Here is a 57,671-nt window from a genome sequence, read left to right as displayed (position 1 = left end):
TGGACCAGCTGTCGAGCTTCGCCGACCAGGTCACGCGCATGGCCCGGGACGTGGGTACGGAGGGCCGACTGGGCGGTCAGGCCCGGGTGGACGGCGTGTCGGGTACCTGGAAGGAGCTCACCGACTCCGTCAACTCGATGGCGTCCAACCTGACCGGCCAGGTCCGCAACATCGCCCAGGTCACGACGGCGGTCGCGCGGGGCGACCTGTCGCAGAAGATCGACGTGGACGCGCGCGGGGAGATCCTCGAGCTCAAGAACACGATCAACACGATGGTCGACCAGCTGTCCTCGTTCGCCGACCAGGTCACGCGGGTGGCCCGTGAGGTGGGTACGGAGGGCCGGCTCGGTGGCCAGGCACAGGTGCCCGGGGTGGCCGGTGTGTGGCGTGACCTCACCGACTCGGTCAACGGCATGGCCGGCAATCTCACCGCGCAGGTCCGCAACATCGCCCAGGTGGCGACGGCGGTGGCCCGGGGCGACCTGTCGCAGAAGATCACCGTGGACGCGCGCGGGGAGATCCTCGAGCTCAAGAACACGCTGAACACGATGGTGGACCAGCTGTCGTCGTTCGCCGAGGAGGTCACGCGGGTGGCCCGCGAGGTGGGTACGGAGGGCATCCTCGGCGGTCAGGCCGAGGTGCAGGGTGTCTCCGGCACCTGGAAGGACCTCACCCAGTCGGTGAACGGCATGGCGAACAACCTGACCCTCCAGGTGCGCAACATCGCCGAAGTCACCACCGCGGTCGCGAAGGGCGATCTGTCGAAGAAGATCACCGTCGACGCCAAGGGCGAGATCCTCGAACTCGTCACCACCGTCAACACGATGGTGGACCAGCTGTCGTCGTTCGCCGAGCAGGTGACCCGGGTGGCCCGCGAGGTGGGTACCGAGGGCATCCTGGGCGGCCAGGCACACGTGCCCGGGGTCACGGGCATCTGGAAGGACCTGAGCGACAACGTCAACCTGATGGCCAAGAACCTGACCACGCAGGTGCGGAACATCTCCCAGGTGTCCGCCGCGGTCGCCAGCGGTGACCTCACCCGGCAGGTCACCATCGAGGCGCGCGGCGAGTTGGCGCAGCTCGCCGACACCATCAACATCATGGTGAAGACGCTGAGTTCGTTCGCCGAGCAGGTGACCAAGGTGGCCCGCGAGGTGGGTACGGACGGCATCCTCGGCGGTCAGGCGCACGTACCGGGTGTGGCCGGTACGTGGAAGGACCTCACCGAGTCCGTGAACCGGATGGCGTCCAACCTGACCGGTCAGGTGCGCAACATCGCCATGGTGACGACAGCCATCGCCAAGGGTGACCTGACGAAGAAGATCGACATCGACGCGCGCGGAGAGATCCTCGAGCTGAAGACCACCATCAACACGATGGTCGACCAGCTGTCGTCCTTCGCCGAGGAGGTCACGCGCGTGGCCCGCGAGGTGGGTACGGAGGGCCAGCTCGGCGGGCAGGCCCGCGTGCGTGACGTCGACGGCACCTGGCGGGACCTGACCGAGTCCGTGAACGAGATGGCGGGGAACCTGACCCGGCAGGTGCGTGCCATCGCGCGCGTGGCGACCGCGGTGGCACGCGGCGACCTGAACCTGAAGATCGACGTGGACGCGTCCGGAGAGATCCAGGAACTGCAGGACTACGTCAACAAGATGATCGCCAACCTGCGCGACACCACGATCGCCAACGAGGAGCAGGACTGGCTGAAGGGCAATCTGGCCCGCATCTCCGCGTTGATGCAGGGCCGTCGGGACCTGGAGGACGTGGCCTCGCTGATCATGAGCGAGCTGACGCCCGTGGTCTCCGCACAGCACGGCGCGTTCTTCCTCTCGATGCCCCTGGCCGACGGGGAGGACGTGAGCGCCGCCGCCGACGACGACCAGTACGAGCTGCGCATGCTCGGTTCGTACGGCTACTCGCTGGGCTCGATGCCGACGTCGTTCCGGCCCGGTGAGGGACTCATCGGGACGGCCGCCATGGAGAAGCGCACGATCCTGGTGGAGAACGCGCCCAGCGGCTACCTGAAGATCTCCTCGGGTCTTGGGGAGGCGCCGCCCGCCCAGGTGATCGTGCTTCCGGTGCTGTTCGAGGGGACCGTGCTGGGCGTCATCGAACTGGCCTCGTTCACTGCGTTCACACACATCCAGAAGGACTTCCTCAACCAGATCGCCGAGATGATCGCGACGAGCGTCAACACCATTTCGGTGAACACCAAGACGGAGCTGCTGCTGGCGCAGTCACAGGAACTGACCGAGCAACTCCAGGAGCGCTCGGCCGAGTTGGAGCAGCGGCAGAAGGCACTCCAGGCGTCCAACGCCGAACTGGAGGAAAAGGCCGAGCTGCTGGCCCGGCAGAACCGCGACATCGAGGTGAAGAACACCGAGATCGAGGAGGCGCGGCAGGTCCTGGAGGAGCGCGCCGAGCAACTCGCGGTCTCCATGCGCTACAAGAGCGAGTTCCTGGCCAACATGTCGCACGAGCTGCGCACCCCGCTCAACTCGCTGCTGATCCTGGCCAAGCTGCTCGCCGACAACGCCGACGGGAATCTCTCCCCGAAGCAGGTCGAGTTCGCCGAGACCATCCACGGCGCCGGCTCCGACCTGCTGCAGCTGATCAACGACATCCTCGACCTGTCGAAGGTCGAGGCGGGCAAGATGGACGTCTCCCCGACGCGCATCGCGCTCGTCCAGCTCGTGGACTACGTGGAGGCCACCTTCCGGCCGCTGACCGCGGAGAAGGGCCTGGACCTGTCGGTGCGGGTCTCCCCGGAGCTCCGGGCCACGCTGCACACCGACGAGCAGCGGCTGCTGCAGGTGCTGCGCAACCTGCTGTCCAACGCGGTGAAGTTCACCGACTCCGGGTCCGTCGAGCTGGTCATCCGGCCGGCTCGTGACGACGTCCCGCAGGCCATCAGGGAGCAGTTGCTGGAGGCCGGTTCGCTGACCGACCCGGACGCCGACCTGATCGCGTTCTCGGTGTCCGACACGGGCATCGGGATCGCCGCCAGCAAGATGCGGGTGATCTTCGAGGCGTTCAAGCAGGCGGACGGCACGACCAGCCGCAAGTACGGCGGTACGGGGCTCGGGCTGTCCATCTCCCGGGAGATCGCCCAGCTGCTCGGCGGTGAGATCCACGCGCAGAGCGAGCCGGGCCGAGGCTCGACCTTCACGCTGTATCTCCCGCTGCACCCCAGCGAGTTGCCGCCGCACGGCTACCAGCAGTCCATGCCGGCCCTGGAGAGCGGCGGCCCCGCCAGGCCGGCCGGTTCCTCCGGTGCGGGGGTGGAGACACCGGCCGAGGTGACGTCCTACCGGGAAACCCAGAACGGTCCGGCCGCGCTGTTCCGGCGGCGCCGCAGGCCCCTGCCCGAGCTGGAGCAGCGGCCCGCGCCGCAGCAGCCGGAGCAGTGGCTGGGCACGCCGGTCGCGTCGGTTACGGAGCAGGATCCGGCGCCCCGGTCGCAGCGCGGTATCCGGTTCGGCGGGCAGAAGGTGCTGATCGTCGACGACGACATCCGCAATGTGTTCGCACTGACCAGCGTCCTCGAACAGCACGGCCTCTCCGTGCTGTACGCGGAGAACGGCCGCGAGGGCATCGAGGTGCTGGAGCAGCACGACGACGTGGCGGTCGTCCTGATGGACATCATGATGCCCGAGATGGACGGATACGCGACGACGACGGCGATCCGCCGGATGCCGCAGTTCGCGGGACTTCCGATCATCGCGCTCACCGCGAAGGCGATGAAGGGCGACCGGGAGAAGGCGATCGAGTCGGGCGCCTCCGACTACGTGACGAAGCCGGTCGATCCCGATCACCTGCTGTCGGTGATGCAGCAGTGGATGCGGGGCGTGTGACCGTGGCGCCCCGCGAGAGGGGGGCGTGAGGGCGGCGGCCCGGGACGTGCGATGGTGGAGGGGAGCTTCGCCGTTCACGTGAAGTTGCCGACGCGGTGTGCGCGAAGTCGTGTAGAAGTGCGGGATTCGGGGAACCTTCTGGTCTCGCTCCGCGTTTCTGCTACGTACACAGTGACATCACGGTGACAGGGTGTGGCGACGGGCGGGGTGCGGCTACGATGACCGGCACAAGGACGGGCGGCGCAAGGGAGCCGTCCCCCGGGTCGGCACCCGCCGGTGTCCACCCGGGACCTGCGGACAGGGGAGGCCCCAAGCCGGGGCGAGGAGGGCGGGCCATGGTGCAGAAGGCCAAGATCCTCCTGGTCGATGACCGGCCGGAGAATCTGCTGGCGCTGGAGGCGATCCTCTCGGCGCTCGATCAGACGCTGGTACGGGCATCGTCCGGGGAAGAAGCACTCAAGGCACTGCTCACGGACGACTTCGCGGTCATCCTGCTGGACGTCCAGATGCCGGGGATGGACGGCTTCGAGACCGCGGCGCACATCAAGCGGCGGGAGCGGACGCGGGACATCCCGATCATCTTTCTCACCGCGATCAACCACGGCCCGCACCACACGTTCCGCGGGTACGCGGCGGGTGCGGTCGACTACATCTCCAAGCCGTTCGACCCGTGGGTGCTGCGCGCGAAGGTCTCGGTCTTCGTCGAGCTGTACATGAAGAACTGTCAGCTGAGGGAGCAGGCGGCGTTGCTGCGGCTCCAGTTGGAGGGCGACGAGAAGGACGCCGGGGAGCAGAAGGGGTCCGTCGGCCTGCTCGCCGAACTCTCCGCGCGGCTCGCGGCCGTCGAGGAACAGGCCGAGGCCCTGTCCAAGCAGCTCAACGACGAATCGACCGACGCGGCCGCGGTGGCCACGGCGGCCCATCTGGAGCGCAAGCTCACGGGGTTGCGGCGGGCGCTGGACGCGCTGGAACCGGGCACGGGCAGCGCGTCGCCGATGCCGTCGCAGAACTGACCGACGGCGCACGGGCCTCGCGGCTCGTCCTGCGCGGTTCTGGGCCGTAGGGCCTGTCCGGCGGAGGCTGCCGGAGAGGCGGGGCCGGCTGCCCTCTTTCCAGCTCTTCGAGCAGGGGGTGCCCCCAGCGGCGTTGCCGTCACTCGCCCCTCTCTCGGCCCCTTCCCGTGAGCGGGAGGGGCCCCTCGCTCCGCGTCGACTCCCTCCTCCGCCTTGCAGCCGCACACGCCGGACCCCGCTCGCCCCCACTGGACAGATACCGCCGGTCACCTCCGACTTGATCCGCTGGACAGGCCTTCCCCGCGTCAGTTCGGCGCCTCCACGGGAGCGACACGAACGGGTGAAGCGGCTGGCACGCGTGTCCCCTGGCGTCTCCACCGGTAACCTCACCCCCATGGCCTCACGTCCCTCCGCAGCCAAGAAGCCACCCATGAAGAAGGCGGCTGCTTCCGCGAAGGCTCCGGCGAAGAAGGCCGCTGCCAAGAAGCCGCCCGTCAAGAGGGCTCCGGCCAGGAAGGCCGCGGCGAAGAGGCCCGCGCCCAAACCGGCTCCCAGCCCGACCGGCGGCATCTACCGGCTCGTGCGCGCCCTGTGGCTGGGCCTGGCGCACGCCGTCGGGGCGGTTTTCCGGGGCATGGGGCAGGGTGCCAAAAACCTCGACCCCGCCCACCGCAAGGACGGCCTCGCGCTGCTCCTGCTCGGCATCGGACTCATCATCGCCGCGGGCACCTGGGCCGACCTCGAGGGGCCCGTCGGCGACCTCGTGGAGATCCTGGTCACCGGCGCGTTCGGCCGGCTCGACCTGCTGGTGCCGATCCTGGTCGCGGTCGTCGCGGTGCGCTTCATCCGGCACCCGGAGAAGCCGGAGGCCAACGGCCGCATCGTGATCGGCCTGTCGGCGCTCCTCATCGGTGTGCTCGGCCAGATCCACATCGCCTGCGGCTCGCCCGCCCGCAGCGACGGCATGCACGCCATAAGGGACGCCGGAGGACTCGTCGGCTGGAGCGCGGCCACGCCGCTGTCGTACACCATGACCGATGTGCTCGCCGTGCCCCTGCTGGTGCTGCTCACCGTCTTCGGTCTGCTGGTCGTCACGGCCACTCCGGTCAACGCCATTCCGCAGCGACTGAGGCTGCTCGGCACCAGGCTGGGGCTCGTGCACGACCATGGGCCGGAGGAGTTCGGCGAGGACGACGAGCGCTACGACGAGCAGTGGCGCGAGGCGCTGCCCGCCGACCGCCGGAGCCGCCGGCGGGAGCCCCAGGAGCACGACCCCGACCTCGCGGAGCAGGAGGCGCTGTCCCGGCGCCGCGGCCGGCCGCGCAGGTCCGCGGTGCCCCAGCCCGACATGAACCGGCCGATGGACGCCGTGGACGTGGCCGCGGCGGCCGCCGCCGCGCTCGACGGCGCCGTCCTGCACGGGATGCCGCCCTCGCCGGTCGTCGCCGACCTGACCCAGGGCGTGCGCGTGGGCGACCGCGAGCCGACCACCCCGACGCCGGTGCCGGCCGCCCGCCCCCAGCAGGACCAGCAGGACAGCTCGCGGCAGGACAGGCCGAGGCCGGGCGTCAGGCAGAACGCGCCGAAGCAGGGTGGACAGGCCGAACAGGACCGGAAGCAGACGGACTCCGGCGTCCCGGACCTCACCAAAACCCCGTCCGCCCCCCGCGAACTCCCCCCGCGCGCGGAGCAGCTCCAGCTGTCCGGCGACATCACCTACTCCCTGCCGGCCCTCGACCTGCTCACGCGCGGTGGCCCCGGCAAGGCGCGCAGCGCCGCCAACGACGCCGTCGTCGCCTCGCTCACCACCGTCTTCACCGAGTTCAAGGTCGACGCCCGCGTCACCGGCTTCACGCGCGGGCCCACCGTCACCCGCTACGAGGTGGAACTCGGCCCGGCCGTGAAGGTCGAGCGGATCACCGCGCTGACGAAGAACATCGCGTACGCCGTCGCCAGCCCCGACGTACGCATCATCAGCCCCATCCCCGGCAAGTCCGCCGTCGGCATCGAAATCCCGAACACCGACCGGGAGATGGTCAACCTCGGAGACGTGCTGCGGCTCGCGGAGTCCGCCGAGGACGACGACCCGATGCTGGTCGCCTTCGGCAAGGACGTCGAGGGCGGCTACGTCATGCACTCGCTGGCGAAGATGCCGCACATACTGGTCGCCGGCGCCACCGGCTCCGGCAAGTCCTCCTGCATCAACTGCCTGATCACGTCGGTCATGATGCGGGCGACACCGGAGGACGTCCGGATGATCCTGGTCGACCCCAAGCGTGTGGAGCTGACGGCGTACGAGGGCATCCCGCACCTGATCACGCCGATCATCACCAACCCCAAGCGGGCCGCCGAGGCCCTCCAGTGGGTCGTCCGCGAGATGGACCTCCGCTACGACGACCTGGCCGCCTACGGCTACCGGCACATCGACGACTTCAACCGCGCGGTGCGCGAGGGCAAGGCCAAGCCGCCCGAGGGCAGCGGGCGCGAACTCCAGCCGTACCCGTACCTGCTGGTCATCGTCGACGAGCTGGCCGACCTGATGATGGTCGCCCCGCGGGACGTCGAGGACGCCATCGTGCGGATCACACAGCTCGCGCGGGCGGCCGGCATCCACCTGGTGCTCGCCACGCAGCGGCCCTCGGTCGACGTCGTCACCGGTCTGATCAAGGCGAACGTGCCGTCCCGGCTCGCGTTCGCCACGTCGTCCCTCGCGGACTCGCGGGTCATCCTCGACCAGCCCGGCGCCGAGAAGCTGATCGGCAAGGGCGACGGCCTCTTCCTGCCGATGGGGGCGAACAAACCGACCCGTATGCAGGGCGCGTTCGTGACCGAGGAGGAGATCGCCGGCGTCGTCCAGCACTGCAAGGACCAGATGACGCCCGTCTTCCGGGACGACGTCGTCGTCGGGACCAAGCAGAAGAAGGAGATCGACGAGGACATCGGCGACGACCTCGACCTGCTGTGCCAGGCGGCCGAACTGGTCGTCTCCACCCAGTTCGGGTCGACGTCCATGCTCCAGCGCAAGCTGCGCGTGGGCTTCGCGAAGGCGGGCCGGCTCATGGACCTCATGGAGTCCCGGAACATCGTCGGACCGAGCGAGGGTTCGAAGGCCCGTGACGTTCTCGTGAAGGCTGACGAACTGGATGGCGTGCTCGCCGTGATCCGGGGGGAGTCCGAAGAGTAGGCAGTCGGGACACGGCCGTCGCTTCGGCGCACCCGGGTGGCCGATCGTGACCCACCCGTAAGGGATCAGTGCGCAACCGTTTCCCCCGGCCGCACGTCAAGTTGAGGGAAACGACAAAAAGCAGTGCCGCCATCGGCATGTCGGGCCATTCCGATGGCGTACAGAGTCCTGCCGCCCGGTTGCCCCACCCTTCTGTCACCCCCCTAGACTGAACCTCCAGCACAGGTGGCTACACGCTCGAAAGGCGCCCCCGTGTCCATCGGCAACTCTCCTGAAGACGAGCGTCCGTTCGACGACGCGTCCGACGTATCCGACGACGTCTCCGAGGAAGTCCGTCCCTCCGTCGGACGTGCGCTGAAGCAGGCGCGCATCGACGCCGGCCTCACCGTCGACGACGTCACCACCGCCACCCGGGTCCGTATCGCCATCGTGCACGCCATCGAGGCGGACAACTTCGAGCCGTGTGGTGGTGACGTCTACGCGCGCGGCCACATCCGAACCCTGGCCCGGGCCGTGCACCTCGACCCCGCCCCGCTGATCGCCCAGTACGACGCCGAGCACGGCGGCCGTCCGGCGCCCACCCCGGCCGCCCCCCTGTTCGAGGCGGAGCGCATCCGTCCCGAGCGGCGCGGTCCCAACTGGACCGCCGCCATGGTCGCCGCGATCGTCGTCGTCATCGGCTTCGTCGGATTCACGATGGTCAACGGCGGCGACGGCGACAAGGCGAACGTCGCCGACGGCGACGCCACTGCGAGCCCGTCCGGATCCTCCACCCCCAAGTCCGAGAAGCCCGCCGCCCCCGAGCCGGACCCCTCCGACAGCGCCATCGCGGCCGCTCCGCAGGACAAGGTGATCGTCAAGGTGAGCGCCCCCGACGGGCGCAGCTGGATCTCCGCCAAGGACCACAGCGGCCGGCTGCTCTTCGACGGACTGCTCAAGCAGGGCGACTCCAAGACCTTCGAGGACAGCACGAAGATCAACCTGGTGCTCGGTGACGCCGGTGCGATCGACCTCTTCGTCAACGGCAAGAAGATCGAGGACGACTGGCAGCCGGGCGCCGTGGAGCGGCTGACCTACACCAAGGGCGACCCGCAGGCCGGATAGCGGTACGGCATCCCCAAGGGCGCTTCGTCGACGGGGCCGGCCAGGATCGGTCAACCCCGTCGACGTGGGGCGTCAGCGGGACGAAGTAGTCTTGAGCCCATGCCTGATCGCCGCACCGTCGCACTCGTCACCCTTGGCTGCGCCCGTAACGAGGTGGACTCGGAGGAGCTCGCAGGCCGTTTGGAGGCGGACGGCTGGCAGCTCGTGGAGGATGCCGAGGACGCGGACGTCGCCGTCGTGAACACCTGCGGTTTCGTCGAAGCCGCCAAGAAGGACTCCGTCGACGCCCTCCTGGAGGCCAACGACCTCAAGGGCCACGGGAGAACGCAGGCCGTGGTGGCGGTGGGCTGCATGGCCGAGCGGTACGGCAAGGAACTCGCCGGGGCGCTTCCCGAGGCCGACGGCGTGCTCGGCTTCGACGACTACACCGACATCTCGGACCGCCTCCAGACCATTCTGAACGGCGGCATCCACGCCTCCCACACCCCGCGCGACCGGCGCAAGCTGCTGCCGATCAGCCCCGCCGAGCGGCAGGAGTCCGCCGCGTCCGTCGCGCTCCCGGGGCACGGCCCGGTGGACCTGCCCGAGGGCCTCGCCCCGGCCTCCGGTCCCCGCGCACCCCTGCGGCGCCGGCTGGAGGGCACCCCGGTCGCCTCGGTGAAGCTCGCCTCCGGCTGCGACCGGCGCTGTTCCTTCTGCGCCATCCCGTCCTTCCGCGGCTCCTTCATCTCGCGCCGCCCCAGCGACGTGCTGGGCGAGACGCGCTGGCTGGCCGAGCAGGGTGTGAAGGAGGTCATGCTGGTCTCCGAGAACAACACCTCCTACGGCAAGGACCTCGGCGACATCCGCCTCCTGGAGTCCCTGCTGCCAGAACTCGCCGCGGTCGACGGCATCGAGCGGGTCCGCGTCAGTTACCTCCAGCCCGCCGAGATGCGCCCCGGCCTGATCGACGTGCTGACCTCCACACCCGGGGTCGTCCCCTACTTCGACCTGTCCTTCCAGCACTCCGCGCCCGACGTGCTGCGCGCGATGCGCCGCTTCGGCGACACCGACCGCTTCCTGGAGCTCCTCGACACCATCCGGAGCAAGGCGCCCGAGGCCGGCGTGCGTTCCAACTTCATCGTCGGCTTCCCCGGCGAGTCCGCGTCAGACCTCGCCGAGCTCGAGCGGTTCCTGACCCACGCGCGGCTGGACGCCATCGGTGTCTTCGGCTACTCCGACGAAGAGGGCACCGAGGCGGCGACGTACGAGCACAAGCTGGACGAGGACGTCGTCGCCGAGCGGCTGGCCCGGGTCTCCCGGATGGCCGAGGAACTCGTCTCGCAGCGCGCCGAGGAGCGGGTCGGCGAGACCGTGCGTGTGCTGGTGGAGTCCGTCGACGAGGAAGAGGGTGTGTACGGCCGCGCGGCGCACCAGGCCCCCGAGACCGACGGCCAGGTGCTGCTCACGAGCGGCACGGGTCTGCTTCCGGGTCGTATGGTCGAGGCGAAGGTCGTCGGCACGGAAGGTGTCGACCTGGTGGCCGAGCCGCTGTTCCAGGGTTCGCCCGCGCTGAGCGAGGAGGCGGGCAGATGACGGGTGCCCCGGCATCGGCGGCGGGAGGCTCCTCCGGCGCGAGGAGGGCGGCGACGAGTCCGGCCGGTCGTCCGAGGCCCGGCGGGACTCCGGGCGGTGAGGCATCCCGGACCCGTACCCCGGCCTCCGGGAGTGCGACCGGCAGTACCGCGGACGGCGTTCCGGGCGGCGTCCCGGTCACGGGCAGCACGTCGAACAGTGATTTCCACGACGATTCCCACGACGATTCCCACGACGTTCCGAACGGCGAGAAGCATGACGGCGTCGGGCGTGACGGCGACGGACACCCGGCGCGGGGCGGGAAGATCGCGGCGGCGGCCGTCAACCAGGCCAGTGTCTGGAACATCGCCAACCTGCTCACCATGCTCCGGCTGGTACTCGTCCCGGGCTTCGTCGCCCTGATGCTGGCAGACGGGGGATACGACCCCGCCTGGCGCTCGTTCGCCTGGGCCGCCTTCGCCGTCGCCATGATCACCGACCTGTTCGACGGTCATCTGGCGCGCACCTACAACCTCGTCACCGACTTCGGGAAGATCGCCGACCCCATCGCCGACAAGGCGATCATGGGAGCGGCGTTGATCTGTCTCTCCGTGCTGGGTGATCTCCCCTGGTGGGTCACCGGAATCATCCTCGGCCGGGAACTCGGGATCACGCTCCTGCGTTTTCTGGTCATTCGCTACGGCGTGATCCCGGCGAGCCGCGGCGGCAAGCTGAAGACCCTCACCCAGGGCGTGGCCGTCGGCATGTACGTGCTGGCGCTGACGGGGTGGCTGGCGACTCTGCGGTTCTGGGTGATGGCCGCGGCCGTCGTACTCACGGTCGCGACCGGTCTCGACTACGTGAGACAGGCCATCGTGCTGCGCCGGCAGGGAATCGCGGAGCGGAAGGCCGCGTTGGAAGAGACACAGTCGTGAGTTCTCCGGCCACCGAAGTGGTGCGACTACTCACCGTGAAGGGCATGACGCTTGCTGTCGCGGAATCCCTGACCGGCGGACTGGTGGCGGCGGAGATCACCTCCGTCCCCGGGGCGTCCAAGGCCTTCCGGGGCTCGGTCACGGCCTACGCCACCGAACTCAAGCGGGAACTGCTCGGTGTCGACGCCACCCTGCTGGCGCGGAGCGGAGCGGTGGATCCGCAGGTGGCGGCGGAGATGGCGGCCGGTGTCCGCAAGGCGCTGGGTGCCGACTGGGGAATCGCGACCACGGGCGTCGCCGGCCCGGACCCCCAGGACGGACAGCCCGTCGGGACCGTCTACGTGGCTGTGAACGGGCCGTCGGAGACGGCTTCGGGTTCTGCCGGTGGCGGAAAAGTGGAGTGCCTGCGGTTGAACGGCGACCGGGCGGAAATTCGTATGGAGAGTGCACGGAGCGTACTCGCACTGCTTCTCGATGAGCTTGCGGGCGAACAGACCAGGAATGAGCGGACGCAGGATACGGAACGGAACGGGGGGTTTTGATGTTTACAGCCCAGAGTGAACACGACATCGCTCCCCGCACGGCCGCGGCGCAAGGCGGTACGGTGGGGCGAGAAGGATCCCGATACACGGCCCGAGGAGGGAGCCACCGATGATTCTGCTCCGTCGCCTGCTGGGTGACGTGCTGCGTCGGCAGCGCCAGCGCCAGGGCCGTACTCTGCGCGAAGTCTCCTCGTCCGCCCGAGTCTCACTCGGCTATCTTTCCGAGGTGGAGCGGGGGCAGAAGGAGGCTTCCTCCGAGCTGCTCTCCGCGATCTGCGACGCGCTGGACGTACGGATGTCCGAGCTCATGCGGGAAGTGAGCGACGAGCTCGCCCTCGCCGAGCTGGCCCGGTCGGCGGCAGCGACCCCCAGCGAACCCGTACCCGCGCCGGTTCGCCCGATGCTGGGGTCCGTCTCGGTGGCCGGTGTGCCACCGGAACGGGTGACCATCAAGGCGCCCGCCGAAGCGGTGGACGTCGTCGCCGCCTAACGCGGTGTGACACGGTGACAGGCCCCGGTCGGGGCTCTTCCGGGAGATCCGGAAGGGCGTCGCCGGGGTTTCGCGTACCCGCGTCCCGGGGCCTCGCCTCCTCCGGACCCCGCGCTGTGTGCGTTTGCCGGTCCGAGGCGTGACCGCCATGGTTGAGGGAACGAGGAACCATGCGGGGGACCAGCCACGGAGGTGCGGATGTACGTCGTGAAGAGCCCATTGTCCGACGAGAACCTGAAGACCGTGTCCGAGGCGCTCCAGGGAGCCCTTGTCGACCTGGTGGACCTCAGCCTGGTGTCGAAGCAGATCCACTGGAACGTGGTCGGACAGCGCTTCCGTTCCGTGCACCTGCAGCTCGACGAAGTGGTGACCCTCGCGCGGACACACGCCGACACCGTGGCGGAGCGCGCCGCGGCACTGGGCGTCTCACCCGACGGGCGCGCCGCCACGGTGGCCGTCGGCAGCGGCATCGGGGTGACCCCCGAGGGCTGGGTCGACGACACGGTCGCGGTGGGTGCCCTGGTGGACGCGTTGGGCGCGGTGATCGGGCGGATGCGCGAGCGGGTCGGCGCGACCGGCGAGGCGGACCCGGTGAGCCAGGACATCCTCATCGCGGTGACGGCGGATCTCGAGAAGCAGCACTGGATGTTCCAGGCCGAGAACGGGTGACGTGGCCCCGGGCGCTGCCCTGAGCGGCGGCGAGCCGGGCCGGGCGGACGCGCAGCACGCGAGGCATGCGGAACACGCGGGGCCCGAGGGACGCGTGGGAGCACCGGTGCGGCGTCCGGCGAGGGGCGTGGTGCGTCCGTGTGCCGTCGGTGCGCCCTGGTCGCCCGGATGAGCCGCCTCATGGCGTCCGGCTGGAGGTGGAGGCCGTGAGGGCGCGGGCGGTTCACTGGGGTGCTCGGGGAGCTGTGCTGGGGCTGGGGGCCTTGTGGTGGTGGGCCGTGACGAGGCTGCTGCTCGTGCCCGGCGCCGGAGTGCTGGAGGCGGCGGTCGCGGCCGGTGGCTGGGGACTGAGTCTGCTTCCGGTGCACTGCATGCCGAACGGCCGGGCAAGAGGCGCCCTTGCGGACGGGCGGTGGCGGCGGGCCCGGGCACGGAGAGCGGGGGGCGACACCCCGGCTGCGGGCGTCACGGCCGGAGGTGGCTCGCCGCCCGTCCCCTCCTCGGGGGCCACTTCGCCCGAGGGCGTCACCGAGGCATCGCCACGCCCTCGTTCGGGCGGAGAGTCCGACCCGTGGTGAAGGCCGCTGTGTCGCGGCCGATGCCGCCGGTGGTACCGGTGCCGAAGGGGGTGCGGACGGTGAGGTGGTACGGCGCGGGGGCCATGCGGGGAACGCGCGAGGGGACCTGACGGGATGCCGATGGGTGGGTCGGGCTGCCGGTTCAGGAGCCGGGGGCCGGGCCCTGCTGGCAGGTCGGGCACCAGTAGGTGGGGCGGTCGCGGGAGCCGTCGCCCTGGTCGGCCCGGCGGACCGGGGTGCGACAGCGCAGGCAGGGGCGGGCCTCGCGGCCGTAGACGAACAGGCTCTGGTCGCGGCGGCCCGTGGTGCTGCGGACAGGGCGGTCGCGGTTGTGCTCCAGCAGCTTCCTGGCGAGTCCGGGCAGTTGTGCGGTGCGTTCGGCGGGCAGGTCGCCGACGGGGAGCCAGGGTGTGACGCCGAGCAGGAAGCAGAGCTCGCTCTTGTACACGTTGCCGATGCCGGCGAGATTGCGCTGGTCGAGGAGGGCCTCGCCGAGCGGGCGGGCCGGGTCGCGGAGCAGGTTGGCCAGTGCCAGGGCAGAGTCCCAGTCCGGGCCGAGGAGGTCGGGGCCGAGGTGGCCGACCGCGCGGTCCTCGTCGGTGGTGCGCAGGAGTTCGAGGACGGGCAGACGGTAGCCGACGGCGGTGCGGTCGGCGTTGCCCAGGATCGCGCGGATCTGGTGGGCGGGGCCGCCGCTCCAGCGCTGCCCGTTCGCGTAAACCCGCCAGGAGCCGTCCATCCGCAGGTGCGAGTGCAGGGTCAGACCGCCCTCGACGCGGGTGAGGAGGTGCTTGCCGCGCGGGGTGACGTCCAGGACGGTGCGGCCGGTGAGGTCGGCCGTGGCGAACCGGGGCACTCGGAGGTCGCTGCGGGTCAGCACGGTGCCCGCGAGGGCGCTGTGCAGCCGCTTCGCGGCCTGCAGGACCGTATCTCCTTCGGGCATGGGTCAAGGGTGGCATGGCGTCGTGCGGTGGCCGGGGGAGTGCGTGCCAGCCCGTTCTCCCGGAATGATCCGCCGGACGGACCCGGGTGGGGCCGTGGGTGGCCGGCAGGACCGGGTCAGGCGCGGAGACGCAGACCTCTGGGGGTGGCGACGAAGCCCGCGGCCTCCAGGAGCGCCCCGAGCCGGGAGGTCAGGGCCGGGTCACCGTTGACCCGCTCCACGGTGACCGTGCCGAGGGAGCCTGCGCGGGCGGCCCCGGCGAGGGCCTGTGCCGCGGCGGGGAGACGGGAGTCGTCGGCGGGTTCGACGTCCGGGTCCGCGGGCCAGGCCAGCACCGTCTTGCCGCCGCGCTCCACGTAGAGCGTCAGCTCACCGTCGACGAGGACCACCAGCGAGCCCGCCTTGCGCCCCGGCTTGTGCCCGGCGCCCGTCGGGGGCTCGGGCCAGCCCAGGGCGGCACCGTACGCGTTCGCGGGGTCGGCGGCGGCCAGGACCACGGTCCGCAGGGCGCGGTCAGGGCCGGTGCGCCGGCCCGCGAACGGGTCGTACGACGGGCGCGCCCCCTGCTGCCGGGGCCCGGGGGCCTGCGCGGCGAGGTCGCGCGGGGAGACGTGGTCGCCCGGCGACGGCCGTGGGTACGGTGCCCGGTCGCCGCCGTCCGGAAGGTGCGGGAAGCCGTCGTGGCCGGGGGCGGGCTCGGGAGAGCCGTCGGCGGAATCGACGGGCGGAGCGAAGCCGTGCAGAGCGGGGGGACCGGTGCCGCCGCCGAAGGGACCGCCCTCGAACGGGTCGTCCGGGCCGGGCCCGGTGAGGGCGTCGCCCCGCTCGCGGGCGTTGGCCGCCGCGCGGAGGCGGTCCACGGCACCGTCCATGGCGAACTGAGCGGCCCCCAGCCCCTCCACCACATATCCGCGGCGGGCCTGCCCGGTCTCCTCGAAGGCCGACAGCACGCGGTAGACCGCGGAGAAACCGCCCTCGACACCCTCCGCGGCGACCGCGCCCCGGGTGACCACGCCGTGCCGGTCGAGCAGGATGTGGGCCAGCGCGTGGGCACGGACCGTGGGATCGGTCTCCCGGTCCGGCAGCAGCGACCAGCGACCGGCCACCGTCGGAGGACCGGTACGGGAGGTGCCGCGGGCGGCTGCCGTGAGCGAGCCGTACCGCCCGCGCGGGGCCGGACGCTTCGCACGGTGGGCGGTGGAGCCCGCGGTGCGGCCCGAGCCCAGCAGCGAGCGCAGGGGGGCGAGCGTGTCGTTGGTCAGCCGGCCGGACCAGGCCAGCTCCCAGACGGCGTCGGCCAGCTGGGGATCGGTGGCCTCCGGATGGGTGGTGGCGCGGACCTGGTCGGCGATCTGGCGGAAGAACAGCCCGTAGCCACCGGAAAGGGCGTCGAGGACCGACTGGTGCAGGGCGGTCGTCTCCAGGGGGTGCGGTGGCGGCAGCAGCCGGGCGGCCGCGTCCGCGAGGTGGAGGGAGACCCAGCCGTCCTTGCCCGGGAGGGAACCGGCGCCCGCCCACACCACCTCACCGGTGGCCGTGAGCTCGTCCAGCATCGCCGGGGAGTAGTGCGCCACCCGGGAGGGCAGGACCAGCTTCTCCAGGGCGGACGCGGGCACGGACGCGCCCTGCAACTGCTCGATCGCCCGCACCAGACCGTCGACGCCGCGCAGCGTGTGTCCCTTGCCGATGTGCTGCCACTGGGGAAGGAACTGGGCGAGCGCGGCCGGCGGCACCGGTTCCAGCTCGTGCCGCAGAGCCGCCAGGGAACGCCGGCGCAGCCGGCGCAACACGGCCGCGTCGCACCACTCCTGGCCGATCCCGGCCGGGTGGAACTCGCCCTGGACGACCCGGCCCGCCGCCGAGAGCCGCTGCAGGGCGCCCTCGGTGACCGCAACGCCCAGCCCGAAGCGGGCCGCGGCCGTGGCCGACGTGAACGGGCCGTGCGTGCGCGCATACCGCGCGAGCAGGTCGCCGAGCGGGTCCTTGACCGGTTCCGTGAACGCTTCCGGCACACCGACCGGCAGCGCCGTGCCCAGCGCGTCGCGCAGCCGCCCGGCGTCCTCGATCGCCGCCCAGTGCTCGGTGCCGGCGACGCGGACCCGGATCGCGCGGCGTGCCGACGCCAGATCCTCCGCCCACCGCGGCTCGGCGCCCCGCTCCGCCAGCTCGGCCCCGGTGAGCGGGCCGAGCACGCGCAGCAGGTCGGCCACCCCCTCCGCGTCCCTGACCCGCCGGTCCTCGGTGAGCCACCGCAGCTCACGCTCCAGCTCGGTCAGCACCTCGGCGTCGAGCAGCTCACGCAGCTCCGCCTGGCCGAGCAGTTCGGCCAGCAGCCGCGAGTCCAGCGACAGGGCCGCCGCACGGCGCTCGGCGAGCGGGGAGTCGCCCTCGTACAGGAACTGGGCGACGTACCCGAACAGCAGCGAACGGGCGAAGGGGGACGGCTCGGGGGTGGTGACCTCGACGAGCCGCACCGTGCGGGCCTCCAGGTCGCCCATCAGCTCGACGAGCCCGGGGACGTCGAAGACGTCCTGGAGACATTCGCGGACCGCCTCCAGAACGATCGGGAACGAGCCGAACTCGCCCGCCACCTGGAGCAGCTGGGACGCACGCTGACGCTGCTGCCACAACGGGGTGCGCTTGCCGGGACTGCGCCGCGGCAGCAGCAGAGCGCGGGCGGCGCACTCGCGGAAGCGGGACGCGAACAGTGCCGAGCCGCCCACCTGGTCGGTGACGACCTGGCCGACCTCCCCCTTGTCGAAGAGGACGTCCGCAGCTCCCAGGGGCGCCCGGTCCGCGTCGTACTCGGTGCCCGCGCGCACCGGCTCCTGGTCGAGCAGGTCCAGGCCCATCAGATCGGCGTCCGGCAGGCGCAGCACGATGCCGTCGTCGGCGTGCATCACCTGGGCGTCCATGCCGTACCGCTCGGAGAGACGCGCACCGAGCGCGAGCGCCCACGGGGCGTGCACCTGGGCGCCGAACGGGGAGTGCACGACGACCCGCCAGTCGCCGAGCTCGTCACGGAAGCGCTCCACGACGATCGTGCGGTCGTCCGGGACGTGACCGCAGGCCCGGCGCTGTTCGTCGAGGTAGGACAGCACATTGTCCGCGGCCCAGGCGTCGAGCCCGGCGGCGAGGAGCCGAGGACGCGCCTCCTTCGGGGACAGCGAGCCGACCTCGCGCAGGAAGGCGCCCACCGCGCGGCCCAGCTCCAGCGGGCGGCCCAGCTGGTCCCCCTTCCAGAACGGGAGCCGGCCCGCCGCGCCCGGGGCCGGGGAGACCAGCACCCGGTCGCGCGTGATGTCCTCGATGCGCCAGGAACTGGTGCCGAGGGTGAACACATCGCCGACGCGGGACTCGTAGACCATCTCCTCGTCGAGCTCGCCGACCCGCCCGCCGCCCTTCCTGGGGTCGGAGCCCGCGAGGAACACCCCGAACAGGCCCCGGTCGGGGATGGTGCCCCCGGAGGTGACGGCGAGCCGCTGTGCCCCCGGACGGCCGGTGATCCCGCCCGTCACCCGGTCCCACACCACGCGCGGGCGCAGCTCCGCGAACGCGTCGGAGGGATAGCGTCCGGCGAGCATGTCCAGTACGGCCGTGAAGGCCGACTCGGGCAGTGAGGCGAAGGACGCGGCCCGGCGGACCATCGCCAGGAGGTCGTCGAACTGCCAGGTGTCCATGGCCGTCATGGCGACGATCTGCTGGGCCAGGACGTCCAGCGGGTTCGCGGGGACGCGCAGCGACTCGATGGAGCCCGTCCGCATCCGCTCGGTGACCACGGCGGCCTGGACGAGGTCGCCCCGGTACTTCGGGAACACCACACCCCTGGAGACCGCTCCCACCTGATGCCCCGCGCGGCCGACCCGCTGGAGCCCCGAGGCCACGGAGGGCGGCGACTCCACCTGGACCACCAGGTCGACCGCGCCCATGTCGATGCCCAGCTCCAGGCTGGAGGTGGCCACCACCGCGGGCAGCCGGCCCGCCTTGAGGTCCTCCTCGACCTGGGCGCGCTGCTCCTTGGACACCGAGCCGTGGTGCGCGCGGGCGATGACGGCGGGTGCGCCCCGGGCGGCTCCGGAGCCGCCCATCAGCTCGGCGGGGGAGTGGCGCTCGTCCAGGGGCTCGCCGGTGGCCCGCTCGTAGGCGATCTCGTTGAGCCGGTTGCACAGGCGTTCCGCGAGGCGGCGTGAGTTCGCGAACACGATCGTCGAACGGTGGGACTGGACCAGGTCGGCGATCCGTTCCTCGACGTGCGGCCAGATCGATGGGCGCTCCGCACCCCCGGCCCCCTCCGAGCCGTCCGCCACCGGAGAGCCGCCCAGCTCGCCCAGGTCCTCGACCGGGACCACGACGGACAGGTCGAACTCCTTGCCCGACTCCGGCTGGACGATCTCCACCTTGCCGCGCGGGGACAGGAAACGGGCGATCTCGTCGACCGGACGGACCGTCGCCGACAGGCCGATACGGCGGGCCGGCCGGGGCAGCAGCTCGTCCAGCCGCTCCAGGGACAGCCCCAGATGCGCCCCGCGCTTGGTACCGGCGACCGCGTGCACCTCGTCCAGGATCACCGTCTCGATGCCCGTCAGCGCGTCGCGCGCGGCTGACGTCAGCATCAGGAACAGGGACTCCGGGGTGGTGATCAGGATGTCCGGCGGGCGGATGGACAGGGCCCGGCGCTCGGCGGGCGGGGTGTCGCCGGAGCGGATCCCGACCTTCACCTCGGGCTCGGGCAGCCCCAGGCGCACGGACTCCTGGCGGATGCCGGTCAGCGGGCTGCGCAGATTGCGCTCGACATCGACGGCCAGGGCCTTGAGCGGGGAGACGTACAGGACGCGGCAGCGCTTGCGGTGATCCGCGGGCGGAGGCGTGGCGGCCAGCTGGTCCAGGGCCGCGAGGAAGGCGGCCAGCGTCTTGCCGGAGCCGGTGGGGGCGACCACCAGCGCGTCCGAACCCTCCCGGAGGGCACGCCACGCGCCCGCCTGGGCCGCGGTGGGCGCGGAGAACGCCCCCGTGAACCAGCCGCGGGTCGCGGCGGAGAAGCCTTCCAGGGCCGGGTGCGGAGTGCTGACCATGCGTCCATCCTGCACCCGGGCACCGACAAGGGGGCTGAGCCGGGCGGACGCCCGGTCCCCGGTGCCGGGGTCCCGGGGCCGGGCAGGGAGCGCTGTCCGGAGCGCGTGACAATGGACCGCATGGCGGAGACGGGGACGGAGCGCGCGCGGCACTGGCAGTACGCCGAGCTGCCCGGCGTCGACCTGCTCCGGGCCCGCTACGTCCGCAAGACGTTCGTGCGGCACACCCACGAGAACTTCGTCATCGCCGCCATCGCCGACGGGGTGGAGGTCTTCCACCACGGCGGGGCCGACCAGTACGCGGGCGCCGGAACACTCGCGCTGGTGAACCCGGACACCCCGCACACCGGACGGGCAGGGGTGCCCGAGGGATGGCGGTACGGCGCGCTCTACCCGCCGCCCGAGGCGGTCGCGGCCATCGCCGCCGAGACCACCACCCTGCGCGGCACCCCGGGGTTCATGACACCGGTTCTCGACGACCCGTACACCGTCCGCCTGGTGCACCAGGTGCTGCGGGCCACCGACGAGGGCAACGCGCTCGCCGCCGACACCCTGCTGAGGGTGGCCGTGACCCGGCTGCTCCGGCTGAACGGCGGCTCGCTGCCCCGGCGCCGGGTGCGCACGGCCGGGGCCCGGACCGCCGCACGCGCGCGTGGGCTGCTCGAGGAACGGATGGCCGCGCCGCCGACGCTGGAGCAACTCGCCGACGAGCTCGGCACCAGCCCGTTCGCACTGCTGCGGGCCTTCCGCGACACCTATGGGATGCCGCCGCACGCCTGGCTCACCGACGCGCGGGTACGGCGGGCGCGCCGGCTCCTCGACGCGGGCACGCTGCCGTCGCAGGCCGCAGTCGCCGTCGGGTTCACCGACCAGCCGCACCTGAACCGGCACTTCGGCCGGATCGTCGGAGTGCCGCCGGGCGCCTACCAGCGCGAGCGCAAGAACGTACAAGACGCGGGGAGCACGCTCCACGTACCGTCCGGAGCGTGGCAGCAGAACAACGGACAGCACTCGCAGCGGCACGTGACGGGGACGCCCCGGGAGGGAAACCGGACGGCGCCGTCGTCCGGGACGCCCTGGGGGTCGGGATCGCCGTCGGACTCTCCGGATTCGCCTTCGGGGTGACCTCGGCCGGCAGCGGACTCACGCTGCTGCAGACCTGTGCGCTCAGCCTGCTGGTGTTCACCGGCGCGTCCCAGTTCGCCCTGGTGGGGGCGCTGGCGGCCGGGGGAAGCCCGTTCACGGCCGCCGCCGGAGCGTTCTTCCTGGGCGTGCGCAACGCCTTCTACGGGCTGCGCCTGTCCCAGCTGCTGGCCCTCCCGCGCGCGGTGCGGCCGCTCGCGGCCCAGTGGGTCATCGACGAGACGGCCGCGGTCTCCCTCGCCCAGCCCACCCGGCGCGGCGCCCGGATCGGCTTCCTGGTCACCGGGCTCAGCCTGTACGTCCTGTGGAACCTCACCACTGTGCTCGGCGCGCTGGGCGCCGAGGCCATCGGGGACACCGACGCCTGGGGCCTGGACGCGGCCGGCCCCGCGGTCTTCCTGGCCCTGCTCGCGCCGATGCTGCGGACCGGCACCGAACGGCTGGTCGCCGGGCTCGCCGTCCTGCTGGGACTCGGTCTGCTGCCGGCCCTGCCCGCCGGTGTACCGGTTCTGGCGGCCGCCCTCGCGGCACCGGCCGTCCTGTGGGCCCAGGGCCGCCGCAGGGGCACACCGCGCGGTGACGTGCCGGCGCGCAGTGACGTACCGGAGGAGGACCGTTGAACATCTGGATCGCGATCGGCGTGACCGCCCTCGGCTGCTACGCCGTCAAACTGGCCGGGCTCCTGGTGCCCGCCGGAGCCCTCGAACGGCCGCTCGTCCGGAGCCTCGCCGCGCTGCTGCCCGTCGCCCTGCTCGCCGCCCTGACCGCCCAGCAGACCTTCGCCGACGGCCGGACACTCGTGCTGGACGCACGGGCGGTGGGGCTCGCTGCCGCCGCCGTCGCGCTGGTGCTGCGCGCCCCGTTCCTGGTCGTCGTCGGAGCGGCCGTGGCGGTGACGGCGGGAGTCCGGGCCCTGGGCGGGTGAGACGGCGCCGAGTGGCCGACCGGGCGGCCGGGCGGTGCCGGGCCGGCCGATCCGCGTGGCCGTACACCGTGAGCGTGCGCAGCGCGTCGACGGTCGTCACCGGGCGGGCCTCCGGAACCCGGGCGGTCGGGTCCGGTGTCCGGGTGCGGGCACGGGACCGACCGTGGGCGCACAGCGGTGCCGGCAGGCGGTCGCCGTCCCGCCTCACCCCCGAGGACGGGATACTGGGGGCATGCGGTTGACGGTCTTCTGGGAACGGATGGCGGAGCACTTCGGTACGGGCTCCGCCGACACCTTCGCGCGCGATCACGTCATGTCGGAACTCGGCGGGCGCACCGTGCACGAGGCGCTGGGGGCCGGCTGGGCGGCCAAGGACGTCTGGCAGGTGATCTGCGCGGTGATGGAGGTCCCCCGGGAAAAGCGCTGATCGTCACAGAGACCGCCGCAGGGCAGACGGTTGCCGGTGGTGTGGGCGAGACTTGGCCCGTGGCACCCACTGAAGAGACCGGGCAGGCAGCCCGGCATCCCTCCGCGCCAGGCACGCCGCCGCCCCCCGGCCCTCCAGCGGGCGGCGCGGCTCCGCCGCCGGGCTCCCGCATGCCACGCTGGCTGCCGCGCGCCATGGTGCTCGCGCTCGCGCTGATCGCCCTGTTCCAGCTGGGCAGCTGGGCCTTCCACGAGCTCACCGGTCTGCTGATCAACATTCTCATCGCGTTCTTCCTGGCGCTCGCCGTCGAACCCGCGGTGAGCTGGATGGCCGTACGCGGGGTGCGCCGCGGGCTGGGCACCTTCCTGGTCTTCCTGGGGGTGCTGATCGTGGCGGCGGGTTTCGTCACGCTGCTCGGATCCATGCTGGCGGGACAGATCATAAAGATCGTCGAGGACTTCCCGGAGTACCTCGACTCCGTCATCAACTGGATCAACACGCACTTCCACACCGAGCTGCGGCGGGTGGACATCCAGGAGGGCCTGCTCCGCTCCGACTGGCTGCGCAACTACGTGCAGAACAGCGCCACCGGCGTCCTGGACGTCTCCACGCAGGTGCTCGGGGGCCTCTTCCAGTTGCTGACCATCGGGCTGTTCTCGTTCTACTTCGCCGCCGACGGCCCGCGGCTGCGCCGCACCATCTGCTCCGTACTGCCGCCCGCGCGGCAGGCCGAGGTGCTGCGCGCGTGGGAGATCGCCGTGAACAAGACCGGCGGCTACCTGTACTCGCGCGGGCTGATGGCGCTGGTCTCCGGCATGTCCCACTACGTGCTGCTGGAGATCCTCGAGGTGCCCTACGCGCCCGTGCTCGCCGTGTGGGTGGGCCTGGTGTCGCAGTTCATCCCCACCATCGGCACGTACCTCGCGGGCGCCCTGCCCATGCTGATCGCCTTCACGGTCGACCCCTGGTACGCACTGTGGGTGCTGATCTTCGTGGTGATCTACCAGCAGTTCGAGAACTACGTGCTGCAGCCCAAGCTGACCTCGAGGACCGTCGACATCCACCCGGCGGTCGCCTTCGGCTCGGTCGTCATGGGTACCGCCCTGCTCGGCGCAGTCGGCGCGCTGATCGCCATTCCCGCGGTCGCCACACTCCAGGCGTTCATGGGCGCGTACGTGAAGCGCTACGACGTCACCGACGACCCCCGCGTGCACGGCCACCGCGGGGCGGGCCCCGCTGAGGGCGGTTCCGAAGAGCGGCGGACCCTCCTCGTCCGCACCCGGCACCTCTGGGACCGCAGACCGGGCGAGGCGCGCCTCGGGACCGAGGACTCCTGAGCGCCGCGGACCGCTGCGGACGGCTGCGGACGGCTGCGGACGGCTCCGGCCGACGGCCCACACCGTCGGCCGGAGCCGTTGCCGGAGGGTGAACGACTCGCGTGAGTGCCGGGTGGCGCGCTTGACACAAAAATCGAACATCTATTCTTATGGGTGTACCGGTGAAGCCTGAGGATGGGCGATTTGATCCGGTTGGGTCCGAAATGGGCTCCGGTTGTCCACAGGCTGGAGGTGCGTCGGGGCGCGTTGTCAGTGGCAGGCGCTAGCGTCATTGACGTGAAGCGATCGACTCAAGCAAATCGGGTGGAACCCATGGCAGGAACCGACCGCGAGAAGGCGCTCGACGCCGCACTCGCACAAATTGAACGGCAATTCGGCAAGGGCGCGGTCATGCGCATGGGCGACCGGTCGAAGGAGCCCATCGAGGTCATCCCGACCGGGTCGACCGCGCTCGACGTGGCCCTCGGCGTCGGCGGCCTGCCGCGAGGACGCGTCATCGAGGTCTACGGCCCCGAGTCCTCGGGCAAGACGACGCTGACCCTGCACGCGGTGGCGAACGCGCAGAAGGCCGGCGGCCAGGTCGCGTTCGTGGACGCGGAGCACGCTCTCGACCCCGAGTACGCGCAGAAGCTCGGCGTCGACATCGACAACCTGATCCTGTCCCAGCCGGACAACGGCGAGCAGGCGCTGGAGATCGTGGACATGCTGGTCCGCTCCGGTGCCCTCGACCTCATCGTGATCGACTCCGTCGCGGCGCTCGTCCCGCGCGCGGAGATCGAGGGCGAGATGGGCGACAGCCACGTCGGTCTGCAGGCCCGCCTGATGAGCCAGGCGCTGCGGAAGATCACCAGCGCGCTCAACCAGTCCAAGACCACCGCGATCTTCATCAACCAGCTCCGCGAGAAGATCGGCGTGATGTTCGGCTCGCCGGAGACCACGACCGGTGGCCGGGCGCTGAAGTTCTATGCCTCGGTGCGTCTGGACATCCGCCGGATCGAGACGCTGAAGGACGGCACCGACGCGGTCGGCAACCGCACCCGCGTCAAGGTCGTCAAGAACAAGGTGGCGCCGCCCTTCAAGCAGGCCGAGTTCGACATCCTCTACGGCCACGGCATCAGCCGCGAGGGCGGGCTGATCGACATGGGCGTGGAGCACGGCTTCGTCCGCAAGGCCGGTGCCTGGTACACGTACGAGGGTGACCAGCTGGGTCAGGGCAAGGAGAACTCCCGCAACTTCCTCAAGGACAACCCCGACCTCGCCAACGAGATCGAGAAGAAGATCCTGAAGAAGCTGGGCGTCGGCGTGCAGCCCGAGGAGCCGGCCGAGGAGAAGAGCGCGGATGCCGCCGGCACCGCCGCTCCGGCCGAGGCGGCCGCGACTGCGGCCCCTGCCGCGGCTTCGGCGGCCAAGACCATCAAGTCCAAGGCCGCCGCGGCCAAGAGCTGACCCGTGACCCGACGAACCGACTGGGCCGAGTACGAGTTCGCCGCTTCCGGCGCCCCACGGGGGGCGGGCACCGGAAGCGGCGACGACCCGGCCGCGCGCGGTGACGGGGCATACGGGGACGCCGGCGGGGACGGCTTCTTCGACGACTTCTCCGGTGGAAACGCGGGTGAGGGCCGACGCCGGGACGGCGCCGGGTCCCGTCGCGCGGGGAGTTCACGAAGGAGCGGCTCGCGTGACGGCGGGCCGCGCGGCGGGCGCGGACGCCGGGCTTTCGGCGAGGCGGCCGCGGCGGACGGGGACGACTCCTCCTCACCGAGGGCCGAGCGGGAGGAGCCTGCGGGGGACCCGGTCGAGCGGGCGCGGGCGATCTGTCTGCGCCTGCTCACCGGGACCCCGCGCACCCGGAAACAGCTCGCCGACGCCCTGCGCAAACGGGAGATCCCGGACGAGGCCGCCGAGGAGGTGCTGTCCCGGTTCGAAGAGGTCGGACTGATCGACGACAGCGCCTTCGCGGACGCCTGGGTCGAGTCCCGGCACCACGGCCGGGGCCTGGCACGGCGCGCCCTCGCCCAGGAGCTGCGGACCAAGGGCGTCGACTCCACGCTGATCGACGCGGCCGTCTCCCGGCTCGACTCCGAACAGGAAGAGTCCACCGCGCGCGAGCTCGTCGCCCGCAAACTGCGCTCCACCCACGGACTCGACCGCGACAAGCGGATCCGCCGCCTCGCCGGCATGCTCGCACGCAAGGGCTACCCCGAGGGCCTCGCCCTGCGCGTGGTCCGCCGGGCACTGGAGGAGGAGGGCGAGGACACGGAGTTCCTGGAGGGCGGCGGGTACTGAGAGCCCGTGCCCTGCGTCCGTACCGGCAGCCCCGCCGCTCGCCCAGGCCTGGAAACCGCCGATCAGGTCGCCGGCCCGGTGGAGTGCCGGCCGGTGCGGGGCTCCGCGGCCGGACGGGAGACGTAACCCTTGTCGCAGATCACGACGACGCGCAGGCCGTGCCGGACACGCGGGTCGCGATGCGACGCCGGATCATCCGCGCCGCACAACCCGTGACAGCACTCCCACCCGGTCGCCGCGCCGGCTCCCGGCGCGGCGACACCTCAGCGCGACCCGGCGCCGGTACCGGCGTTGGCCCCGGCTCCCGCCCTCGCTCCGGCTCCCGCCCCAGTGTCCGTTCCGGTGGCCCCCGCGGCTGTCCCCGTCCCTGCCTCCGCCGAAGCCGGTCCGCCGACCGTCGTCTCGGCCGCCGTGTACAGGGACGCCGGACGGACCCCGCCCAACGCCGTGACCAGGTGCCCGTCGGGGCGTACCAGCAGCACGGTGTGGGCCGCCGCTCCCGGATAGCTCTCCGCGACCAGCAGCTCGGCCGGGTGGGGCAGCGCCGCCACCGCCGACGCGAGCCGGGGCATGATCCCGGCGGACACCCAGTGCCTGCGCTCCCACACACCGGTGCCCGGCGCGATCAGCACCACCAGCAGCGCCCCCCGGCCCAGCCGGTCCCGCAGCCGGACGAAGGTGCCGTCCTCCGCCGTGACCCGTACATCGGTGACCGGCGCCCCGGCCGGCGTGTCCACGGGGACCTCACCCTCGAGGGGCGGGGGCGTGAGGGGTGAGTCGGCGTGCGCGCCCGGCGCGCCCAGCGACCCCTGTCCCAGATGCCCCTCCACCAGGAACGCGTCATGACCGCGGGCGGCGCCGGGGACGTAGGAACGCAGGCCTTTGCCGCCCCGTACCAGAGGCAATGCCTGGTCGGCGGCGCGCAGCCGGGCGGCGACGATCGCCCGCCGTTCCGTCTGGTAGCTGTCGAGCAGCGCTTCGTGCGGACCGTGGTGCCAGGACAGGGCCAGCTTCCAGGCGAGGTTGTCCGCGTCGCGGAGCCCCTCGTCCAGTCCGTGCGTACCCAGGGCGCCGAGCAGATGCGCGGCGTCCCCGGCGAGGAACACACGGCCGGACCGCCAGCGCCGGGCGAGCCGGTGGTGGACGGTGTGGACCCCGGTGTCGAGCAGCTCGTACGGCGGTGTCGGGCCTTCGGCCCAGCCGGCCAGGGTTTCGCGGACCCTGGCGAGGAGCAGCTCGGGGGTGACCAGTTCCTTGCCCGGCGGCATCAGCCAGTCCAGCCGCCACACGTCGTCCGGCAGCGGGCGCGCGCTGATCTCCCCGGCGAAGGGACCGGAGGTGCGCCACGGCGGCATCCGGTGCAGCAACGCTTCATGAGGCCAGGGAAGTTCCGTACGCAGCGCGGCCACGGCGTGACGTTCCACCGCCGTGCGGCCGGGGAAGCGGATGTCCTGGAGCTTGCGCACGGTGGAGCGGGGGCCGTCGCAGCCGACCAGATAGCTGCCGCGCCACCAGGTGCCCCCGGGACCGCGGGTGTGCGCGGTGACACCGGAGGGCTCCTGTTCGAGGGAGTCCAGACGGCTGTCCGCGACGACCTCGACGAGCCGTTCGCCGGCGAGAGCCGCGCGCAGGGCGCCGGTCAGGACGTGCTGGGCGATGTGCACGGGGCCGGGTTCGGTGTCGTCGAAGGCGATCTCGTGTGTCACCTGCTTGCGCCGCGTCGACCGCCATCCGGCCCATGACGAACCGGCGTGGGTGAGCGGCGCACCGGTCAGTCGTTCCACGAGTTCCGCGGTGTCCCGGCGCAGTACCACGGAACGCGCGGGACGCGGTTCGTCCTTGCCCGGCCCCTCGTCGAGGACCACGCACGGCACCTCCTGACGCGCCAGCGCCAGGGCGAGCGTGAGCCCGACGGGCCCCGCTCCGACGATGATCACCGGGTCCACGGCGCGACGCCCCCTGCTCGAAGTGACGTCCGGAGGGACGAGGAGGAACAGGAAGAGGGAGCAGGGTGCACGATCACAGAACGTATGCAACCTATTGCCGGTGCTTGCGTCAAGTGACCGAAGGCCGGTGGCGATCATGAAGTGGGTCGGGGCTCGTCACATCACTTGACTGCTCATCACATGGGTCCGGTCCGTACCGCTCGTTCGCACCGGTGGTGCGGACCGGACCCCGGCATGACTGTGGCCCGCCGGGCAACGGCGGGCCACAGTCATGCCGTACGACAGGCGCACGGCGGGGCGTGCGTCAGATGATGCCGCCCCCTCCCGCCTTGTGGGTGCCCCCGACCTCGGCCGCGTTCAGGTCGTCGACCTCGTCGGCGCCGAGTACCGCCCCCGTGCCGCGCTTGCTGCGGCGCAGCCGTGCCTCCAGCCAGGAGGCGAAGGAGGTGAGGAGGAAGTTCAGGACGATGTAGACGACCGCCACGACGATGAAGCTCGGGATGACGTTGGCGTAGTTGGCCGCGAGCGTGCCGCGCGCGTTCAGCAGCTCGGTGAAGTTGAGCAGCACGCCACCCAGCGCGGTGTCCTTCACGATGACGACGAGCTGGCTGACGATGGCCGGCAGCATCGCGGTGACCGCCTGCGGCAGCAGGATGTTCTTCATCGTCTGGCCCTTGCGCAGTCCGATGGCATAACCCGCCTCGGACTGCCCCTTGGGCAGGGAGAGGATGCCTGCCCGGACGATCTCGGCGAGCACCGAGGCGTTGTAGAGCACCAGACCGGTGACGACCGCATACATCGGGCGGTCGGCGCTGGAGATGTCCGTGGAGCGGACGTAGACCTCGTTGGCGAACAGCATCAGCAGCAGCACCGGGATGGCCCGGAAGAACTCGACCACGACGCCGGCGGGAACCCGCACCCAGCGGTGGTCGGAGAGGCGGGCGATGCCGAGGACCGCGCCCAGGGGAAGGGCGATGACCATGGCGAGCGCGGCGGCCTTGAGGGTGTTGCCGAGGCCGGGCAGCAGGTATGTCGTCCACGCCGGGGACTCGGTGAACGGCTTCCACAGGGCCCACTCCAGCTGGCCCTTGTCGTCCATCGTCCGGTAGACCCACCACAGGACGAGGGCCAGGAGGGCGACGAACACGACCGAGAAGATGACATTGCGCCGCTTGGCCCGGGGGCCGGGGGCGTCGTACAGAACGGAGGTCACCGCTTCACCGCCAGTCGCTTGCTCAGCCAGCCGAGGAACAGGCCGGTGGGCAGGGTCAGTACCACGAATCCGAAGGCGAAGACCGCGCCGATGAGCAGCGTCTGTGCCTCGTTCTCGATCATTTCCTTCATCAGCAGAGCGGCCTCCGCGACACCGATCGCGGCCGCCACCGTCGTGTTCTTGGTCAGTGCGATCAGCACGTTCGCGAGCGGCCCGATGACCGAGCGGAACGCCTGCGGCAGCACGATCAGGCCGAGGACCTGCGAGAAGTTCAGGCCGATGGCGCGGGCCGCCTCGGCCTGCCCGACGGGCACGGTGTTGATGCCGGAGCGCAGCGCCTCGCAGACGAAGGCCGCGGTGTAGGCGGCCAGACCGAGCACCGCGAGGCGGAATCCCTGGAGCGCGAAGTCGTCGGGCGCGCCCATGGTCATGCCGAAGATGTCGGCGAGGCCGAGCGAGGTGAAGATGATGATGACCGTCAGCGGGATGTTCCGGACGATGTTCACGTAGGCGGTGCCGAACCCCCGCATCAGCGGGACGGGGCTGACCCGCATCGCCGCCAGCAGGGTTCCCCAGACCAGGGCACCGACGCCCGAGAACACGGTGAGCTTCACCGTCATCCAGAAGGCGCCCAACAAGGTTGGATCGTCATAGTCAGAAATGAAGTCGAACACGATCTCCCGCGCTTCCGGGTGTGTGGCGTACGTGGCGGACGCGGCGCGCCGCCGTCCTGATCGCGACGGACGGCGGCGCGCCTCAGAAACCCCGCGTTACTGGACGGCCCTGGGGCCTACTGAACGATGTCGCCGATCTTCGGGGCCGGCTCGTTCTTGTACTCGGCCGGCCCGAAGTTCGCCTCGACCGCCTTGTCCCAGGCCTTGTCGCCGACCATCTTCTCCAGCGCGTCGTTGATCTTGTTGACGGTCTCGGTGTCGCCCTTCTTGACACCGATGCCGTAGTTCTCGTTGCTCAGCTTCAGACCGGCGAGCTTGAACTTGCCCTTGTACTGGTCCTGCGCGGCGTAGCCGGCGAGGATCGAGTCGTCGGTGGTCAGCGCGTCGACGGCACCGCTCTGCAGACCGGCGATGCACTCCGAGTAGGTGCCGTAATTCCTCAGCTGGGCCTTCGGAGCGAAGTCCTTCTTGACGTTCTGCGCCGAGGTCGACCCGGTCACGGAACAGAGCTTCTTGTCGTTCAGGTCCGTGGCTTCGGAGATGTCCGAGTCCGCCTTCACCAGCAGGTCCTGGTGGGCCAGCAGGTAGGGGCCGGCGAAGTCGACCTTCTGCTTGCGCTCGTCCGTGATGGAGTAGGTCGCCGCGATGAACTTCACGTCACCGCGCGCGAGGGCGTTCTCACGGTCGGCGCTCTTGGTCTCGACCCACTCGATCTGGTCGGCCTCGTAGCCGAGCTCCTTGGCGACGTAGGTCGCGACGTCCACGTCGAAGCCGGCGAAGGAGCCGTCCGGCGTCTTCAGTCCGAGACCGGGCTGGTCGTACTTGATGCCGACCTTGATCTTCTCGCCGCCCCCGGAGGCGGAGGACGAACCGCTGTCGCCGCTCTCCTCACCGCCGCACGCGGTGGCGGTCAGGGCGAGGGCGAATACGGCGGCCGAGGCGGCGGTGACCTTGCGGAGCTTCATGGTGCACATCCTTTTGACTGGTGAGGTGATGCGGCCCGTTTGAGGGGTGAGGTGATGCGGCCCCGGCCATCCGGTGACGCACGTCGTCCGAGCGTCGGGCGCAGGACGTCAGTGGTGCAGGATCTTCGACAGGAAGTCCTTGGCACGGTCGCTGCGCGGGTTGCTGAAGAACTGGTCCGGCGTCGCCTGTTCGACGATGCGGCCGTCCGCCATGAACACCACGCGGTTGGCGGCCGAACGGGCGAATCCCATCTCGTGGGTCACGACGATCATGGTCATGCCGTCGCGGGCGAGCTGCTGCATGACCTCCAGCACCTCGTTGATCATCTCCGGGTCGAGCGCCGACGTCGGCTCGTCGAAGAGCATGACCTTGGGCTCCATCGCCAGGGCCCGCGCGATGGCGACGCGCTGCTGCTGGCCGCCGGAGAGCTGCGCGGGGTACTTGTCGGCCTGCGAACTCACGCCGACCCGGTCGAGCAGGGCACGGGCCCGCTCCTCGGCGGCCTTCTTGTCCTTCTTGCGGACCTTGACCTGGCCCAGCGTCACGTTCTCGAGCACGGTCTTGTGCGCGAAGAGGTTGAAGGACTGGAAGACCATCCCCACGTCGGCCCGCAGCCGGGCGAGCTCCTTGCCCTCGTACGGCAGGGGCTTGCCGTCGATCGTGATCGACCCGTCGTCGATCGTCTCCAGCCGGTTGATGGCGCGGCACAGGGTGGACTTACCGGACCCGGAGGGCCCGATGACGACGACGACTTCGCCGCGGGCGATCGTCAGGTCGATGTCCTGGAGTACGTGCAACGCGCCAAAGTGCTTGTTGACGCTCTTCAGGACGACCAGATCGCCGGTCGCGGCCACATCTTCCTTGGCCACCGATACTTCGGTCATCGCTCTCAGGCTCCGTCCTCCTCGGTTTGGGAGGACATTAGTAATCCTTCAGACCTGCGTCATCACATCTGAGGGGAATCTGAGCATCACGATCCGATAGCAATCGGACACGTGTCGTAGCACTTGTGAGCAGGGCTCATTCCGGCCGGGTAACGGTACCGAAGAGCAACCGGAACCCTCTTGACGCCGTCCTCGTTCATCGGCGTCACTGCAGGGTGCGCACGCGCACGCACCCGTTTTTCTACACACTCGAATCGTACGGCCGATGAACCGAAGGGGGACCGGATGAGACTGCTTCTCGTCGAGGACGACAACCACGTCGCCGCCGCCCTGTCGGCCGTCCTGGCGCGGCACGGCTTCGACGTCACCCACGCGCGCAACGGCGAGGAGGCGCTCCAGGCGCTCGTCCCCGAGCCCGACCGTTTCGGTGTCGTCCTCCTCGACCTGGGCCTGCCCGACCAGGACGGCTACGAGGTGTGCGGCAAGATCCGCAAGCGCACCGGTACCCCGGTGATCATGGTCACCGCCCGCGCCGACGTGCGCTCCCGCATCCACGGTCTCAACCTCGGCGCCGACGACTACGTGGTCAAGCCCTACGACACCGGCGAACTGCTCGCCCGGATCCACGCCGTCAGCCGGCGCACCGTCCAGGAGGACGCCCCCGGCAGCGGCGAGGGAGAGCTGCGGATCGGCTCCGTGCGCATCGAGCTGCCGACCCGGCAGGTCAGTGTGAACGGTGCGGTCGTCCCGCTGACCCGGAAGGAATTCGATCTGCTGGCCCTGCTCGCCCAGCGCCCCGGGGTCGTCTTCCGCCGTGAGCAGATCATCAGCGAGGTGTGGCGGACCAGCTGGGAGGGAACCGGGCGCACCCTGGAGGTGCACGTCGCCTCCCTGCGCTCCAAGCTGCGCATGCCGGCCCTGATCGAGACCGTGCGCGGAGTCGGCTACCGGCTCGTCGAGCCCGCGGCCTAGGGCGGGTCCGACCGGGTGCACACACGTCTGCTGCCGCTGCTCATCGTCCTGATGGCGGCCGTCCTGCTCGCCCTCGGCGTCCCGCTCGCGGTCAGCCTGGCGGGCGCGCAGCAGCAGCAGGTGATCGTCGACCGGATCGACGACACCGCGCGCTTCGCGGCCCTCGCCCAGTTCGTCACCGAACCGGCCGACCCCGTCACCGGAGACGTCAACGAGCGCCGGGAGGCCCTCAGCAGCGAGCTCCACAGCTACTACGAGGTGTACGGCATCCGGGCCGGCGTCTTCCACCGCAACGACGCCCCGATGGCGCACGCGCCGGACGACTGGTACCTGCCCGGCACGGGGGAGGTGCGCGAGGCCTTCCAGGAGGCGCTGCTCAGCCGCCGCAGCCACGACCCCGAGCAGGTGTGGCCCTGGGAGCGGCGCAGCCTCGTGGTGGCCTCGCCGGTCATCCGGGACGGCGACGTCGTCGCCGTCGTCGTCACCGACTCGCCCACCGGGCAGATGCGGTCCCGCATCCTGCGGGGCTGGCTGCTCATCGCGGCGGGCGAGGCGGCCGCGATGCTGCTGGCCGTCGGCGCGGCCCTGCGGCTGGCCGGCTGGGTGCTCAAGCCCGTACGGGTCCTGGACGCCACCACCCACGACATCGCCACCGGGCGGCTGAAGTCCAGGGTCGCGGTGGCCGGCGGACCGCCGGAACTGAGGAGGCTCGCCCGGTCGTTCAACGAGATGGCGGACAACGTCGAGAGCGTGCTGGAGCAGCAGCGCGCCTTCGTCGCCGACGCTTCGCACCAGCTGCGCAACCCGCTCTCGGCACTGCTGCTGCGCATCGAACTCCTCGCCCTGGAACTGCCCGAGGGCAACGAGGAGATCGCCTCGGTCCAGGCCGAGGGCAGACGTCTGGCGCAGGTACTGGACGACCTGCTCGACCTGGCGCTGGCCGAGCACCTCGAGGCCCAGCTCCAGATCACCGACATCGGCGCCCTGGCCGCCGAACGCGTGGCGGCGTGGTCGCCCACCGCCGAGGCCAAGGGCGTCCTGCTGACCGGGGACTGCCCGCCGACCACGGCATGGGCCGATCCGGTCGCCCTGTCCAGCGCGCTGGACGCGGTCATCGACAACGCGGTGAAGTTCACGCCTGGGGACCGGACCGTCGAGGTGGCCGTCGCCTCCAACGGGGACACCTCCACCGTCGTCGTGACCGACCAGGGTCCCGGTCTGACCGACGAGGAGCTGGCCCGCGTCGGCGACCGCTTCTGGCGCAGCTCGCGGCACCAGAACATCAGGGGCTCCGGCCTCGGACTGTCCATCTCCCGCGCCCTGCTCACGGCGGGCGGCGGCTCGATCGCGTACGACCGGCACGAGCCGCACGGGCTGAGAGTGACGGTGACGGTGCCCAGGAGCGCCCCCACGGGTGAAGCGACGGTTCAGGGCTTGACGGACCGGTAGTACCGGCGCGCGCCGTCGTGCAGCCGGAGCGGATCGGTGTAGATCGCGGTGCGTACGTCGACGAGCTGGGCGGAGTGCACATGCGCCCCGATGTTGTCCCGGCTCTTGAGCACGATCCGGGTCAGCCACTCGGTGAGCCTTGGGTCCGTGTCCGCGCGTGTGATCAGCAGATTGGACACGGCCATCGTCGGGATGGCCGAACCGTGCTGGCTGCCGGGGTAGGCCGACTCCGGCATGTTGGTGGCACGGTAGTAGCGCGTGGCACCACCCTGCTCGTGCAGCTCGGCGACCAGATCGGCCGTGATCGGTACGAACCGGAGGCCGGCGTCCTCGGACAGCGTGCGCAGTCCGTCGGTGGGCAGTCCGCCCGACCAGAAGAACGCGTCGAGTCCCTTCCCGAGGCGCCCGGGGCCGGAGTCGATGCCGTCCGCGGAGGGGCTGATGTCCTTCTCCGGGTCGATGCCGGCCGCTCTGAGCACCCGGTTGGCGATCAGCCGGACCCCCGATTTGGGCGGCCCTATGGCGACCCTCTTGCCCCGCAGGTCGGCGACGGAGCGGATGTCCGAGCCGGGCGGGACCACGAGCTGCACGTAGTCGTCGTAGAGACGGGCGACTCCGCGCAGTTCACCGGCTCCCGGCCGGCCGTCCAGCTTGTACGTCTCCACCGCGTCGGCGGCGGCGATCGCGAAGTCCGCCTGCCCGGTCGCCACCCGCCGCACGTTCTCCTGCGAACCGTCGCTCGTCCGGAGCCGCACCTCGAGGTCGGGCATGTGCGCACCGAGCGACGTGTGCAGAAGCTCCCCGTACTTCTGGTAGACCCCCGCGTGTGTCCCCGTGCTCAGCGTGACCGACCCGCGCGGCGGATCCTCGCTCCAGGGCGCCAGCCACCACAGCAGCAGCCCGAGCGCCACGAGGCCGGCGACCGCGCCCCGCAGGACCCGGCGCCTGCCGATACGGGACAGAGCGATGGACATGTGGGCGATCCTGCCAGCCCGGGCGCTCTCCTGACCAGGCCGGGAGAGTGCCGGAGGTGGGTGGCGACAGGCTGTGGGGTCACGGCATGAGCGCTTCGCCCGCAGACCTGGTCCGTGAGTTCCACCGTGCCTTCGGGCCGGACGCGCGGGAGACACCGACCGAGGTCCCGCCGGAACGCGCCGCCCACAGCGGTGAACTGCTCGCCGAGGAGGCCGCCGAGGTCGCGGAGGTGGCGGTGCACGGCCCCCTCGACCGGCTCGCGCACGAACTCGCCGACGTCGTCCACGTCGCCTACGGCACGGCGCTCGTCCACGGCATCGACCTCGACGCGGTGATCTCCGAGATCCACCGCGCCAACATGGGCAAGCGCGGCCCCGGCGGCGAGACGCCCGTCGCTTCGACGGCAAGGTCCTCAAGGGGGACCACTACGAGGCACCGGACGTGTCCCGGGTGCTGCGCCGGCAGGGGTGGACGCCGGGCGCGGAGTCCCGGGCGGCCGACTGAGCGGAGCCCTGCCGAGCGGAGCCCCCGGGCGGGCCCCGGGCGGAGGCCGGAGGCCGGTCGTGGGCGGAGGCCCGGGGGTGCCGTGGCGACCGCCTACCCTGTAGGGCATGAGCAGCATCGACCGGAGCCAGTCAGTGGGCGGCACACGCACCTATGAAGTACGCACCTACGGGTGTCAGATGAACGTCCACGACTCCGAGCGATTGTCCGGACTGCTGGAGGGCGCGGGTTACGTCCGCGCCCCCGAGGACGCCGACGGCGACGCCGACGTCGTCGTCTTCAACACCTGCGCCGTGCGCGAGAACGCCGACAACAAGCTCTACGGCAACCTCGGCCACCTCGCCCCCAGGAAGGCACAGCGTCCCGGCATGCAGATCGCGGTCGGCGGCTGCCTCGCGCAGAAGGACCGCGACACCATCGTGAAGCGCGCCCCCTGGGTGGACGTCGTCTTCGGCACGCACAACATCGGCAAGCTGCCGGTCCTCCTGGAGCGCGCCCGCGTCCAGGAGGAGGCGCAGGTCGAGATCGCCGAGTCGCTGGAGGCCTTCCCGTCCACGCTGCCGACCCGCCGCGAGAGCGCCTACGCGGCCTGGGTGTCCATCTCCGTCGGCTGCAACAACACCTGCACCTTCTGCATCGTCCCCGCGCTGCGCGGCAAGGAGAAGGACCGGCGCCCCGGCGACGTCCTCGCCGAGATCGAGGCCCTGGTCGCCGAGGGCGTCTCGGAGATCACCCTGCTCGGCCAGAACGTCAACGCGTACGGCTCCGACATCGGTGACCGGGAGGCGTTCGGCAAGCTGCTGCGGGCCTGCGGGAAGGTCGAGGGCCTGGAGCGCGTCCGCTTCACCTCCCCGCACCCGCGCGACTTCACCGACGACGTCATCGCCGCCATGGCCGAGACGCCCAACGTGATGCCGCAGCTCCACATGCCGCTCCAGTCCGGCTCGGACACGGTCCTCAAGGCGATGCGCCGCTCGTACCGGCAGGAGCGCTACCTCGGCATCATCGAGAAGGTCCGCGCCGCCATCCCGCACGCGGCGATCAGCACCGACATCATCGTGGGCTTCCCCGGCGAGACCGAGGAGGACTTCGAGCAGACCCTGCACGTCGTGCGCGAGGCCCGCTTCGCCCAGGCCTTCACCTTCCAGTACTCCAAGCGTCCGGGCACCCCGGCCGCCGAGATGGACGGCCAGATCCCCAAGAAGGTCGTCCAGGAGCGTTACGAGCGGCTCGTCGCCCTCCAGGAGGAGATCTCCTGGGAGGAGAACAAGAAGCAGGTCGGCCGCACCCTGGAGCTGATGGTCGCCGAGGGCGAGGGCCGCAAGGACGGTGCCACCCACCGTCTCTCCGGCCGTGCCCCGGACAGCCGCCTGGTGCACTTCACCAAGCCGGAGCAGGACGTCCGCCCCGGCGACGTCGTCACCGTCGGGATCACGTACGCGGCGCCCCACCACCTCCTCGCCGAGGGGCCGACCCTGGACGTGCGCCGCACACGCGCGGGCGACGCCTGGGAGAAGCGCAACGCGGAGAAGGCGGCGCAGCCGACGGGCGTGATGCTCGGCCTGCCGAAGATCGGCGCCCCCGAGCCGCTCCCGGCCGTGGCGAGCGGCTGCGGCTGCGACTGACACCCGTTGGCCGACGGGATCACGGGCAGCGCCCGGGACGCCGTACGGGCATACGAACGTATGGGCGTACGGACATCGCACCGCGGCTGAGCAGGCAGGGCGGGCTGAGGCGGCGGTGGGGGTGGCCCACGGGGGTTACGCTGCCGATCATGATGGTCGCCGCCGCAGTCTGCCCCTGTCCGCCGCTGCTCGTGCCCGAAATCGCCACAGGCGCCGCCCCCGAACTGGACGCCGCGCGGGCCGCGTGCGCGGACGCGGTCGGCGTGCTCGCCGCCGCCCGGCCCGACCTCCTGGTGGTCGTCGGTCCGGCGCCGGACGGCGTGGACGCCGAGCGTTACCCGCAGGGCGGCACGGGGTCCTTCCGCGGCTTCGGGGCCGGTCTCGACGTACGGCTCGGAGCGGACCGCGGCACGGCGACCGGCCGGGAGCTGCCCGCCGCACTCGCGGTGGGCGCCTGGCTGCTGGAGCGGACCGGGTGGACGGACTCACCCGTCGAGGGCCTGGGGGTGGGGGAGTCCCTCGCGGCCGACCGGTGCCTCGACGCGGGACGGGACATCGCCACCCGCGCGGAGCGGGTCGCGCTGCTGGTCATGGGTGACGGCAGCGCCTGCCGCACGCTCAAGGCACCGGGCTACCTCGACGAGCGGGCGGCACCTTTCGACGCGGAGGCCGCGCGGGCACTGGGAGCGGCCGACACGGCGGCCCTACGGGCGCTGGACAGCGGCCTGGCACACGAACTCAGGGCGTCCGGCCGGGCGCCCTGGCAGGTCCTGGCGGGCGCGGCCGGAGCCGGGGAGCCCGCTCTTCGGGGCACGCTGCTGTACGAGGACGCTCCGTACGGGGTGGGCTACATCGTGGCCACCTGGTCGTAGCAGCCGGCTTCGCGAGACGCCGGACCCGGCCCGGGGGCGGCCTGAAACGGCCGTCCGAAAGGGCCGTCGGCCGGCAGCGCCCGATGCCCGTCGGCGCTCCCGGCCGTATGCCGATCCACCGCTCAGTGAGCGGGCGGCGGCCCCGCAGGGGGAGTGGTGCCTCCCGCGTCCGGACCGGGATCGTTCTTGTGGGCGAGCCGGTCCATGGCGCCCTTGGCCTTGCCGGTGCCCTTCTGGATCCTGTCGCTGTACTTGCCCTTGGTCCGCTCGTCGGCGGTCTTCGCGGCCTTGTCCAGCCCGTGCTGGATCCTGCCCTCGTGCTGCTGCGCGAGGTCCGAGACCTTGTCCTTGGCAGGCCCCAGTTTGGCCTTCATGTTGTCCAGGAGACCCATGGTCCACCTTTCCCCACGGTGCGGTTCATGTGCGCTCATGCCATGCGGGATACGTGCGGGATACGTGCGGAATCCAGGTGGGCCCATATGCGAAAACGCCCATATCCACCCCATACGGTACCCGCGCGGATGCGGTCCCGCCCTGCCGCGCGGTCACCCGGCGGCCGAAACCCGACCATGGGTGAGGGTCCGTGCCCGTCACGTCGCGCAACTCGATGGAGGGCCGGCTGTGAGGTTTGCGAGACTGGACCGGTGAGCAGCGCACCCCCCGCCCCCCGGGTCATCGCCGTCGTCGGCCCCACCGCAGCCGGAAAGTCCGATCTGGGCGTTTTCCTGGCCCGAGAACTCGGAGGCGAGGTCGTCAACGCCGACTCCATGCAGCTCTACCGGGGGATGGACATCGGCACCGCCAAACTGACGCCCGAGGAGCGCGGGGGAGTCCCGCACCACCTCCTGGACATCTGGGACGTGACCGTCACCGCGTCCGTCGCCGAGTACCAGCGCCTCGCCCGGGAGCGGATCGACGCGCTGCTCGCCGCGGGGCGCTGGCCCGTCCTGGTCGGGGGCTCCGGCCTCTACGTCCGCGGGGCCGTCGATCACCTCGAGTTCCCGGGCACCGACCCCGACGTGCGGTCGCGCCTGGAGAACGAACTCACACTGCGCGGATCCGGCGCGCTGCACGCCCGTCTCGCCGCCGCCGACCCCGAGGCCGCACGGGCCATCCTGCCGAGCAACGGCCGCCGTATCGTCCGGGCGCTCGAAGTGATCGAGATCACCGGCCTGCCCTTCACCGCCAACCTTCCCCGCCACGACTCGGTCTACGACACCCTCCAGATCGGTGTCGACGTGGCCCGCCCCGAGCTGGACGAGAGGATCGCCGGCCGGGTCGACCGGATGTGGGACGCGGGTCTCGTGGACGAAGTGCGCGCACTGGAGGCGCAAGGGTTGCGCGAGGGGCGTACGGCCTCGCGCGCGCTCGGCTACCAGCAGGTGCTCGCCGCGCTGGCCGGAGAGTGCGCCCTGGAGGACGCGCGGGCCGAGACCGTCCGTGCCACCAAGCGCTTCGCGCGCCGTCAGGATTCATGGTTCAGGCGCGACCCGAGGGTGCATTGGCTGAGTGGGGCCGCGGCGGATCTGACGGAACTTCCGCAGCTCGCGCTGTCATTGGTCGAACGACCGGTTACAGCCTGATCACGTCATGGCATCGGGACGCCCAGGCCGTCATCCGGGCCTCCGGCGCCGTGCCATCATCGAGCTTCGATCGACCAGTGGAGTCCAAGTTGGGAGGGCGCGTGGCGATGGAGGCCGGCCCTCGCGACACCGCACATGGAACCGAACACCTCACCACCGAGCGGGGCGTACCGGAGCAGGACCCTGACCGTCTCAGCCCCGACGGGCCGGACGAGACACAGGGCCAGGTGACCGACGACGGCCCCGAGCCGGACGAGATGTTCGCGGGCGGCGACGAGGTCGAGGTCGAGCTGCGTCCGCAGCGTCGGCTGCGCATCTGGCAGCTCGCGCCCATCGTCGGCCTGGCCGCGGTCGGCTCCCTGATGTTCGCGTTCCCGCTCGCCTTCGACTTCGGCGACAGCGGCGCCGTGATCGCCATGCTGGGCCTGCTGATCTGCTCCTGCGCGGCCGGCTGGGGCATGATGGCCGCCCGCAGGGTGGGGTACACCTGGCCCGGCCTGCCGGCCCGGAGCTCCGGCCGCAGACCCGACTGGCGGGTCGTGGCCGCCTATGCCGTGCTGGTCGCCGCGGTGGTGGCCCTGGCCGTCTGGCGGGTCGCCCGCCTCCGCTGAGGCCCCGCCCTCCGCCGGCTCCCTCGCGCGGACTCCTGCGCAGAGCGACGGCCGGGACGCGGTGTCGTGGTCGCCCCGTACGATCGAGGGATGAGCACGCGGATCGCTTTCCTCAAGGGGCACGGCACCGAGAACGACTTCGTGATCGTCCCGGACCCCGAGAACGCCATCGACCTGCCCCCTGCCTCCGTCGCGGCCCTCTGCGACCGCCGCGCGGGCATCGGCGGTGACGGACTGCTGCACGTGGTGCGGTCCGCGGCACACCCCGAGGCGCGGCACCTGGCGGCCGAGGCCGAGTGGTTCATGGACTACCGCAACGGCGACGGCTCGGTCGCCGAGATGTGCGGCAACGGCGTGCGTGTGTTCGCGCGCTACCTCCAGCGCGCGGGACATGTGGCCGAGGGAGACATCGCGGTCGCCACGCGCGGGGGCGTGAAGACGGTGCACATCGCCAAGACCGTGTCCGACAGCGGCTCCGCCGCCGGTGACATCACCGTCGGCATGGGCCGGGCACTGCTGCCCGACGACGGCGTCACCGTGAACGTCGGCGGACGCAGCTGGCCCGCGCGGAACGTGAACATGGGCAACCCGCACGCCGTGGCCTTCGTGGACGACCTCGACCACGCCGGCGACCTGTTCACCGCGCCCCCGTTCAGCCCCGCCTCGGTCTATCCGGACGGCGTCAACGTCGAGTTCGTGGCCGACCGCGGTCCGCGACACGTGGCGCTGCGTGTCCACGAGCGGGGCGCCGGCGAGACCCGCTCGTGCGGCACGGGCGCCTGCGCGGTGGCCGTGGCCGCGGCCCGCCGGGACGGCGTCGACCCGCGGAGCACCGGAACCCCGGTGACGTACACGGTGGATGTGCCCGGCGGCACCCTGGTGATCACGGAACGGCCCGACGGGGAGATCGAGATGACCGGGCCGGCGGTGATCGTCGCCGAGGGAGTGATCGAGAGCGAGTGGCTGGAGAACCTGCCCCGCTGAACCCCGTACCGGCTTGGTATCCAAGAGCCGAGTGGGCCGGCCGCCCGCATCCGTGAGGTGCGGGGACCGGTCCGGCTTCGGGACCATGGCACGCCGCCGGCCCTGTGGCGCGAAATCGCCGCCGTGACGGTCTTCGCTCAATGGGGTGATCCGTTTCACGCTCCGGGGGAGGCGGTCGGTCGCACGTGCTGGGCTCGGTAGCATCAAGCACCGGCCCGGACGGGGGACGAGCGCCGTCTCCTCAGCCCGAGTCCGCCCTGGGCATACGTCCGCCGGTCGACGCAGCCGGAGGTGCCCATTGAATGCGGAGGCCGCGAAACCTGCGACCCCAGGTCCCGCGACATCAGGGTCTGTGACGCCGGGGTCTGTGACAGCGGGGTCCGTGACCCCAGGTCGTGTCACGCCCGCAGGGACACGCAGGAAGGCCCGCTCCCGGCTCGACCTGCGCCGGCTGGGCCGTGCCGCGTTCCTCGGCCCCACCTCCCGCGACCGGCTTCCCGACGCCATCGGCCATGTCGTCGACGCCCACCGCGCCCACCATCCCGACGCCGATCTCGACCCCCTGCGCCGCGCCTATCTCCTGGCCGAGTCCTCGCACCGGGGACAGATGCGCAAGAGCGGCGAGCCGTACATCACCCACCCGCTCGCCGTGACCCTCATCCTCGCCGAACTCGGCGCCGAGACCACGACCCTGACCGCCTCCCTGCTCCACGACACCGTCGAGGACACGGAGGTGACGCTCGATCAGGTACGCGAGCAGTTCGGCGAGGAGGTGTGCTACCTCGTCGACGGCGTCACCAAGCTGGAGAAGGTCGACTACGGTGCCGCGGCCGAACCCGAGACCTTCCGCAAGATGCTCGTCGCCACCGGAAACGACGTCCGCGTGATGTCGATCAAACTCGCCGACCGGCTGCACAACATGCGCACCCTCGGGGTGATGCGCCCCGAGAAGCAGGAACGCATCGCCAAGGTGACCCAGGACGTCCTCATCCCGCTCGCCGAACGGCTCGGTGTCCAGGCGCTCAAGACGGAACTCGAGGACCTGGTCTTCGCGATCCTGCGCCCCGAGGAGAACAGGCACACGCGTGAGCTGATCCTCCGCAACGCCTCCCGCGCGGACGACCCGCTCGCCGAGGTCGCCGACGAGGTGCGCAAGGTGCTGCGCGAGGCGGACCTCGCCGCCGAGGTCCTCATCCGTCCGCGTCACTTCGTCTCCGTGCACCGCGTGTCCCGCAAACGCGGCCGGCTCCGCGGCGCCGACTTCGGCCGCGTGCTGGTGCTGGTGAACGAGGACGCCGACTGCTACGGCGTCCTCGGTGAGCTGCACACCTGCATGACGCCCGTCGTCTCGGAGTTCAAGGACTTCATCGCGGTCCCCAAGTTCAACCTGTACCAGTCGCTGCACACCGCCGTCGCGCGCGACGACGGCCAGGTCGTCGAAGTCCTCATCCGCACGCACCAGATGCACAAGGTCGCCGAGGCCGGTGTCGTCGCTCTCGGCAACCCCTACGCCGCCCCGGCGGAGGAGCAGTCGACGAGCGACGGCGAACGCGTCGACCCGACCCGGCCCGGCTGGCTCTCCCGGCTCCTCGAGTGGCAGCGCGGCGCGCCCGACCCCGACACGTTCTGGTCCACGCTGCGCGAGGACCTCGCCCAGGACCGCGAGATCACGGTGTTCCGCCCCGACGGCGGCACGATCGGCCTGCCCGAGGGCGCGACCTGTGTGGACGCCGCGTACGCGCAGTACGGCGAGGACGCGCACGCGTGCATCGGCGCCCGGGTCAACGGCCGCCTGGCGACGCTGAGCACCGTGCTGAGGGACGGGGACACCGTCCAGCTCCTGATGGGCCAGGACCCCGCGTCCGAGCCCTCCAGGGAGTGGCTGGAGCACGCCCACACCCCGGCCGCCCGGATCGCCATTCAGCGATGGCTGACCGCCCACCCCGCCGATCCCGCCGATCCGGTCGAGGAGGACCGAGCCGGGTCCGAGGCGGCACAGCCGGCTCCCCGCCCTGCCACGGGCGGGCCCGCGGCAGGGCACGCTCCCGAGGCGGTGCCCGCTTCCTCCGGCGGCGCCCAGGTCCTGGCCGACCGGCCCGGCGCGACGGTGCGGCTCGCCGGCTGCTGTACGCCCGTACCGCCCGACGAGGTGACCGGCTTCGCCGTGCGCGGGGGAGCGGTCACCGTGCACCGTGTCGAGTGCGCCGCCGTGGCACGCATGAAAGACGCGGGGCGCGCGGAGGTCGGCGTGCGCTGGGGAGAGGGCGCCGAGTGCCGGGTCACCCTGGTCGCCGAATCGTTCGTCCGCCCCCATCTGCTCGCCGACCTCACCGAGGCCATGGCGGTGGAAGGCGCCGAGATCGTCTCCGCGACCGTCGAGCCACCGACCCACCAGCAGGTGCGGCACACCTACACCGTGCAGCTGCCGGACGCCGCCCACCTGCCCACCCTCATGCGCGCGATGCGCAAGGTGGCGGGTGTGTACGACGTGAGCCGGGCCAAACCGCAGGCCCAGGGCACCTGACAGCGGTCCGCGCGCCGGGCGCCGCGGGCGCCGCCCGGCCGGGCACCTTGTCGGCGCGCCTGCTCGGCCATCGGCCCACCCGATCGGGTGGGCCGGGAGCGCGCCGCCGGAATTGCGCACGCGCGCGCTGATAGCCGTGGGCCCATGCTGCTCACTCCCCACGGCCCGGTTGCCCCGGAACCGGCTTGTGAACGTCCCGCCCCGCACGGTCCGGCCTCCGGCCGTCAGGCCGTCCCCGCCCCGGCCGCCCGCAGGCCGATCTCCCGTGGCCGTCGTCGGCGGGCGTCCGCGGCGCTGCTCGCGTCGGCCGTTTCCGTCTGCCTCCTCGCCGCGAGCGCCCCCGCCACACCACTGGGCATCGGCGACCGTCTCTTCCCGCACCTGGGCAACCCCGGGTACGACGTGACGTCGTACCACCTCACCCTCGGCTACCCCGGCACCAACGACACACCGCTCCAGGCCACCACGAGGATCGACGCCCGGACGACCACGGACCTGGACCGGATCAACCTCGACTTCGCCCACGGCACCGTCCACTCGGTCGAGGTCGACGGCGCCCCCGCGACCTTCACCACCGCCGGTGAGGACCTCGTGATCACGCCCGTCGGCGGCCTGGACGCCGGCGAACGGACCCGTATCGCGGTGCGTCACACCAGCGATCCGGTGGCCGCCGAGGGCCGTGACGGCGGCTGGGTGCGCACCGCGGACGGCCTTGCCATGGCCAACCAGGCCGACGCCGCGCACCTGGTCTTCCCCTGCAACGACCACCCGTCCGACAAGGCCTTCTTCACCTTCCGCATCACCGCACCCGACGGTCACACGGCCGTCGCCAACGGTCTGCCGATCCACGTCGACCGCACCCGCGCGGCGACGACGACCTGGACGTACCGCACCCGGCACCCCATGGCCACCGAACTCGCCCAGGTGTCCATCGGCCGCTCCACGGTCCTGCACCGCACCGGCCCGCACGGGCTGCCGCTGCGCGACGTCGTCCCCACGGTCCACCGCGAACAGCTCGAGCCGTGGCTGGCGAGGACCCCCGACCAGATGGCCTGGATGGAGGCCAGGGTCGGCCGCTATCCCTTCGAGACGTACGGCCTGCTCATGGCCGACGTCTCCACCGGCTTCGAACTCGAGACCCAGACGCTGTCCCTCTTCGAGCAAGACCTCTTCACCGATCCGGCCCACCCCGAGTGGTACGTCGAGTCGATCATGGTGCACGAGCTGGCCCACCAGTGGTTCGGCAACAGCGTCAGCCCCCGCACCTGGTCCGACCTGTGGCTCAACGAGGGCCACGCCACCTGGTACGAGGCGCTGTACGCGCAGGAGAGGGCCGGCCGGTCCCTGGAGACCCGGATGAAGGCCGCCTACGAGGCATCCGACCGCTGGCGTGCGGCGGGCGGACCACCCGCCGCACCCAAGGCCCCGCAGCCCGGCCGGAAGATCGGCATCTTCCGGCCGATCGTCTACGACGGCGCCGCGCTCGTGCTGTACGCCCTGCGCGAGGAGATCGGCCGCACCGCGTTCGACCTCCTGGAACGGCGCTGGGTGACCCGGCACCGGGACGGCACGGCCTCCACCGCCGATTTCGTCGGGCTCGCCTCCGACACCGCGGGACGGGACCTGACCGGATTCCTGAACGCCTGGCTCCACGACGCGAAGACCCCACCGATGCCCGGCCACCCGGACTGGAAGTCCGCAGCCCACGACTCCACGGTCCGCAAGTCCGCGTCACAGCCCACGGGACGCTCCGTCCCGACCGGGCATCGACCCGACGTGAACCGGGAACAAACACGGTGACGAGACGTGCCGTGTCGTGCCACCATCATCAGGACGCCACGGCGCGGGGCACGGGAATCTCCCGGGAGGCCCGTGCGTTGTGGAGGGTGACGGGGGTACCCGTCGCCCCCTGCGAATCCCCATCGACGTATCGACGTAAGGACCCAATGACCTCCTCTTCTTCCCCTTCCCAGGACACCAAGCGCCTCGCGCAGACCTACCCCGAGGGCCTCCGGGCCGATGCCCTGATGGAAGCGGACGTCGCCTGGAGCCTCGAGATCGACGGAGAGCGGGACGGCGACCAGCTCGACCGCTCCGAGCGTGCGGCCCTGCGCCGCGTCGCCGGCCTCTCCACCGAGCTCGAGGACGTCACCGAGGTCGAGTACCGGCAGCTCCGCCTGGAGCGCGTCGTACTCGTCGGCGTGTGGACGTCGGGAACCGTGCAGGACGCGGAGAACTCCCTCGCGGAGCTCGCCGCCCTGGCGGAGACGGCGGGCGCCCTCGTGCTCGATGGCGTGACCCAGCGCCGCGACAAGCCCGACGCGGCGACCTTCATCGGCTCCGGCAAGGCCGTGGAACTGCGCGACATCGTGCTCGACACGGGCGCGGACACGGTCATCTGCGACGGAGAGCTGAGCCCCGGCCAGCTGATCCACCTCGAGGACGTCGTCAAGGTCAAGGTCATCGACCGTACGGCCCTGATCCTGGACATCTTCGCCCAGCACGCCAAGTCCCGGGAGGGCAAGGCGCAGGTCGCGCTCGCGCAGATGCAGTACATGCTGCCGAGGCTGCGCGGCTGGGGTCAGTCGCTGTCCCGGCAGATGGGCGGCGGCAAGGGCGGCGGACTCGCCACCCGTGGCCCCGGTGAGACCAAGATCGAGACCGACCGGCGCCGGATCCGCGAGAAGATGGCGAAGATGCGCCGGGAGATCGCGGAGATGAAGACCGGCCGCGACATCAAGCGTCAGGAGCGCCGGCGCAACAAGGTGCCGTCCGTCGCCATCGCGGGCTACACCAACGCCGGCAAGTCCTCACTGCTCAACCGCCTGACGGGCGCGGGCGTGCTGGTCGAGAACGCCCTGTTCGCGACCCTGGACCCGACCGTGCGCCGGGCCGAGACGCCGGGCGGACGGCTGTACACGCTGACCGACACGGTCGGCTTCGTCCGGCACCTGCCGCACCACCTGGTCGAGGCGTTCCGCTCCACGATGGAGGAGGTCGGCGACGCCGACCTGATCCTGCACGTGGTGGACGGTTCGCATCCCGTCCCGGAGGAGCAGCTGGCCGCCGTGCGCGAGGTGATCAGGGATGTCGGCGCCACCGGCGTACCCGAGATCGTCGTGATCAACAAGGCGGACGCGGCCGACCCGCTGACGCTCCAGCGGCTGCTGCGGGAGGAGAAGCGCTCCATCGCGGTCTCGGCCCGCACCGGCCAGGGCATCGAGGAACTGCTCGCCCTCCTCGACAACGAGCTGCCCCGGCCGGCCGTGGAGATCGAGGCACTCGTGCCGTACACCCAGGGCAAGCTGGTGGCCCGCGCGCACAACGAGGGCGAGGTGATCTCCGAGGAGCACACCGCGGAGGGCACCCTGCTCAAGGTGCGGGTGCACGAGGAACTGGCGGCGGAGCTCACGCCGTACCTGCCCACGCCGGCCGCCGGCTGAGTCCGCGGCCCAGGGCGACGGCGGCGGCCCGCCCCCTGCTGGTGACAGGGGGCGGGCCGTCGGTGTGCGCGGATGACCGGCCGCCGTGATCACCGGCCGCCCTGATCACGTACCGCTGTGATCAACGGCCGCCGTGGGTCCTGCTCATGTCCTGGTACAGCGCCTCGGCGTCCCGGCCCAGCTGCGGGCCCGCGAGCCAGGTGTTGTCGGTCGGGCCGATCGACGTGTTCGACACCAGCACGGTCTCGCCGTCCACCACCCGGAACCAGCCGCCGCCGGACGAACCACCGGTCATGGTGCAGCCGATGCGGTGCATCGGGGGCAGATCCGAGGCGAGGGAGAACCGGCCCGGAGTGTCCAGGCACTTGAACATCTGCAGACCGTCGTAGGGCGGCGCCGCCGGGTAGCCCCAGGCACCCATCCGGCCCGACCCGGCCGCGGACGGCGCCGAGAAGTCCACGTCCAGGGCGGTACCGACCGTCTCCTCCAGGGACTTGGCGCCCTGCTCCGGCTTCACGTGCAGGACCGCGTAGTCGTACGGCGCCCCGGCGCCGCCGGTCTGCGCTCCGCCCTCGATCCAGCCGGTGGAGGTCGAGGCCCAGTCCGCCCACCAGTTGCCGTACGGGGCGATCTCCGAGGAGTTCGCGTCGCCCAGCTCCGCCGCCGGCTTGCCGAGGTCGTTGTACGCGGGGACGAAGACGATGTTGCGGTACCAGCCGCCGTCGCCACCGGCGTGCACGCAGTGACCGGCGGTCCAGACGAGATTGGACCTGCCCGGGTGGTTCACGTCCTTGACGACCGTGCCGGAGCAGACGCTCGGACCTTCGGGGGAGTCGAAGAAGACCTTGCCGACCGGGGCCGCGTTCTCGTGATACGGCGTCCGCTCGGCCTGCGCCTCCACCGGGGCCGGCTCCGGATCGCTGACGCCCTGGGCTGCGCTCGCGTCCTTGGTCGAGAGGTTCTTGTCCGCCTCCTCGGCGGAACGCATCCGCTCCGGCTTCCACAGACCCTCGATCACCGGGTTGACGTAGTCCTCGGCGTCACTGAGCCACTTGTCCTTGTCCCAGTCCTGCCAGCCGCCGTCCTTCCACTTGTCGACATCGATCCCGTGCTCCTTGAGCTTGTCCGCGATGCCGGCCGGGCCCCGGGGAGCCTTGCCGGCCTCGCTGTCCGCGGTCTGCGAGGTGCCGGAACGGGGCTTGCCCGCGTCGGCCTTGTCGTCGGCGGAACCGCCGCACGCGGTCGCGGTGAGCGCCAGGGCGGCGACGAACCCGGTGGCGGCGAGAGCTCCCCGCGGGCCACGCCGGCGCGGGGCGGACGTACGTGTGGAACGCATGGTGCGATGACCCCCCGTGTACGAATGAATGTCCTGCTGCTGTCCGCCGCCGGAGCGGCCTCAGGTCACTGGCCGGTGAACTTGTCGCTGACCGCGTCGTACACGCCCTTGGCCTCGTCGCCCAGCCGCGGGCCGGCCAGCCAGCCCGAAGTCACCGGGCCGATGGAGGTGTTGGACACCAGCGCCGGCCGGCCGTCGGAGCCCTCCGCGACCCAGCCGCCACCGGACGAACCGGCGGTCATGCTGCATCCGATGCGGTACATCGTCGGGTCGGAGGCACTGAGCGAGAGCCGGCCCGGCTGGTCCTCGCAGCTGAACAGCGTCTGGCCGTCGTACGGTGCGCCGGCCGGGTAACCGGTCGCGGTCACGCTCTTCACGTCGGGCACGGCGGGAGCCTGGAAGTCCACCGGCAGCGCCGAACCGACCGTCTCCTCCAGCGACTTGCCGCCGCCGCCCTTCTCCGGCGTCACATGGATGACGGCGAAGTCGTACGAGGCGCCGTCACCGCCGGTCGCCCCGCCCTGCTCGATCCACTGGTCGGAGGTCTGCGCCCAGTCACCCCACCAGACGCCGTACGGAGCGACCTCGTCCTCGGTGGCGCCTTCGAGCTCGCCGGCCGGCCTGGCCGCGTCGTTGTACGACGGCACGAAGGCGATGTTGCGGTACCAGCCGCCCTTCTTGCCGGCGTGCACGCAGTGCCCGGCCGTCCACACCATGTTGGACTTGCCCGGATTGGCGGGGTCCTGCACCACGGTCGCCGAGCACACCATCGTGCCCTCGGGTGCGTCGAAGAACACCTTGCCCGCCGTGGGGGCGTTGGCGTGGTAGGACGGCGGCACGGCCTGCGCCTGCACCGGCTGAGGCGTCGGGTCCGTCACGCCCTGGTCACCGGAGATGTCGCTCTCGTCGACCTCCGGGTCCGGCTGCTCGGCGTCCCGCATGCGGTCCGGGTCCCACAGGTCCTCGATGATCGGGTTGACGTAGTCGTTGGCCTCGCGCAGCCAGTCGTCCTTGTCCCAGTTCTTCCAGTCGCCGTTCCTCCACTTGTCGATATCGATCCCGTGCTCCTTGAGCCGGTCCGCGATGTCGCTCGGAATCTGGATCTTGTCGTCCCCGGCCGCGGCGGTCGCGGAGGCTTCGCCTCCCGCCGTGTCGTCCCCCGAACCACAGGCGGTGGCGGTGAGCGCGAGTACCGAGGCGAACGCGACGGCGGTCAGCACGGGGGAGGTTCCGCGGCGCGCCCTTCCGCCTCGGCGACTGGTGGACGACGGCCGTATGGATCGCATGATCTGACTCCCCCTGATGTGGACGAACGTGGTGCTTCGGCCGTGTGCGCATCGCGGACCCGAACGGAGTCCGGGCCCGTCGCGCGACCGCCGGGAACGGCACCACACACTATGCGTTCGCCGCGGGGGACAACCGACGGAACGGCAACGGTTTCGCTACGAGCTTTCTGGCCTGGGCATTCGCCGGAGAGCGGCCGATGCCATGCCTTCCCGACTCCCTGCTCGGGCCTGGTGCCCGATGACACGCATCCGATCGGAAATATGTTCGTCCGCAGCGTGGACCGCGCTCACCTGCGCGTCCACGGTCCACGGCCCTCATGGTCGGCGCACGATTGTCGGTGCCGGGCCGTAGGGTGGTCGCGCTATGACGAAGCCCTCACTCCCCGAACTCCTGCACGCTGCCGTCACCGCCGTCGGCGGCACGGAGCGCCCCGGCCAGGTGACCATGGCCGAAGCCGTCGCCGAGGCGATCGACGACGCCTCGCATCTGCTGGTCCAGGCCGGCACCGGCACCGGAAAGTCGCTCGGTTATCTCGTGCCCGCGCTCGCACAGGGGGAGAGGGTCGTCGTGGCGACGGCCACGCTGGCCCTGCAGCGCCAGCTCGTCGAGCGCGACCTTCCGCGCACGGTGGAGGCGCTGCACCCGCTGCTGCGCCGCCGCCCCGAGTTCGCCATGCTCAAGGGCCGGTCCAACTACGTGTGTCTGCACCGGCTCCACGAAGGCGTACCGCAGGACGAGGAGGAGGGCCTCTTCGACCAGTTCGAGGCGGCCGCCCCCACCAGCAAGCTGGGGCAGGACCTGCTGCGCCTGCGCGACTGGGCGGACGAGACGGAGAACGGCGACCGGGACGATCTCACCCCGGGCGTCTCCGACCGTGCCTGGTCCCAGGTCTCGGTGTCGTCGCGGGAGTGCCTGGGTGCCACGAAGTGCGCCTACGGCGCCGAGTGCTTCGCCGAGATGGCCCGCGAGCGCGCCAAGCTCGCCGACGTCGTCGTCACCAACCACGCCCTCCTGGCGATCGACGCGATCGAGGGTGCTCCGGTGCTCCCGCAGCACGAGGTGCTGATCGTCGACGAGGCCCACGAACTGGTCTCCCGGGTCACCGGGGTCGCCACGGGGGAGCTCACTCCCGGCCAGGTCAACCGTGCGGTGCGCCGTGCCGCGAAGCTGGCCGACGAGAAGGCGGCCGACCAGCTGCAGACCGCGGCCGAAGGCTTCGAACGCCTGATGGAGCTGGCCCTTCCGGGCCGTCTCGAGGAGATCCCGGAGGACCTCGGGTACGCGCTGATGGCGCTGCGTGACGCCTGCCGGACCGTCATCTCCGCGATCGGGGGCACCCGCGACAAGTCCGTCCAGGACGAGGACGCGGTCCGTAAGCAGGCGCTCGCCTCGGTGGAGAGCGTGCACGACGTGGCGGAGCGCATCACCAACGGCTCCGAATGGGATGTCGTCTGGTACGAGCGCCACGAGCGCCACGAGCCCCGCGGCCAAGCCGCATACCGACACAGCGGCGCTTCGCTGCGGGTCGCCCCCATGTCGGTCTCGGGCCTCCTGCGGGAGAAACTCTTCTCCGACCGCTCGGTGGTCCTGACGTCCGCGACGCTGAAGCTCGGCGGCGACTTCAACGGCGTGGGTGCCTCTCTGGGCCTCGGCCCCGAGGGCACCGAGGGGGACGACCTTCCGCAGTGGAAGGGCGTCGACGTCGGCTCTCCGTTCGACTACCCCCGGCAGGGCATTCTCTACGTCGCCAAGCATCTGGCGCGCCCGGCCCGCGACGGCGACCGCGCGGACATGCTCGACGAGCTCACCGAGCTGATCCAGGCCGCGGGCGGCCGCACCCTGGGCCTGTTCTCCTCGATGCGGGCCGCCCAGCTCGCCGCAGAGGAGCTGCGCTCCCGCATTCCGGAGTACCCGATCCTCCTCCAGGGCGAGGAGACCCTCGGAGAGCTGATCAAGAACTTCGCCGCCGACCCGAGGACCTGCCTGTTCGGCACGCTGTCGCTCTGGCAGGGCGTTGACGTGCCCGGCCCCAGCTGCCAGCTGGTCGTCATGGACAAGATCCCGTTCCCGCGCCCGGACGACCCGTTGATGAGCGCTCGCCAGAAGGCCGTGGAGGACGCGGGCGGGAACGGCTTCATGGCGGTTGCCGCCACGCACGCCGCGCTGCTCATGGCACAGGGCGCCGGCCGCCTCGTCCGGGCCACGGGTGACCGCGGCGTGGTCGCCGTCCTGGACCAGCGACTGGCGACGGCGCGCTACGGCAGCTATCTGAAGGCCTCGCTGCCCGACTTCTGGTTCACCACGGACCGGAACCAGGTGAGGAAGTCCCTGGCCGCGATCGACGCGGCGGCCGGGCAGGCAGAGAGCCGAGCGGACTGAGGGACGAGCGGGCCGAGAACAAGCGGGCCGAGGCCGAGGAGCACGCCCCGGCGTGGACGGAAGGCGTGCGGGGCCGGCATGGGCCATGAAGGGCCGTGAACCGGCGGCGCAGGACCCGACAGCGCAAGGCCCGACAGCGGATTCGGACAGCGCAGGGCCCCGGAACCGGCGCAGGGGTTCCGGGGCCCGGACCAGGGGCGGGGACCGGACCGGCCGGCCCCCGCGGCGGACTCAGACGCGGCGCAGAACGGCCACCACCTTGCCCAGAATGGTCGCGTCGTCGCCGGGGATCGGCTCGTAGGCCGCGTTGTGCGGGAGGAGCCAGACATGGCCGTCCTCGCGCTTGAAGCGCTTGACGGTGGCTTCGCCGTCGAGCATCGCGGCGACGATGTCGCCGTTCTCGGCGACAGGCTGGCGCCTGACCGTGACCCAGTCGCCGTCACAGATCGCGGCTTCGATCATGGAGTCGCCGACGACCTTCAGGACGAACAGCTCACCGTCACCGACGAGCTGACGGGGGAGGGGGAAGACGTCCTCGACCGACTCCTCGGCGAGGATCGGGCCGCCGGCGGCGATCCGGCCGACCAGCGGCACGTACGACGCGGCCGGCTTGCCCGCGGTGTCCGTGGGCTGCACGGAGGTGGCCTGGTCGGAGCCGCGCACCTCGTACGCGCGGGGACGGTGCGGGTCGCGACGCAGGAATCCCTTGCGCTCCAGTGCCATCAGCTGGTGTGCCACGGAGGACGTGCTGGAGAGGCCGACCGCCTGGCCGATCTCGCGCATCGACGGCGGGTACCCGCGGCGCTGCACCGAGTCCCTGATGACTTCGATCACCCGACGCTGGCGGTCGGTGAGTCCCGAGCTGTCCGCCCGGATGCCGGGAGGTCGGCCCGGCAAGGAGCGCTTCTGTCCCTCAGGATGCTGCGTGGCTTCGCTCATCGCATGCACCGGCTCGAGCCGGCCCTGGGAGCGGTCCTGGGCAGTGATGCTGGCGCTGTCTGCGGTGGTGGTCACGTCGGCCCCTCTCGATGGTCTCCCTGCAGGACAACGGTAGTAGCTTTCGAAAGGTTGCGCCAAACACACGTTCGAGTGAAAAAACGCGAATTGCCCTCTGTGATCGCCCGCCGAGGTGTATTGACTGCGATTCTCCCCGTCGGCAAAAGCCCCCATTGTCGTACTCTTCGCCGCCGAGGCGACGGTCTCCCGGCCGGGGCCCAGTCTGTCATCGGGTGCCGCGCGATGAGGGGAGCGGCCCGACTCCTCCCCGGCCTCTCCGGGAGTCGCACGCCGTCTCCTCCCGGCGGGCACGACATCTCCCCATGCGCGGCCTTTCCGGGGCTTCGCGCGGGACCCGCGGGCCCCGCGAGTCCGCACCGTGGCCCCGCGTGAGCACACCGTGAGGAAGGTCGGCCGGACGCCTCATGCCCGGATTCGAATGACACGCGTGCTGGAGTGTATGAATGAGCCAATCACCACATCTAGTGGTTGGATTGCACCAGCTACCCAGAAGTTGTGGTCCCGCGGTCCTGAGGCCTTCGGAGATCGCTTATGCTGGAGCAGCTTCGCAGGGCCGAACGGGCCCTGTGGGGCCACGGAGTCTGCTGCGAGGGAGGGTTGGGATCTCATGCACTGCCCCTTCTGCAGGCACTCCGACAGCCGTGTCGTCGACAGTCGTACGACCGATGACGGCACGTCAATCCGCAGGCGTCGCCAGTGTCCCGACTGCTCCCGTCGTTTCACGACCGTGGAGACGTGCTCGCTCATGGTGGTCAAGCGGTCCGGCGTGACCGAGCCGTTCAGCCGCACCAAGGTCATCAACGGTGTGCGAAAGGCATGTCAGGGGCGTCCCGTTACCGAGGACGCGCTCGCGCAGCTCGGCCAGCGCGTCGAGGAAGCGGTGCGGGCCACCGGAAGCGCCGAGCTGACCACGCATGACGTGGGGCTGGCCATACTCGGCCCGTTGCAGGAACTCGACCTCGTCGCCTACCTGCGGTTCGCGTCCGTCTACCGGGCGTTCGAGTCGCTCGAGGACTTCGAGGCCGCGATCACGGAACTCAGGCAGGTGGAGTACCCCGCCGTGGGTGACGGAGACCGCGAGAGGGCTGTCGCGGGGAGCCGGGAAGACAACAGCGGGTCCGGCGGGACTGCCCAGGTCCCGGAACCCGCCCAGCCCGCCGGCTGACCGGCGGGCCCTGCGGCCGGGGGCGGCCGGACCGCGGCGATGAGAAGACCTGTTGCGGGTGACGCGCGTGGGCACCCGCAGCATCAGAACAAATACCGTGCCACGGGAACATCGGGGCACTTCAGGGCGTTTTCGCCCGTACCAGGGAGGCGGCATGACAGAGACGGCGAGCGGTCCGACACGGAGTTCCCGGGCCAAGGGAAGCGGCAAGGCCGGCAAGGGGCTGCGGGTCGAGCGCATCCACACCTCTCCCGGAGTCCACCCCTACGACGAGGTGGCCTGGGAGCGTCGTGACGTCGTCATGACCAACTGGCGCGACGGCTCGGTCAACTTCGAGCAGCGTGGCGTCGAGTTCCCCGACTTCTGGTCGGTGAACGCGGTCAACATCGTCACCAGCAAGTACTTCCGCGGTGCCGTGGGCACCCCGCAGCGCGAGACCGGCCTCAAGCAGCTGATCGACCGCATCGTGAAGACGTACCGGAAGGCCGGCGAGGACCACAAGTACTTCGCCTCCCCCGCCGACGCCGAGATCTTCGAGCACGAGCTGGCCTACGCCCTCCTGCACCAGATCTTCAGCTTCAACAGCCCTGTCTGGTTCAACGTCGGCACGCCCCAGCCGCAGCAGGTCTCCGCCTGCTTCATCCTGTCCGTCGACGACTCCATGGAGTCGATCCTCGACTGGTACAAGGAAGAGGGCATGATCTTCAAGGGCGGCTCCGGTGCCGGCCTGAACCTCTCCCGCATCCGCTCCTCCAAGGAACTGCTGTCCTCCGGCGGCAACGCCTCCGGCCCGGTCTCCTTCATGCGCGGCGCCGACGCCTCCGCCGGCACGATCAAGTCGGGTGGCGCCACCCGGCGCGCCGCCAAGATGGTCATCCTCGACGTCGACCACCCCGACATCGAGGACTTCATCCAGACCAAGGTCAAGGAGGAGGAGAAGATCCGCGCCCTGCGCGACGCGGGCTTCGACATGGACCTGGGCGGCGACGACATCACGTCCGTCCAGTACCAGAACGCCAACAACTCGGTCCGCGTGAACGACACGTTCATGAAGGCGGTCCAGGACGGCGGCAAGTTCGGCCTGACGTCCCGCATGACCGGCGAGGTCATCGAGGAGGTCGAGGCCAAGGCGCTCTTCCGCAAGATGGCCGAGGCCGCCTGGGCCTGCGCCGACCCGGGCATCCAGTACGACGACACCATCAACAACTGGCACACCTGCCCGGAGTCCGGCCGCATCAACGGCTCGAACCCCTGCAGCGAGTACATGCACCTGGACAACACGTCCTGCAACCTCGCGTCGCTGAACCTGATGAAGTTCCTCGAGGACGACAGCAAGGGCCACCAGTCCTTCGACGCCGAGCGCTTCTCGAAGGTCGTCGAGCTGGTCATCACCGCGATGGACATCTCCATCTGCTTCGCGGACTTCCCGACCCGGAAGATCGGCGAGAACACCCGCGCCTTCCGCCAGCTCGGCATCGGCTACGCCAACCTCGGCGCCCTTCTGATGGCGACCGGCCACGCCTACGACTCCGACGGCGGCCGCTCCCTGGCCGGTGCCATCACCTCTCTGATGACCGGCACGTCGTACAAGCGCTCCGCCGAACTGGCCGCGATCGTCGGCCCGTACGACGGTTACGCCCGCAACGCGCAGCCGCACCTGCGGGTCATGAAGCAGCACTCCGACGAGAACGCCAAGGCCGTCCGCATGGACGACCTGGACACGCCGATCTGGGCGGCCGCCACCGAGGCCTGGCAGGACGTGCTGAGCCTCGGCGAGAAGAACGGTTTCCGTAACTCCCAGGCGTCCGTCATCGCCCCGACCGGCACCATCGGTCTCGCGATGTCCTGCGACACCACCGGCCTCGAGCCCGACCTCGCCCTGGTCAAGTTCAAGAAGCTGGTCGGCGGCGGCTCGATGCAGATCGTCAACGGCACCGTCCCGCAGGCCCTGCGCCGCCTGGGCTACCAGGAGGAGCAGATCGAGGCGGTCGTCGCCCACATCGCCGAGCACGGCAATGTGATCGACGCCCCCGGTCTCAAGCACGAGCACTACGAGGTCTTCGACTGCGCCATGGGCGAGCGCTCCATCTCCGCGATGGGCCACGTCCGCATGATGGCCGCGATCCAGCCGTGGATCTCGGGCGCTCTCTCCAAGACGGTCAACCTGCCGGAGTCGGCGACCGTGGAGGACGTCGAGGAGGTCTACTTCGAGGCCTGGAAGATGGGCGTCAAGGCGCTCGCCATCTACCGCGACAACTGCAAGGTCGGCCAGCCCCTCTCCGCCAAGACCAAGGAGAAGGAGAAGGTCGAGATCACCGAGAAGACCGAGGACACGATCCGTGCCGCGGTCGAGAAGGTGGTCGAGTACCGCCCGGTCCGCAAGCGTCTGCCGAAGGGGCGTCCCGGCATCACCACGTCCTTCACCGTCGGCGGCGCCGAAGGCTACATGACCGCCAACTCCTACCCGGACGACGGTCTCGGCGAGGTCTTCCTGAAGATGTCCAAGCAGGGCTCGACCCTCGCGGGCATGATGGACGCCTTCTCCATCGCGGTCTCCGTCGGCCTCCAGTACGGCGTCCCGCTGGAGACGTACGTCTCGAAGTTCACCAACATGCGCTTCGAGCCGGCCGGTATGACGGACGACCCGGACGTGCGGATGGCGCAGTCCATCGTCGACTACATCTTCCGTCGCCTCGCGCTGGACTTCCTGCCCTTCGAGACGCGCTCCGCGCTCGGCATCCACTCCGCCGAGGAGCGCCAGCGTCACCTCGAGACCGGCTCCTACGAGGCGGCCGATGACGAGGTCGACGTCGAGGGCCTGGCCCAGTCCGCGCCGCGGGCGTCTCAGGAGCTGAAGGCGGTGTCCACGCCGAAGGCCGAGGCCGAGGCGGCCAAGCCCGCCCCGCAGCAGGCCCACACCAGCGCCGAACTGGTCGAGATGCAGCTCGGTATCCAGGCCGACGCCCCGCTCTGCTTCTCCTGCGGGACGAAGATGCAGCGCGCCGGTTCCTGCTACATCTGCGAGGGCTGCGGCTCGACCAGCGGCTGCAGCTGAGACAGGGCGTGACACCGGTCGCACCGGGCGTGCCCGCCCGGTGCGACCGGTTGAGGGAATGAGAGAGGGGCACCGCATTCGGCCGGTGCCCCTCTCTTTTCTCTTTCCGTCCCTCCCGTTCCCGCTGCCGTTTCCCGCTGAGCCGCCCGGC

General features: G+C 71.2%; 41 protein-coding genes and 1 pseudogene (1 of these 42 running past the window's edge). 30 read left to right on the top strand and 12 right to left on the bottom strand.

Annotation, left to right across the window (positions count from 1 at the left end; genetic code table 11):
* From ACFWVE_RS18560 to ACFWVE_RS18520, 9 genes are all read left to right on the top strand, one after another.
* Positions 1-3,854, top strand: partial view of a HAMP domain-containing protein gene (locus ACFWVE_RS18560; RefSeq protein ID WP_384015087.1) — the 3' portion only. 1,642 nt of this gene lie to the left of the window's left edge; the window shows 3,854 of its 5,496 coding nt (coding positions 1,643-5,496); the start codon falls outside the window, past its left edge; the stop codon is at positions 3,852-3,854.
* A 335-nt stretch (positions 3,855-4,189) separates the two neighbouring features.
* On the top strand, positions 4,190-4,867 hold the full coding sequence (locus ACFWVE_RS18555; protein WP_384015084.1) for a two-component system response regulator: 678 nt from the start codon (positions 4,190-4,192) through the stop codon (positions 4,865-4,867).
* 394 nt (positions 4,868-5,261) lie between these two features.
* The gene (locus ACFWVE_RS18550) at positions 5,262-8,051 is read left to right on the top strand and encodes a DNA translocase FtsK (protein WP_384015081.1); all 2,790 of its coding nucleotides are present in this window, start codon (positions 5,262-5,264) and stop codon (positions 8,049-8,051) included.
* A 252-nt stretch (positions 8,052-8,303) separates the two neighbouring features.
* On the top strand, positions 8,304-9,155 hold the full coding sequence (locus ACFWVE_RS18545; RefSeq protein ID WP_384015078.1) for a helix-turn-helix domain-containing protein: 852 nt from the start codon (positions 8,304-8,306) through the stop codon (positions 9,153-9,155).
* 99 nt (positions 9,156-9,254) lie between these two features.
* Positions 9,255-10,730 (top strand): 30S ribosomal protein S12 methylthiotransferase RimO, encoded by a 1,476-nt coding sequence (gene rimO / locus ACFWVE_RS18540; RefSeq protein ID WP_384015076.1) that lies wholly within the window; start codon positions 9,255-9,257, stop codon positions 10,728-10,730.
* Positions 10,727-11,644 (top strand): CDP-diacylglycerol--glycerol-3-phosphate 3-phosphatidyltransferase, encoded by a 918-nt coding sequence (pgsA, locus tag ACFWVE_RS18535; RefSeq protein WP_384015072.1) that lies wholly within the window; start codon positions 10,727-10,729, stop codon positions 11,642-11,644. Before rimO ends, pgsA begins: the two co-directional genes overlap by 4 nt.
* Complete coding sequence (locus ACFWVE_RS18530) at positions 11,641-12,186, top strand: CinA family protein (protein ID WP_384015069.1); 546 nt, start codon at positions 11,641-11,643, stop codon at positions 12,184-12,186. Before pgsA ends, ACFWVE_RS18530 begins: the two co-directional genes overlap by 4 nt.
* A gap of 109 nt (positions 12,187-12,295) precedes the next feature.
* On the top strand, positions 12,296-12,676 hold the full coding sequence (locus ACFWVE_RS18525; protein WP_065001703.1) for a helix-turn-helix domain-containing protein: 381 nt from the start codon (positions 12,296-12,298) through the stop codon (positions 12,674-12,676).
* A gap of 198 nt (positions 12,677-12,874) precedes the next feature.
* Positions 12,875-13,345, top strand: coding sequence for a Dps family protein (locus tag ACFWVE_RS18520; protein ID WP_384015066.1), 471 nt, complete (start codon positions 12,875-12,877; stop codon positions 13,343-13,345).
* Positions 13,346-14,065: 720 nt separating this feature from the next.
* Here the strand turns inward: ACFWVE_RS18520 and ACFWVE_RS18515 are convergent.
* Together ACFWVE_RS18515 and ACFWVE_RS18510 are read right to left on the bottom strand one after the other, a co-directional pair.
* On the bottom strand, positions 14,066-14,866 hold the full coding sequence (locus ACFWVE_RS18515) for an Fpg/Nei family DNA glycosylase (RefSeq protein WP_384015063.1): 801 nt from the start codon (positions 14,864-14,866) through the stop codon (positions 14,066-14,068).
* 116 nt (positions 14,867-14,982) lie between these two features.
* Entirely contained in the window at positions 14,983-19,938 is a 4,956-nt protein-coding gene (locus tag ACFWVE_RS18510) for an ATP-dependent helicase (protein WP_384015060.1), read from the bottom strand.
* 120 nt (positions 19,939-20,058) lie between these two features.
* Between ACFWVE_RS18510 and ACFWVE_RS18505 the strand changes: the two genes are divergently transcribed.
* The 7 genes from ACFWVE_RS18505 to recX all read left to right on the top strand — a co-directional run bounded on the left by ACFWVE_RS18505 (position 20,059) and on the right by recX (position 26,056).
* A complete protein-coding gene (locus tag ACFWVE_RS18505) occupies positions 20,059-21,063 on the top strand; it encodes an AraC family transcriptional regulator (RefSeq protein ID WP_384015057.1) in 1,005 nt (334 codons plus the stop codon).
* Entirely contained in the window at positions 21,015-21,701 is a 687-nt protein-coding gene (locus ACFWVE_RS18500) for an AzlC family ABC transporter permease (RefSeq protein WP_384015096.1), read from the top strand. The genes ACFWVE_RS18505 and ACFWVE_RS18500 overlap by 49 nt, the downstream gene beginning before the upstream one ends.
* Positions 21,698-22,006, top strand: a complete 309-nt coding sequence (locus ACFWVE_RS18495; protein ID WP_384015055.1) for an AzlD domain-containing protein — start codon at positions 21,698-21,700, stop codon at positions 22,004-22,006. Before ACFWVE_RS18500 ends, ACFWVE_RS18495 begins: the two co-directional genes overlap by 4 nt.
* Before the next feature lie 232 nt (positions 22,007-22,238).
* The gene (locus ACFWVE_RS18490) at positions 22,239-22,433 is read left to right on the top strand and encodes a DUF3046 domain-containing protein (RefSeq protein ID WP_384015051.1); all 195 of its coding nucleotides are present in this window, start codon (positions 22,239-22,241) and stop codon (positions 22,431-22,433) included.
* A 59-nt stretch (positions 22,434-22,492) separates the two neighbouring features.
* Positions 22,493-23,770 carry an AI-2E family transporter gene (locus ACFWVE_RS18485; RefSeq protein ID WP_384015048.1) on the top strand — a complete coding sequence of 426 codons (1,278 nt, stop codon included), beginning with the start codon at positions 22,493-22,495 and terminating at the stop codon, positions 23,768-23,770.
* Between the two features lie 312 nt (positions 23,771-24,082).
* On the top strand, positions 24,083-25,216 hold the full coding sequence (gene recA, locus ACFWVE_RS18480; protein ID WP_384015045.1) for a recombinase RecA: 1,134 nt from the start codon (positions 24,083-24,085) through the stop codon (positions 25,214-25,216).
* A gap of 3 nt (positions 25,217-25,219) precedes the next feature.
* Entirely contained in the window at positions 25,220-26,056 is an 837-nt protein-coding gene (recX, locus tag ACFWVE_RS18475; protein WP_384015042.1) for a recombination regulator RecX, read from the top strand.
* Positions 26,057-26,319: 263 nt separating this feature from the next.
* Here the strand turns inward: recX and ACFWVE_RS18470 are convergent, their stop codons facing one another.
* The 5 genes from ACFWVE_RS18470 to ACFWVE_RS18450 form a co-directional block, all read right to left on the bottom strand.
* Positions 26,320-28,002 (bottom strand): FAD-dependent monooxygenase, encoded by a 1,683-nt coding sequence (locus ACFWVE_RS18470; protein WP_384015039.1) that lies wholly within the window; start codon positions 28,000-28,002, stop codon positions 26,320-26,322.
* A 304-nt stretch (positions 28,003-28,306) separates the two neighbouring features.
* The gene (locus tag ACFWVE_RS18465) at positions 28,307-29,215 is read right to left on the bottom strand and encodes an amino acid ABC transporter permease (RefSeq protein WP_384015037.1); all 909 of its coding nucleotides are present in this window, start codon (positions 29,213-29,215) and stop codon (positions 28,307-28,309) included.
* Positions 29,212-29,889, bottom strand: coding sequence for an amino acid ABC transporter permease (locus ACFWVE_RS18460; RefSeq protein WP_384015034.1), 678 nt, complete (start codon positions 29,887-29,889; stop codon positions 29,212-29,214). Before ACFWVE_RS18460 ends, ACFWVE_RS18465 begins: the two co-directional genes overlap by 4 nt.
* A gap of 116 nt (positions 29,890-30,005) precedes the next feature.
* Positions 30,006-30,854 carry a glutamate ABC transporter substrate-binding protein gene (locus ACFWVE_RS18455; RefSeq protein WP_384015031.1) on the bottom strand — a complete coding sequence of 283 codons (849 nt, stop codon included), beginning with the start codon at positions 30,852-30,854 and terminating at the stop codon, positions 30,006-30,008.
* 108 nt (positions 30,855-30,962) lie between these two features.
* Entirely contained in the window at positions 30,963-31,739 is a 777-nt protein-coding gene (locus ACFWVE_RS18450) for an amino acid ABC transporter ATP-binding protein (protein WP_384015028.1), read from the bottom strand.
* A gap of 285 nt (positions 31,740-32,024) precedes the next feature.
* On the opposite strand from ACFWVE_RS18450, the gene ACFWVE_RS18445 reads away from it, so the two are divergent.
* Both ACFWVE_RS18445 and ACFWVE_RS18440 read left to right on the top strand, forming a co-directional pair.
* Positions 32,025-32,711 (top strand): response regulator transcription factor, encoded by a 687-nt coding sequence (locus tag ACFWVE_RS18445; protein ID WP_384015025.1) that lies wholly within the window; start codon positions 32,025-32,027, stop codon positions 32,709-32,711.
* A gap of 15 nt (positions 32,712-32,726) precedes the next feature.
* On the top strand, positions 32,727-34,160 hold the full coding sequence (locus tag ACFWVE_RS18440; protein WP_384015022.1) for a sensor histidine kinase: 1,434 nt from the start codon (positions 32,727-32,729) through the stop codon (positions 34,158-34,160).
* On the opposite strand, the gene ACFWVE_RS18435 is transcribed toward ACFWVE_RS18440, so the two are convergent.
* Positions 34,139-35,134 carry a TAXI family TRAP transporter solute-binding subunit gene (locus ACFWVE_RS18435; RefSeq protein WP_384015020.1) on the bottom strand — a complete coding sequence of 332 codons (996 nt, stop codon included), beginning with the start codon at positions 35,132-35,134 and terminating at the stop codon, positions 34,139-34,141. The genes ACFWVE_RS18440 and ACFWVE_RS18435 overlap by 22 nt on opposite strands.
* Before the next feature lie 86 nt (positions 35,135-35,220).
* On the opposite strand from ACFWVE_RS18435, the pseudogene ACFWVE_RS18430 reads away from it, so the two are divergent.
* The 3 genes and pseudogenes from ACFWVE_RS18430 (at position 35,221) to ACFWVE_RS18420 (ending at position 38,136) form a co-directional block, all read left to right on the top strand.
* Positions 35,221-35,639, top strand: a pseudogene (locus ACFWVE_RS18430) (MazG nucleotide pyrophosphohydrolase domain-containing protein).
* Positions 35,640-35,746: 107 nt separating this feature from the next.
* The gene (gene miaB, locus ACFWVE_RS18425) at positions 35,747-37,264 is read left to right on the top strand and encodes a tRNA (N6-isopentenyl adenosine(37)-C2)-methylthiotransferase MiaB (RefSeq protein WP_384015017.1); all 1,518 of its coding nucleotides are present in this window, start codon (positions 35,747-35,749) and stop codon (positions 37,262-37,264) included.
* A gap of 149 nt (positions 37,265-37,413) precedes the next feature.
* Positions 37,414-38,136 (top strand): class III extradiol dioxygenase subunit B-like domain-containing protein, encoded by a 723-nt coding sequence (locus tag ACFWVE_RS18420; protein ID WP_384015014.1) that lies wholly within the window; start codon positions 37,414-37,416, stop codon positions 38,134-38,136.
* Positions 38,137-38,258: 122 nt separating this feature from the next.
* Here the strand turns inward: ACFWVE_RS18420 and ACFWVE_RS18415 are convergent, their stop codons facing one another.
* Positions 38,259-38,528 carry an antitoxin gene (locus tag ACFWVE_RS18415; RefSeq protein ID WP_384015011.1) on the bottom strand — a complete coding sequence of 90 codons (270 nt, stop codon included), beginning with the start codon at positions 38,526-38,528 and terminating at the stop codon, positions 38,259-38,261.
* 252 nt (positions 38,529-38,780) lie between these two features.
* Between ACFWVE_RS18415 and miaA the strand changes: the two genes are divergently transcribed.
* From miaA to hflX, 6 genes are all read left to right on the top strand, one after another.
* On the top strand, positions 38,781-39,719 hold the full coding sequence (miaA, locus tag ACFWVE_RS18410; RefSeq protein ID WP_384015009.1) for a tRNA (adenosine(37)-N6)-dimethylallyltransferase MiaA: 939 nt from the start codon (positions 38,781-38,783) through the stop codon (positions 39,717-39,719).
* A 107-nt stretch (positions 39,720-39,826) separates the two neighbouring features.
* On the top strand, positions 39,827-40,330 hold the full coding sequence (locus ACFWVE_RS18405) for a hypothetical protein (protein ID WP_384015093.1): 504 nt from the start codon (positions 39,827-39,829) through the stop codon (positions 40,328-40,330).
* A 90-nt stretch (positions 40,331-40,420) separates the two neighbouring features.
* Positions 40,421-41,314 (top strand): diaminopimelate epimerase, encoded by an 894-nt coding sequence (dapF, locus tag ACFWVE_RS18400; RefSeq protein WP_384015007.1) that lies wholly within the window; start codon positions 40,421-40,423, stop codon positions 41,312-41,314.
* A 298-nt stretch (positions 41,315-41,612) separates the two neighbouring features.
* Positions 41,613-43,838 carry a RelA/SpoT family protein gene (locus ACFWVE_RS18395; RefSeq protein ID WP_384015005.1) on the top strand — a complete coding sequence of 742 codons (2,226 nt, stop codon included), beginning with the start codon at positions 41,613-41,615 and terminating at the stop codon, positions 43,836-43,838.
* A 144-nt stretch (positions 43,839-43,982) separates the two neighbouring features.
* Positions 43,983-45,638 (top strand): M1 family metallopeptidase, encoded by a 1,656-nt coding sequence (locus ACFWVE_RS18390; RefSeq protein WP_384015002.1) that lies wholly within the window; start codon positions 43,983-43,985, stop codon positions 45,636-45,638.
* A 146-nt stretch (positions 45,639-45,784) separates the two neighbouring features.
* Entirely contained in the window at positions 45,785-47,281 is a 1,497-nt protein-coding gene (hflX, locus tag ACFWVE_RS18385) for a GTPase HflX (RefSeq protein ID WP_384015000.1), read from the top strand.
* A gap of 121 nt (positions 47,282-47,402) precedes the next feature.
* Here hflX and ACFWVE_RS18380 read toward each other — a convergent pair whose 3' ends face one another.
* Positions 47,403-48,617: a trypsin-like serine peptidase gene (locus ACFWVE_RS18380; protein WP_384014997.1), complete on the bottom strand. Its 1,215-nt coding sequence runs from the start codon at positions 48,615-48,617 to the stop codon at positions 47,403-47,405.
* 65 nt (positions 48,618-48,682) lie between these two features.
* On the bottom strand, positions 48,683-49,903 hold the full coding sequence (locus ACFWVE_RS18375) for a trypsin-like serine peptidase (protein ID WP_384014994.1): 1,221 nt from the start codon (positions 49,901-49,903) through the stop codon (positions 48,683-48,685).
* A gap of 364 nt (positions 49,904-50,267) precedes the next feature.
* Here ACFWVE_RS18375 and ACFWVE_RS18370 point away from each other — a divergent pair, with 364 nt between their 5' ends.
* A complete protein-coding gene (locus ACFWVE_RS18370) occupies positions 50,268-52,283 on the top strand; it encodes an ATP-dependent DNA helicase (protein ID WP_384014991.1) in 2,016 nt (671 codons plus the stop codon).
* Positions 52,284-52,514: 231 nt separating this feature from the next.
* Here the strand turns inward: ACFWVE_RS18370 and lexA are convergent, their stop codons facing one another.
* Positions 52,515-53,297, bottom strand: coding sequence for a transcriptional repressor LexA (gene lexA / locus ACFWVE_RS18365; RefSeq protein ID WP_384014989.1), 783 nt, complete (start codon positions 53,295-53,297; stop codon positions 52,515-52,517).
* 610 nt (positions 53,298-53,907) lie between these two features.
* Here lexA and nrdR point away from each other — a divergent pair.
* Both nrdR and ACFWVE_RS18355 read left to right on the top strand, forming a co-directional pair.
* The gene (gene nrdR, locus ACFWVE_RS18360) at positions 53,908-54,465 is read left to right on the top strand and encodes a transcriptional regulator NrdR (RefSeq protein WP_384014986.1); all 558 of its coding nucleotides are present in this window, start codon (positions 53,908-53,910) and stop codon (positions 54,463-54,465) included.
* Between the two features lie 154 nt (positions 54,466-54,619).
* Positions 54,620-57,520 carry a vitamin B12-dependent ribonucleotide reductase gene (locus tag ACFWVE_RS18355; RefSeq protein ID WP_384014983.1) on the top strand — a complete coding sequence of 967 codons (2,901 nt, stop codon included), beginning with the start codon at positions 54,620-54,622 and terminating at the stop codon, positions 57,518-57,520.
* The last annotated feature ends 151 nt before the right edge of the window (positions 57,521-57,671 follow it).

Origin of the sequence: Streptomyces sp. NPDC058632, assembly GCF_042717095.1 — a bacterium.
Classification (GTDB): domain Bacteria; phylum Actinomycetota; class Actinomycetes; order Streptomycetales; family Streptomycetaceae; genus Streptomyces.
This window is presented reverse-complemented; position numbering and strand designations above follow the sequence as displayed.

Excerpts from the sequence above, each read along its gene's own strand:
- ACFWVE_RS18555 (WP_384015084.1), top strand. The coding sequence starts at position 4,190 with ATGGTGCAGAAGGCCAAGATCCTCCTGGTCGATGACCGGCCGGAGAAT.
- ACFWVE_RS18550 (WP_384015081.1), top strand. The coding sequence starts at position 5,262 with ATGGCCTCACGTCCCTCCGCAGCCAAGAAGCCACCCATGAAGAAGGCG.
- rimO (WP_384015076.1), top strand. The coding sequence starts at position 9,255 with ATGCCTGATCGCCGCACCGTCGCACTCGTCACCCTTGGCTGCGCCCGT.
- pgsA (WP_384015072.1), top strand. The coding sequence starts at position 10,727 with ATGACGGGTGCCCCGGCATCGGCGGCGGGAGGCTCCTCCGGCGCGAGG.
- ACFWVE_RS18525 (WP_065001703.1), top strand. The coding sequence starts at position 12,296 with ATGATTCTGCTCCGTCGCCTGCTGGGTGACGTGCTGCGTCGGCAGCGC.
- ACFWVE_RS18520 (WP_384015066.1), top strand. The coding sequence starts at position 12,875 with ATGTACGTCGTGAAGAGCCCATTGTCCGACGAGAACCTGAAGACCGTG.
- ACFWVE_RS18515 (WP_384015063.1), bottom strand. The coding sequence starts at position 14,866 with ATGCCCGAAGGAGATACGGTCCTGCAGGCCGCGAAGCGGCTGCACAGC.
- ACFWVE_RS18510 (WP_384015060.1), bottom strand. The coding sequence starts at position 19,938 with ATGGTCAGCACTCCGCACCCGGCCCTGGAAGGCTTCTCCGCCGCGACC.
- ACFWVE_RS18505 (WP_384015057.1), top strand. The coding sequence starts at position 20,059 with ATGGCGGAGACGGGGACGGAGCGCGCGCGGCACTGGCAGTACGCCGAG.
- ACFWVE_RS18490 (WP_384015051.1), top strand. The coding sequence starts at position 22,239 with ATGCGGTTGACGGTCTTCTGGGAACGGATGGCGGAGCACTTCGGTACG.
- recA (WP_384015045.1), top strand. The coding sequence starts at position 24,083 with ATGGCAGGAACCGACCGCGAGAAGGCGCTCGACGCCGCACTCGCACAA.
- ACFWVE_RS18455 (WP_384015031.1), bottom strand. The coding sequence starts at position 30,854 with ATGAAGCTCCGCAAGGTCACCGCCGCCTCGGCCGCCGTATTCGCCCTC.
- ACFWVE_RS18450 (WP_384015028.1), bottom strand. The coding sequence starts at position 31,739 with ATGACCGAAGTATCGGTGGCCAAGGAAGATGTGGCCGCGACCGGCGAT.
- ACFWVE_RS18445 (WP_384015025.1), top strand. The coding sequence starts at position 32,025 with ATGAGACTGCTTCTCGTCGAGGACGACAACCACGTCGCCGCCGCCCTG.
- ACFWVE_RS18435 (WP_384015020.1), bottom strand. The coding sequence starts at position 35,134 with ATGTCCATCGCTCTGTCCCGTATCGGCAGGCGCCGGGTCCTGCGGGGC.
- miaB (WP_384015017.1), top strand. The coding sequence starts at position 35,747 with ATGAGCAGCATCGACCGGAGCCAGTCAGTGGGCGGCACACGCACCTAT.
- ACFWVE_RS18420 (WP_384015014.1), top strand. The coding sequence starts at position 37,414 with ATGATGGTCGCCGCCGCAGTCTGCCCCTGTCCGCCGCTGCTCGTGCCC.
- ACFWVE_RS18415 (WP_384015011.1), bottom strand. The coding sequence starts at position 38,528 with ATGGGTCTCCTGGACAACATGAAGGCCAAACTGGGGCCTGCCAAGGAC.
- ACFWVE_RS18405 (WP_384015093.1), top strand. The coding sequence starts at position 39,827 with ATGGAGGCCGGCCCTCGCGACACCGCACATGGAACCGAACACCTCACC.
- dapF (WP_384015007.1), top strand. The coding sequence starts at position 40,421 with ATGAGCACGCGGATCGCTTTCCTCAAGGGGCACGGCACCGAGAACGAC.
- ACFWVE_RS18390 (WP_384015002.1), top strand. The coding sequence starts at position 43,983 with ATGCTGCTCACTCCCCACGGCCCGGTTGCCCCGGAACCGGCTTGTGAA.
- hflX (WP_384015000.1), top strand. The coding sequence starts at position 45,785 with ATGACCTCCTCTTCTTCCCCTTCCCAGGACACCAAGCGCCTCGCGCAG.
- ACFWVE_RS18380 (WP_384014997.1), bottom strand. The coding sequence starts at position 48,617 with ATGCGTTCCACACGTACGTCCGCCCCGCGCCGGCGTGGCCCGCGGGGA.
- ACFWVE_RS18375 (WP_384014994.1), bottom strand. The coding sequence starts at position 49,903 with ATGCGATCCATACGGCCGTCGTCCACCAGTCGCCGAGGCGGAAGGGCG.
- ACFWVE_RS18370 (WP_384014991.1), top strand. The coding sequence starts at position 50,268 with ATGACGAAGCCCTCACTCCCCGAACTCCTGCACGCTGCCGTCACCGCC.
- nrdR (WP_384014986.1), top strand. The coding sequence starts at position 53,908 with ATGCACTGCCCCTTCTGCAGGCACTCCGACAGCCGTGTCGTCGACAGT.
- ACFWVE_RS18355 (WP_384014983.1), top strand. The coding sequence starts at position 54,620 with ATGACAGAGACGGCGAGCGGTCCGACACGGAGTTCCCGGGCCAAGGGA.